This is a genomic window from uncultured Massilia sp., assembly GCF_913773735.1.
Taxonomy (GTDB): domain Bacteria; phylum Pseudomonadota; class Gammaproteobacteria; order Burkholderiales; family Burkholderiaceae_D; genus Telluria.
In genome coordinates, this window is the sequence record NZ_CAJYEB010000023.1 from 1 (window position 1) to 55,040 (window position 55,040).

Consider the following 55,040-nt stretch of genomic DNA (forward strand, 5'->3'; position numbering starts at 1 on the left):
TGAACGGCTGGCACAGTCGCTTCAAGACCTGGCTGCTGCGCTTTCGCGGCGTGGCCAGCCGCTACCTGATCGACTACTCGGGCTGGCAGCGGATACTGGACGACAAGCGGCTGACGACGCCGGCGCTGCTCTTGCGGGCAGCGGTCCAGTTCGGCAAGCGGCTGGACAGGAGACGCAATTAACGCGAACAGCGCCTTTTTCATGGAGGCGATCTACTTGCCGCCGGTGGCGTCGAGGAAGGTGCCGGTGACGAACGACGCCTCCGGACCCGCCAGCCACAGGATCGCCCTCGCCACTTCCTCCGGCTGGCCGCCACGGCCCATCGGGATGCTGTCCCGGATGCGGTCCACCCGCCCCGGCTCGCCGCCGCTGGCGTGCATGTCGGTATAGATGTGTCCCGGGCGCACGCCGTTGACCCGGATCCCTTCGCGCGCCACTTCCTTGGCGAAGCCGATCGTGAAGGTTTCGAGGGCGCCTTTCGACGCTGCATAGTCCACGTACTCGTTCGGACTGCCGAGCCGGGCCGCCACCGACGACACGTTGACGATGGCGCCGCCCCGTCCGCCGTGCCGCTGCGACATGCGCCTGGCCGCCTGCTGCGCGCACAGCATGGGACCGATCGCATTGACCGCGAAGATCCGCTGCATCCGCTCGACCCCCAGATCTTCCAGGCGCGATTGCGTCGCGATGATCGCGGCATTGTTGACCAGGACGTCGATGCGGCCGAATGCCCGGTCGATGTCGTCGAACAGCCTGGCGACCTGCGCGGCATCGGCGCTGTCGGCCCGGACGGCCAGGGCGCGGCCGCCGGCCGCTTCGACGTCGGCCGCCACGGCCTGCGCCGCGGCGTCGTTCGAGACGAAGCTGATGGCCACGTCATAGCCCTGGCGGGCCGCCAGCCGGGCGGTGGCGGCGCCGATGCCGCGGCCGCCGCCCGTGATCAATATCACGGGCCTGTCCAAACCTGTTTGCATCATGGATCCTCCTTGTCGTTTACATGGGGGCCGAGCGCGCGCACCAGCGGCAGGATGGCGGCCGCCGTCGCCGCCGTGGCCAGCAGCGCCACGGCCTGGCTGCTGCGGTCGGCGAGCGCGCCGTAGAGGATCGGGGCGACACCGCCGGCGCCGATGACGCTCGTGTAGAAGATGGCAAAGCTGCGGCCGGTATCTCCGCGGGACAGTTCCGGAACCGTACCGTACAGGATCGAAGAGGTACCGTTGAGAAACGTGCCCAGCAGCGGCAGCAGCAGCAGGGTCGCCGTCAGTGGCGTGAACAGCGTGGCGACGATCAGCAGGGCCGTGACGGCCTCGCTCAGCATCACGCAGCGTACCACACCCAGCCGTTCGCCGAGCCAGCCGAAGGTGAACTTGCCGAAGGCGCCGCCGAGGAACAGCAGGGCCAGCGCCAGCCCCACCGTCGGCGAGCCGCCGCCGCGGGCATGGACCAGGAAGGGCAGGAACAGCAGGTAGCCCATGCGTGTCGCGGTATCGAGCGCGCCGATCGTCGTCAGGATGCCGAAGCCGCCCCGGCCCCGGCCCGCGGGGCGCTGTCCTGGCGCGACGCGCGCGGCGGGCGCGCCGGGCGCCATCGTCGCCAGCACGGCCAGGACGGCGAGGCCGAGCAGGACCATCAGCCCCAGCACGGGGCGCCATGCGACCAGCGGCAGCAGCAGCGCGACCAGCGCCGGCAGCGCGGCTTTCCCGAGGTCGCCGGAAAAATTGTAGATGCCCAGCGGCCGGCGCGCCGCCGCGCCGTAGGTATCGGTGACCAGCATGGAGCCGCGCGGATGCTGGATGCTGGAACCGATGCCCGCGACGACGAGCCCGGCGCACAGGCCGGCGAAACCGAGCGGCAGCGCCATCAATAGCAGGCCCGCCGCCGCCAGCAGGGTGGACAGCATCAGCGCCGCGCGCGGCGACCAGTCGCGCAGCACGCGGTCGGCCGGGATCTGCAAGCCGCCCATCGTTCCATAGTAGAGGGCGCGCACCAGCGCCAGCCCCGCATACGACAGGCCAAACTGCGCCTGCCATACCGGCAGGAAGGCATACAGGCCATCCGTGTAGCCGTCATGGAGCGCATGGGCCAGGCATGCCGCCAGCAGGCTGCGCGCTGCCGGCGCCGGTGCCGGCGCCGGGGCAGGGGCAGGGGCGGGGGCGGACGCCGCCGCCGGCGACGCGTGGGGCGTGGTCGATGTTGTCATGCTCCCATCGTAGATAGGATAGAAAATTTATACAATCGAGAAATTCTTTCCCATATTGGATAGATTTTCTATGGAGATGCCATGCGCCGCCTTCCCCCGCTGAATGCCCTGCGGGCATTCGAAGCCGCCGTCCGCACCGGCAGCCATGCCGACGCCGCACTGCAGCTCGGCGTGACCCCGGGCGCCGTCGGCCAGCAGATCGCCACGCTCGAGCACTGGCTGGGCCACGCGCTGTTCACGAAAGAGGGGCGGCGCATGGTCGCCACGCCGATGGCGCGCGTGTTTGCCGCGGAAGTGGGCCTGTCCCTCGACCGGCTGGCGCTTGCCGCCGATGCCTACGGCCGGCCCGGCGTGCGCCGCATCCTGCGGGTGAGCGCGCCGACCACGCTGGCGATGCGCTGGCTGATTCCCCGGCTGCCCCGCTACCACGCCGCCCATCCGGACGTCGAGGTCGTCGTCACGACGGTGTCATCGCTGGTGGAAGACCTGCGCGGCGGCGTCGACGTGGCGATCCGGCGCGGCGTCGCGCGCCAGGATCTCTGGCCGCAGCACCACGTCGTGCCGCTGCTGGACGACGTCGACACCGTGATCATGAGTCCGGACCTGTTTTCCCGGCGGCCGATCCGCGTGCCGGCCGACGTCGACGGGCATGCCTGGCTCGCCAGCGAGACCCGGATCGGCGACTGGGACAACTGGCTGGCGGCGGCCGGACTGCAGCACCTCGCGGGCCGGCCGCGCCAGACCTTCGACCATTTCTTCGTGACCCGGCAGGCGGTGGCGGACGGGCTTGGCATCGGCATCGGTCCCTTGCCCTTGCTGGAGATCGACATCGCGCGCGGGAACCTGATGATGCCGCTGCCGGAGCTGCGCGTGCCCAGGACCGGCTATATCGCGCTCCACCCGCGCCAGGCCGATCCCGCGCGCCTGCTGTCGGGCTTCGTCGACTGGCTGGCCGGCGAGGCGTCGCGCGCCGGCGGCGCCGTGCCCGCCAGTGCGATGCAGCACAAGCCATAGCGGCCTGCTAGAATTGCGAGCTCGTACGGGAACGACTCTTTTTTACCGAGAAGGAATAGACATGATCAAAGTTGGCATCGTTGGCGGCACCGGTTACACGGGCGTGGAACTGCTGCGTTTGTTGGCCGCCCATCCGGAGACGGAGCTGACCGCCATTACGTCGCGCAAGGAAGACGGCCTGCCCGTCGCCGACATGTTCCCGTCGCTGCGCGGCCATGTCGACATCGCGTTCTCGAGCCCGGACAAGGCCGACCTGAAGCAGTGCGACGTGGTGTTCTTCGCCACCCCGCACGGCGTCGCGATGGCCCAGGCGCCCGAGCTGCTCGCCGCCGGCGTCAAGGTGATCGACCTGGCCGCCGACTTCCGCCTGAAGGACCAGGCCACGTTCGAGAAGTGGTACAAGATCCCGCATACCGCGCCGCAGCTGCTCGAAGAAGCCGTCTACGGCCTGCCCGAGCTGAACCGCGAGGAGATCAAGGCCGCGCGCCTGATCGCCAACCCGGGATGCTACCCGACCACGATGCAGCTGGGCTTCTACCCGCTGCTCAAGGCCGGCATCGTCGACGCGGGCAACCTGATCGCCGACAGCAAGTCGGGCGTCTCGGGCGCCGGCCGCAAGGCCGAGATCGGTACGCTGTTCTCGGAAGCCAGCGACAACTTCAAGGCCTACGGCGTGCACGGCCACCGCCACACCCCGGAAACGGCGGCCCAGCTGCAGCGTTTCACGCAAGACAAGGTCGGCCTGATCTTCACGCCGCACCTGGTGCCGATGATCCGCGGCATGCATTCGACGCTGTACGCGCGCCTGAACAAGGACATCGGCAACGAGGAACTGCAGCAACTGTTCGAAGACCAGTACCGCGATGCGGAATTCGTCGACGTGATGCCGTTCGCCTCGCATCCGGAAACCCGCTCGACGCGCGGCTCGAACATGCTGCGCATCGCGCTGCACCGCCCGGACAACGGCAATACCGTCGTGATCCTGGTCGTGCAGGACAACCTGGTCAAGGGCGCGTCGGGCCAGGCCGTGCAGTGCATGAACCTGATGTTCGGCTTGCCGGAAAGCACCGGCCTGAAGCAGATCGCCCTGCTGCCGTAACCCGTCCGCAACACTACCCGCGCGCGGCGGCCTTCCTCCCGGGAGGCCGCCGCGCGTGTTTTTTGGCAAGGTTTAACGACAAGATGCAGATCAAGGCCGTAAGTGTTGAGCAAGGTAAATTGACCGATGTCTAATTCTTGCCTGACCATTTTTCGTCCGGGAGCCTGCCATGTTCGGTCGTAACGCAAAAAGCGAAATCGATAGCCTGATCGGTATCTCGGCGCGCATCGAAGGAGACCTGGTATTTACCGGGGGCCTGCGCATCGATGGGGAGGTGCACGGCAACGTGCTGGCCGGGGATGCCGGCGACAGTGTGCTGATCGTATCGGAGCATGCGCGCATCGAGGGCGAGGTGCGCTGCGCCAACCTGGTGGTGAACGGGTCCATCGCCGGGACCGTGTATTGCACGGAACTGCTTGAATTGCAGCCGAAAGGCCGCATACATGGTGATGTCCATTACCGCCTGCTGGAAATGCACGGCGGCGCGCTGGTCACGGGCAAGCTGACCCACCAGCCCGACCTGGTGGCCGAGGGACCCGTTTTCCACCTCGGCGTGGCGCCCGCAGGGGCGCCAGCATGACTTGCGCCAACGGTCTATAATGGACGAAATCCGTAATTCAATCAGGAGTTTATCCATGAACGCAGTCGCCGACGCACAAGTTGCGCAAGACACCATCCCGACCCCGATCGTCTTCACCGACAGCGCCGCGCAGAAAGTCGCCCAGCTGATCGAGGAGGAGGGCAATCCCGACCTGAAACTGCGCGTCTTCGTGCAGGGCGGCGGCTGCTCGGGCTTCCAGTACGGCTTCACCTTCGACGAAATCGTGAACGACGACGACACCACGATGGAAAAAAACGGCGTCCAGCTGCTGATCGACTCGATGAGCTACCAGTACCTGGTCGGCGCCGAGATCGACTACAAGGACGACCTCGAAGGCGCCCAGTTCGTGATCAAGAACCCGAACGCCACCTCGACCTGCGGCTGCGGTTCCTCGTTCTCGGCGTAATACCGCGCCTGTCCGCGGCGCGCAACAAGACAAGGCCGCCACGACATCGTCGTGGCGGCCTTGTGTTTTGCGGCCCGTCACCTGGCGGCCGCCCGCGTGACGGGCGGCATGGCCGGATCAGTTCACTTCGGTGACGAACTGCTCGCGCGGGCGGCGCACCTTCGGCAGGTTCACCAGCCAGTCCTGGTCCGCCTTGCGGTAGCCCAGCGGCAGCATCACGACGCTGCGCAGGTGGCGCGCGCGCAGGCCCAGGATCGCGTCGACGGCGTCCGGGTCGAAGCCTTCCATCGGCGTGGCGTCCACTTCCTCGAACGCCGCCGCGATGACCGCCGCGCCGAAGCCGATGTAGGCCTGGCGCGCCGCATGCTCGAAATTGACCTGCGGATCGCGGCCCGGATACATGCCCAGCAGTTTCTGGCGGTACGCTTCCCAGCCTTCGTTGCGGAAGCCGCGCACGTCGTTGGTCAGGTCGAACATGTGGTTGATGCGCTCGGCCGTGTAGTCGTCCCACGCGGCGAACACCAGCAGGTGCGACGCGTCCGTCACCTGCGCCTGGTTCCAGGCGACTTCGCGGATCTGCGCGCGCAGCGCCGGATTGTTGACGACCAGGATTTCATACGGCTGCAGGCCGGACGAGGTCGGCGCCAGGCGGGCGGCTTCGATGATGCGGTCGATCTTGTCCTGCGCGACCTGTTGCGACGGGTCCATGGCTTTCGTCGCGTAGCGCCATTGCAGCTTGTTCAGTAATTCCATTGCGGTGTCCTCGGTGGGTAGAGGAGGACATTATATTTTTCTGGCGAGAATCCTGCTGGCGAGGGGCCGGAATCGCCGGCCCGGGGCGGTCGGCCTCAGGCCGGATACAGCGCCCCCAGCACGCGCAGCCCGGCCGCGCCCGTCACGGCGGGCAGGTTGCCCGGCTGGCGCCGCAGGAAGCGGTAGCCGAGCCAGGCGAACGCCAGCGCCTCGACGCGGTTCGGCGCCACGCCCAGCGCTTCCGTCGACGCCACCTTGACGCCCCCGAGCGCCTGCGCGATCGCGCGCAGCAGCACGCCGTTGTAGGCGCCGCCGCCGCACACGTAGACGGCATGCGGGGCCTGGCCGCCGGTCGCCTGGCGGATCGCATCGGCGATGGAGGTGGCCGTCAATTGCGTCAGCGTGGCCTGCACGTCGGCCGGGGCCAGGCCCGGATGGCGCGCCAGCTTGGCGTCGAGCCAGTGTGCGTGGAACAGGTCGCGCCCCGTGCTCTTGGGCGGCGGCTGGCGGAAGAAGGGTTCGTCGAGCAGGTCCGCCAGCAGGGCGGGAACGACGCGGCCGCTGCCCGCCCAGGCGCCGTCGGCATCGTAGGCCTTGCCCTGGTGGCGTCCGATCCACAGGTCCATCAAGACATTGCCCGGACCGGTATCGTAGCCGCCCACGCGGCCGTCGCCGTGCAGCACGCTGATGTTGCCGATGCCGCCGATGTTCACCACCACGCGCACCTGGCCGCGCTTGCCGAAGCGCGCCTCGTGGAAGGCCGGCACCAGCGGCGCGCCCTGGCCGCCGGCGGCGATGTCGCGGCTGCGGAAGTCGGCGATGACGTCCACGCCGGTCAATTCCGCCAGCAGGGCCGGGTTGTTGGTCTGGCGCGTGAAGCCGAGCTCGGGGCGGTGGCGGATCGTCTGGCCGTGCACCGCGACGGCGCGCACCGGGCCGGGTGCCTTGTCCAGCAGCTGGCGCACGCAGTCGGCATAGCAGCGCGCCAGCGCGTTGGCGGCCAGCGCTTCGCGCTCGAGTTCGTTATCGGTGGCGGCCTGCAGCGCCATCAGCTCGGCGCGCAGGTCGGCGGGGAAGGGCGTGAAGGCGGCGTCCAGCGTGCGCATGCCGCGGCCGGAAAAATCGGCCAGCACGCCGTCGACGCCGTCCAGGCTGGTGCCGGACATCAAGCCGATGTAGAGGGTGGAAGCGGCCATGGGGGAACTCGATCAGCGATAAGAAGCAAAAAGGGAGGGCGCAAAGCACGACGCCCCGCACGGCATGGCTGGCATGCGGTGCGGGGCGCCGTCGTACTGCTTGCGTTCGATCAGCGCGCGGCCATCGCGTTGCCGGCCGGGGTCAGCAGCGAGAAGCGGTGCGACATGTCGGCGGCGGCGGTGCGGAAGCGCGACAGTTCGCCGCTCGACAGCGGTTGCTGCACCAGGTTCTTCAGTTTCATCGGGTCGGTGGCCTGGCCGCCGATGCGGAATTCATAGTGCAGGTGCGGGCCGGTCGACCAGCCGGTGGTGCCGACGTAGCCGATCAGGTCGCCCTGGCTGACCTTCTGGCCGCGGCGCAGGCCGGACGCGAAGCGGCTCATGTGGCCGTAGGCGGTGCTGTAGTTCGACCAGTGCTTGAGGACGACCAGGTTGCCGTAGCCGTTCGAGGAGCCGGCGAAATCGACGGTGCCGTCGGCGGCGGCGCGGATCGGGGTGCCGGTCGGGGCGGCGAAGTCGACGCCCTTGTGCGCTTTCCAGACGCCCGAGATCGGGTGCACGCGCATCGAGAAGCCCGAGGAGATGCGGTTGAAGGCCACCGGCGACTTCAGGAACGCCTTCTTCAGCGCCTTGCCGTCCAGGCTGTAGTAGCCGCCCTGCTTGGTGATCGGATCCTCGTACCACACCGACTGGTAGGCCACGCCACGGTTGATGAATTCGCCTGCCAGGATGCGGCCGGTCTTGACCTGCTCGCCGTCGAGCCAGAAGGTTTCGTAGACGACGTTGAAACGGTCGCCGCGCTTCAGGTCGCCGCGGAAGTCGATATTGGTCGAGAACATCTCGACGATCTGGCCCACGATCGAATCCGGGATCTGGGCGCCGTCGGTATTGCTGTCGGTGGCGGCGTACAGCGAGGTGGAGATTTCGCGCGAACGCATCTCGACGCGGCGCTCCAGCTTGGCCGGGGCTTCGTCGGCGACGAATTTCTCGCCCTTGCGGCTGACGGTGATGGTCTTGAACTCGTCCGGCTTGACGGCGACGGTGGCGCGCAGCGTCAGCAGCAGGCCGTTCTCGTCGGTCTCGGCCTGCAGGCGCTTGCCGGTCTTGAGCGACAGGATGCTGCGGGCCAGCTTGTTCGAGCGGACGAAGGCCTGCGCCTGCTGGTCCTCGATGCCGAGGCGGTTGAACACGGAACCCAGGGAGTCGCCCGGGCGGATGCGTTCTTCGTGGATGAATTGCTGGTCGGCTTGCTGGAGGGCGGCGATCTGGTCGGCCAGGTTCGGCAGTTGCAGGTCCTGGGAGATCGACTTGACCGGGAGGTCGGAGGCGTCGGGTGCGATCGGGGCGACTGCGGTCGCGCCGAAAGCACACAGGGTCAGGGCCGCAGCGCCGCCGGCGATGATGCGGGTTTTGCGGCTCGTGTCAGCCAGGCCAAACCAGCGCTTGCCGGTGATTTTCTGTATAGGGTTCATGCAATCAGTTAAAATTTACCGCTTGAACAGCCTAGACCAACACCTCTTTATTATTATTTTGCTTCTTGTTGTCGGTAAAACTTTTCATGCAGCAAGATTGACGGGATCGCGAATTATATCCTAATACCGGGTCCTACAACCGTTTTAGTCCTTCTCCTACAAGATTTTTATGACTTCCGCAGACTCTTCTGGTAATGCACAAACGACAACTGTTACCGGGACGACCCTTCCGCTGAGCGACGCCGTCCAGGAAGCGCTCGCCATCACCAAGCGCGGCGTCGACGAGCTGCTCATCGAAGCCGAATTCGCCCAGAAACTGGCCCGTTCCGAACGGACCGGCACGCCGCTGCGCATCAAGCTGGGCCTGGACCCGACCGCGCCCGACCTGCACCTCGGCCACACCGTGGTGCTGAACAAGCTGCGCCAGTTGCAGGACCTGGGGCACCAGGTGATCTTCTTGATCGGCGACTTCACGTCGATGATCGGCGACCCGTCGGGCCGCAACGTCACCCGTCCGCCGCTGACCCGCGAGCAGATCGAGACGAATGCGATGACGTACTTCAAGCAGGCATCGCTGGTGCTGGACGCGCAGCGCACCGAGATCCGCTACAACTCGGAGTGGTGCGACCCGCTGGGCGCGCGCGGCATGATCCAGCTGGCGTCGCGCTACACCGTGGCGCGAATGATGGAACGCGACGATTTCACCAAGCGCTACAAGAGTGGGACGCCGATCTCGGTGCATGAGTTCCTTTATCCTTTGATGCAGGGCTACGATTCGGTGGCTTTGAAAGCCGATCTTGAGCTAGGTGGAACGGATCAAAAATTCAACCTGCTGGTGGGCCGCGAGTTGCAAAAAGACTACGGCCAGGAACCGCAGTGCATCCTGACCATGCCGCTGCTCGAGGGCCTGGACGGCGTCGAGAAGATGTCGAAGTCGAAGAACAACTACATCGGCATCACGGAGCCGGCCAACACCATGTTCGGCAAGCTGATGAGCATCTCCGACACGATGATGTGGAAGTACTACGACCTGCTGTCGTTCCGCTCGCTGCAGGAACTGGCGCAGCTCAGGGCCGAGGTCGAGGGCGGCCGCAACCCGCGCGACGCCAAGGTCGCGCTGGCCCAGGAGATCGTGGCGCGCTTCCACTCGCAGCAGGCGGCCGAGGATGCGCTGGCCGACTTCGTCAACCGCTCCAGGGGCGGCATCCCGGACGACGTGCCGGAAGTGGCGGTCGCCGGCGCCCCGCTGGGCCTGGCGCAGCTGCTGCGCCAGGCCGGCCTGTGCGCCTCCAGCTCGGAGGCCATGCGCATGGTCGACCAGGGCGGCGTGCGCATCGACGGCACGGTCGTGTCCGACAAGGCGCTGCAGGTCCAGGCCGGCACCTTCGTGCTGCAGGTCGGCAAGCGCAAGTTCGCGCGCGTGACGCTGACGGCATGATCGGCCTGCTGCAGCGCGCGGCGCAGGCCAGCGTCACCGTCGACGGCGAGGTCGTCGGCGCCATCGGGCGCGGCCTGATGGTGCTGGTGTGCGCCGAGAAGGGCGATACCGAACGCGAGGCCGAGGCGCTGGTGGCCCGGCTGCTCGGCTACCGCGTGTTCGCGGACGCGGCGGGCAAGATGAACCGCAGCGTGCGCGACGTCGAGGGCGGCCTGCTGCTGGTGCCGCAGTTCACGCTGGCGGCCGATACCCGGTCCGGCACGCGGCCGTCGTTCTCGCCGGCCGCCGCCCCGGAAGACGGGCGGCGCCTGTTCGACCACGCGGTGCGCCATGCGCGCGCGCTGCACGGCAGCGTCGCGACCGGCCGCTTCGGCGCCGACATGCAGGTGGCGCTGGTCAACGACGGTCCCGTGACGTTCTGGCTGCGGATTGATCCACCCAGGGTGTCGGGCTGAATCCATGAAACCGCGCAGGCCGGCGCGGGTCATACGGCTTGAACCCGGGATGGGGGAGGCACGATCATGAAAATCTGGAGCGATTCCTTTACCGAAGGCGGGATGATCCCGCCACGCTGCGCGCTGGCCGAGGCCGATCCCGCCGCGCACGTGCGGCTGGCCAGCAACCGCAGCCCGCACATCGCCTGGGACGACGTGCCGGCCGGCACCCAGTCGCTGGCCTTGCTGGTGCACGACCTCGACGCGCCCACCGACGGCAGCGACGTCAACCGCGCCGGCCGCACCGTGCCGGACGCCTTGCCGCGCACCGACTTCTACCACTGGTCGCTGGTGGACATCCCGGTCTGCCTGAAATCCTTCGCCGAAGGCCTGTTCTCGGACATGGTCACGCCCGGCGGCAAGAGCGGGCCGCTGGTGCCGTTCACCATCCGCAATGGCACCGAGCACCAGCTGCGCCACGGCATCAACGACTACACGGGCTGGTTCGCGGGCGACCCCGACATGGTGGGGGAGTACTACGGCTACGACGGCCCCTGTCCGCCATGGAACGACGAGCGCGTGCACACCTACGTCTTCACGCTGTACGCCCTCGACATCCCGCGCCTGCCGCTGGACGGCCGCTTCACCGGCAGGGAGGTGCGCCTGGCCATCACCGGCCACATCCTGGACGAAGCCAGCATCTACGGCGTGTATTCGCTCAATCCCGGCGCCACGCCCGACCTGGTCGGCCAGCCATCCTGAACCCCACTCCAACGGGCGCCCGGCCCAGCAGGGCGCCGATACGCATGACGACACCGAACCCGAACGCAGTCCCGGCCGACCCGGCCGCCGCCACCGACCTCCTCCTGATCCGCCACGGCGAAACGGCCTGGAACGCCGAACGCCGGCTGCAGGGCCACCTCGACATCCCCCTCAATCCCGAAGGCGAACGCCAGGCCGCGCTGCTGGCGGGGGCGCTCGCGGCGCAAACCGTCGACGCGGTCGTGTCCAGCGACCTGATGCGCGCGCGCCAGACCGCGCAGGCGCTGGCCGCCGCCAGGGGCCTGGTCGTGCAGCAGGACGAGGCGCTGCGCGAGCGCGGCTACGGCGGCTTCGAGGGCCTGCTGTACAGCGAGATCGAGCAGCGCTTCCCGGCCGAATTCGCGGCCTGGCAGGCGCGCGACGTCGACGCCCGCCTGTCCGAGGGCCGCAACCGCGCCGAAACCTTCCGCGCCTTCTTCGCGCGCGCCACCGGCGCCATCCTGCGGCTGGCCGCGGCGCATCCGGGCCGGACGCTGGCCCTGGTCGCCCACGGCGGCGTGCTCGAGTGCGCCTACCGGCTGGCGCGCGGCCTGCCGCTGGAAACGCCGCGCGACTTCAAGGTCTATAACGCCAGCATCAACCGCTTCCGTTATCACCCCTCAAGCGGACTGCTCGAACTGTGCAGCTGGGGCGAGGTCGAACACTTGCGTCCGGTGGTGCTGGACGAACTGCCCTGAGCGGCCTGGATTGTCCGTCACTGCCCTGAACCCGCAGGCTTGGCAAGCCGTTTATGTCACGTGCGCAACAGCATGTAAAAAATTCTGCTGATAAATTAAGCAGCAAATCGGGTAAAATAGCGAGTTCCCGATCTTTCCGAGTGATTTTCCGCCGTGCAAATTGGTCCCTATACGCTGCGCAATAATGTCTTCGTCGCCCCGATGGCCGGCGTGACCGACCGCCCGTTCCGCCAGCTCTGCAAGCGGCTCGGCGCCGGCTATGCCGTGTCCGAGATGGCGGCGTCGAACCCGCGCCTGTGGGCCAGCGAAAAGACGGCGCGCCGTACCGACCATGCCGGCGAAATGGAGCCGAAGGCCGTGCAGATCGCCGGCGCCGACCCGCACGACCTGGCCGAGTGCGCCAGGTTCAACGTCGAGCGCGGCGCCCAGATCATCGACATCAATATGGGGTGCCCGGTCAAGAAGGTGTGCAACAACTGGTGCGGTTCGGCCCTGCTGCAGCACGAAGACCTGGTGCAGCGCATCCTCGAGGCCGTGGTCAAGGCCGTCGACGTGCCGGTCACGCTGAAGTTCCGCACCGGCTGGGATCGCGACAATAAAAACGCGCTCGTCATCGCGCGCATGGCCGAGCAGGCCGGCATCGCCATGCTCACGCTGCACGGCCGCACCCGGGCCGATGGCTACAAGGGTCACGCCGAGTACGACACCATCGCCGCGGTCAAGAAGGCCGTCGCGATCCCCGTCGTGGCCAACGGCGACATCACCTCGCCCGAAAAGGCGAAGTTCGTGCTCGACTACACCGGCGCGGACGCCGTCATGATCGGCCGCGCGGCCCAGGGTCGTCCCTGGATCTGCCGCGAGGTCGACCATTACCTGCGCACCGGCGAACTGCTGCCGCCGCCGCTGGTGGAAGAGGTGCGCGGGCTCATGAACGAGCACCTGCCGTCGCACTACGCGTTCTATGGCGACTACCTCGGCGTGCGCACGGCGCGCAAGCACATCGGCTGGTATGTCGAGGACCTGCCCGGCGGCGAGGAATTCCGCCAGCGCATGAACCGGCTGGAGTCGACGACCGAGCAACTGGCGGCGGTCGACGAATTTTTCAAATCGCAACACCAGTTCGGCGAACGGTTACAATACCGGCCCGCGCATTCGGCCGATACCGCGATCGCCGCGTAATGTCATAGAAAAACAAGAAAAGTCGGAGACGAGTGCCGCCACGAGCGGCTGTTAACCAGGACAAGCAGCAGATATGAGCAAAGAAAGTATCCAGGAAGTCGTTCAGAAAAGCCTCGAAGACTATTTCAACGACCTGGGCGAGCAGAAACCGTCGAACATCTACGACATGATGCTCCTGACCGTCGAAAAACCGATCCTGCAAGTGGTGATGACGCGCGCGGAGGGCAACCAGTCCCATGCCGCGCAAATGCTGGGCATCAACCGCAACACCTTGCGCAAGAAACTGCAGGAGCACGGGCTGCTCTAGGTCGACGGCCGGGAGGGGCCGCGGCGTGCTGGCTGGCGTCGGACGGGTCCCGCTTCCGCTTGCAGACGCGTCGCACGAATTTTCATCAACAGGCCACTCCCATGATCAAACAAGCTCTCCTTTCCGTTTCCGACAAGACCGGCGTCCTCGACTTCGCGCGTTCGCTGTCGGCGCTCGGCGTGAACATCCTGTCCACCGGCGGCACCGCCAAGCTGCTGCAGGACAACGGCGTGCCGGTGACCGAGGTCGCCGACTACACTGGCTTCCCGGAAATGCTGGACGGCCGCGTCAAGACGCTGCACCCGAAGGTGCACGGCGGCATCCTGGCGCGCCGCGACTTCCCCGAGCACGTCGCCAAGCTCGAGGAACACGGCATCCCGCAGATCGACATGGTGGTGGTCAACCTGTACCCGTTCCAGCAGACCGTGGCCAAGGACCAGTGCTCGCTGGAAGATGCGATCGAAAACATCGACATCGGCGGCCCGACCATGCTGCGCTCGGCGGCCAAGAATCACCGCGACGTCGTCGTCATCGTCGACCCGGCCGACTACGGTCCGGTGCTGGCGGAAATGAAGGGCACGGGCGAGGCCGCGGGCAATGTTGGCTACGAAACCAAGTTCCGCCTGGCCAAGAAAGTGTTCGCCCACACCGCGCAGTACGACAGCGCGATCACCAACTACCTCACCAGCCTGGGCGAGGACCGTGAGCACACCACCCGCGCGGCCTACCCGCAGACGCTGAACCTGCACTTCGAGAAGGTCCAGGACATGCGCTACGGCGAGAATCCGCACCAGAGCGCCGCGTTCTACCGCGACCTGGTCCCGGCCGCCGGCAGCCTGGCCAACTACCGCCAGCTGCAGGGCAAGGAACTGTCGTACAACAACATCGCCGACGCCGATGCGGCCTGGGAATGCGTCAAGTCGCTGGGCGGCTTCGACCAGCCGGCCGGCTGCGTGATCATCAAGCACGCCAACCCGTGCGGCGTGGCGATCGGCCTGGACGCGCTGGACGCCTACCAGCGCGCGCTGAAGACCGACCCGACCTCGGCGTTCGGCGGCATCATCGCCTTCAACGCGCCGGTCGACGGCCGCGCCGCCGAGGCGATCGCCAAGCTGTTCGTCGAAGTCGTGATCGCCCCGGCGTTCACGGCCGAAGCGCTGGCCATCATGGCGGCCAAGCAGAACGTGCGGTTGCTGGAAATCGCCTTGGGCGAGGGCCAGAACCCGTTCGACGTCAAGCGCGTCGGCGGCGGCCTGCTGGTGCAGTCGCCGGACGCCAAGGACGTCGCGCTGGCCGACCTGCGCGTGGTCAGCAAGAAGCAGCCGACCCCGCAGCAACTGCAGGACCTGATGTTCGCCTGGCGCGTGGCCAAGTACGTCAAGTCGAACGCCATCGTGTTCTGCGGTGGCGGCATGACGCTGGGCGTCGGCGCCGGCCAGATGAGCCGCATCGACTCGGCGCGCATCGCCTCGATCAAGGCGCAGAACGCCGGCCTGTCGCTGGTCGGCTCGGCCGTGGCGTCGGACGCGTTCTTCCCGTTCCGCGACGGCCTCGACGTGGTGGTCGATGCGGGCGCGACCTGCGTGATCCATCCGGGCGGCTCGATGCGCGACCAGGAAGTGATCGATGCGGCGGATGAACGTGGCGTCGTGATGCTCTATACTGGGACGCGGCACTTCCGTCATTGATGCGGCGCGCGGCGTGTTGCCGCGCATGTCTTCAACACCGGCGTCGTGTTCGTGAACGATGGATTGGACGGCGCGTATCACCGCGTGGGCGGCGCAGCCGCCCACCCTACGGCCGTGGCGACTTTGTCGCCACGGCCTGTGTTTTTAGACAGTATTTTCCCCACGAAACGCCCACGCCGGTATAACATTCGATAATGATTATTCTCGGCATCGACCCGGGCCTGCGCACGACGGGCTTCGGCGTCATCGAAAAACAGGGCAACCGCCTGCGCTACATCGCGTCCGGCACCATCAAGACCGGCACCGAAGGCGCATTGCCGCCGCGCCTGAAGGTGATCCTGGCGGGCGTCAGCGAAATCGTCGCGACCTACCAGCCCGCCTGCGCGGCCATCGAAAAAGTCTTCGTCAACGTCAACCCGCAGTCGACGCTGCTGCTGGGGCAGGCGCGCGGCGCCGCCATCACGGCCCTCGTCGGCGCCGACCTCGACGTGGCCGAGTACACGCCGACCCAGGTCAAGCAGGCCGTCGTCGGCACCGGCAAGGCCGTCAAGGCCCAGGTGCAGGACATGGTCGCGCGCCTGCTCAAGCTGCCGGGCCTGCCGGGCAGCGACGCCGCCGACGCGCTCGGCATCGCGATCTGCCACGCCAATACCCACGACACGCTGGCCCTGGTGGGCGCACTGGCGCCGGCCAATCCCAAGAAGCCGACGCTGCACATGAAGCGCAGCCGCCTGGTTTAAGCGGATTTAGCCAATTCGAAAACAGATTAGCCAGCCTTATTATTGAAAGGTCACCGATGATCGGTCGTCTCTCCGGAATCCTGCTGGAAAAGAATCCGCCGCAAGTCCTCGTCGATTGCAACGGCGTCGGCTATGAAGTCGACGTGCCGATGAGTACGTTCTACAACCTGCCGCACACGGGCGAGAAGGTGACGCTGTTCATCCACTACGTCGTGCGCGAGGATGCGCACCTGCTGTTCGGCTTCGGCACGCACAACGACCGCGCCGTGTTCCGCCAGCTGATCAAGATCACCGGCATCGGCGCGCGCATGGCGCTGTCGATCCTGTCCGGCATGACGGTGGCGGAACTGGCGCAGGCCGTGACGCTGCAGGAAGCGGGCCGGCTGGTCAAGGTGCCGGGCATCGGCAAGAAGACGGCCGAGCGCCTGCTGCTGGAACTGAAGGGCAAGCTGGGCGCCGACATCGGCGTCGTCGGCGCCGTTGCCAGGGACGACGCCCAGGCCGACGTGCTCAATGCGCTGCTGGCTTTGGGGTATTCTGACAAGGAGGCGCTGGTCGCCATCAAGAACATGCCGGCGGGAACCAGCGTGTCGGACGGCATCAAGCTGGCGCTGAAGGCATTGTCCAAGGCGTGAGCCGCGTGCGTGTCCGGTGCGCACGGGGTGCGTACCCTGCTGCGCGCCGACAATGCCCACTCCGCGCAGCCGCACATTTGAAGATGAAACAATGAGCATCCAGACCGACAATTTCACCGAACAGCGGATCATCGACGCCGCTCCCGCTTCGCCGAACGAGGAGGCGATCGAACGCGCGCTGCGGCCCAAGCACCTGGACGAATACGTCGGCCAGGAAAAGATCCGCGACCAGCTCGAAATCTTCATCCACGCCGCGCGCAAGCGCCAGGAAGCGCTCGACCACACGCTGCTGTTCGGTCCGCCGGGCCTGGGCAAGACCACGCTCGCCCACATCATCGCGCGCGAGATGGGCGTCAACCTGCGCCAGACCTCGGGCCCGGTGCTCGAGCGCCCGGGCGACCTGGCCGCGCTGCTGACGAACCTGGAAGCCAACGACGTCCTGTTCATCGACGAGATCCACCGCCTGTCGCCCGTGGTCGAGGAAATCCTGTACCCGGCGCTGGAGGACTACCAGATCGACATCATGATCGGCGAGGGTCCGGCCGCCCGCTCCGTCAAGCTCGACCTGCAGCCCTTCACGCTGGTCGGCGCCACCACGCGCGCCGGAATGCTGACGAATCCGCTGCGCGACCGCTTCGGCATCGTCGCGCGCCTGGAGTTCTACAACGTCGAGGAGCTGACCAAGATCGTCGCGCGCAGCGCCGCGCTCCTGGCTGCGCCGATCGACGAGGACGGCGCGCGCGAAGTCGCCCGCCGCGCGCGCGGCACGCCGCGCATCGCCAACCGCCTGCTGCGCCGTGTGCGCGACTATGCGGAAGTGAAGGGCAATGGCGAGATCACCCGGGACATGGCCGACCGCGCGCTGCGCATGCTCGACGTCGACACCGTCGGCTTCGACGTGATGGACCGCAAGTTGCTGGAAGCCGTGCTGTTCAAGTTCGCCGGCGGCCCGGTCGGCATCGGCAACCTGGCGGCGGCCATCGGCGAGGCGGCCGACACCATCGAGGACGTGCTCGAACCCTTCCTGATCCAGCAGGGCTACCTGCAGCGCACCCCGCGCGGGCGCATCGCCACGCCGCTGGCCTACCGCCACTTCGGCGTCGCCGCGCCGCGCATCAGCCCCACCGGCGACCTGTGGGACAACCTCCCGCCAGGCTGACCATGCAGATCTGGGTCGATGCCGACGCCTGTCCCGGCGCCATCAAGGAGATCTTGTTCCGCGTGGCCGAGCGGCTGCAGTTGCAGGTCACGCTCGTGGCGAACCAGCTGATCCGCGTGCCGGGTTCGCGCTTCGTCCGCGCGCTGCAGGTGCCCAGCGGGCCGGACGTGGCCGATGCCGAGATCGTCGAACGCCTGGCGCCGGGCGACCTGGTCGTCACCGGCGACATCCCGCTGGCGGCGCGCGTGCTGGAAAAGGGCGGCGACGCCCTGCATCCCCGCGGCGAGTTCTATACGAAGGACAACATCGCCCAGCAATTGACGATGCGCGCCTTCATGGAGGAATTACGCAGCGGCGGCGTCGATACCGGCGGTCCGCCTCCCTTCGGCCAGGCCGACCGCCAGCGCTTCGGCAACGCCCTCGACCGCCACCTGGCGCGCCGCCGCGCCTGAACCGGTCAGCCGCGCTGCAGCGTGCCCGGTTCGCGCCGGCGCATCGGCCGGCGGCGCCGTTCCAGCGCGCCCGGATTGAGCACGCAGGCCAGTTGCAGCGTGGTGCAGGCCAGCAGCATGCCGCTGCCCCACAGCAGCGTGGGCGCGTGGCGCGTGGCCAGGATCGCCAGGCAAGCCAGCGCCGGCAGGGTCAGCAGGGCGGTGCCGAGCCAGCGTTCGCGGCCCGGGCGGCGCATGCGCTCGGCCATCATGCCGACGTAGACGAAGCCGGCCGCCATCAGCGCGGCGCCGAGCACCGCCGGCACGGCCATGGACAGCGGCAGGTTGCCGCTGCCGGTATCCGACAGCAACACCGGCAGGACGATCACGAGCAGGCCGCACGCGAGCAGGGACAATAAACGCAGGACGATCATGCCGGCACCCCCTGGGTGCGCGGCGTCGGATGGAAGCGGGTCATGACGGCAGTATATGGATGAGTTGCGATCGAGGTTATCATAAAGGCAACCCGACCCGCGCACGCCTGCCGTCCGCGTGCGCGCCCGCGGGGGCTTACTCCTGGCGCAGCCAGACCTGCGAACGGCCCAGCATCGGCACGCCGATATAGCCGCGCACTTCGAGCTTCCTGCCGCCTTCGCGCACGCTCAGCTTGCTCTTGTAGACCTTGCCGTTCTTCGGATCGAGGATCTCGCCGCCGTCGTAGACGTCGCCATCCTTCTTCAGGCCGGTCAGGATCGTCATGCCGACGATCGGCTGGTCCTTGCGCGCGTCCGTGCACTGGCCGCACTTCGGGTTCTGGTCTTCGTCGGGCTTGCGGAACAGTTTTTCGATGGTGCCCTGCAGCGTGCCGCCGTTGTCGGTGATGCGGATCAGGGCGGTCGGCTTGCCGGTGGCGTCGTCGATGCTCTTCCACAGGCCGACGGCGGAATCCTGCGCGAAGGCGAGGGGGGCGGCGAAGGCGGCGGCGAGCAGGGAAGTGGTCATCAGGGTGCGCATGGCGGTCTCCAATATTGTCCTATGTCCGGAGTGTAGCAAACTGAACGACCGTTCGGTCATCGGAAAGCGTACGGCATCACGGTACGCGCGTATAGAACTTCGTGTCGACCGCCATGACGGGAAACGCCGCGGGCAGGGCGGCCATGCCCACTTCCTCGAAGCCGTTCCTGGCGTAGAACCGGTGCGCCGCCAGGAACCTGTCGGTCGTCCCCAGCCAGATGCGCCGCATGTCGCGTGCGCGCGCCCAGTCCAGCAGGGTGTCCAGCAGCCGTTGTGCCACGCCCTGCGCCGCGCCGCGATGGCTGGCCGCCACGAACATCTTGCGCAGCGCGCCCGCGCCGTCGCCGATGTCACGCAGGGCGATGGTGCCGACCACCACGCCGCCGTCGAGCGCCACCCAGAACTGGCCGTCGCCCTGCTGGTAGAAGCCGGGGATGTCGAGCAGGTCCGGCTGGCCGGCCAGCGTGACCGGAATGCCGAATTCTTCCCGCTGGATCGGCAGGACGACGCCGACGACCCCGTCGGCATGGGAAGGAGAGAAGGGAACGATCTGCGTCATGGGGCGGAGGGATGCAAAGGCTCATCATAGCGCAGCGTTGGGACTTGAATGATGGATCGCATCGTCATATCGATACAAATTTATTTCAATATTTACTTTACGCGTTGATACCCATAGAATCGTGTTACTTAAATATTGAAAGGAATTTGTATATGACCGAGCCCACCCTGAACGTCGCCATTCCGCTGACGCCGGGCAGCGACGTGAACCTGCTGCTGGCGCGCGTGCGCCAGGCCGTCGCCGCGGCATGCGATCCGGCGATCCGCAGCTTCGCATTCAGCGTTCCCGCCGTGGCGGCCGAGGCGCCGGCCGAGGCGCAGTCCGGCGATGCAGCGGCCGCACCGGCCGCTGCCGGGCCGCGTGGCTGGGCCGACATCGACGTGCGCGCCGTCGTGCTGGGCCTGCCGTCGAAGCAGCGCGACGTCATCAAGGCCGCGATCGACAATGGCGGCCAGATCGACCGCGACGCGACCTATGCGATCATCAAGCGCTCCAAGGACAAGCGCCTGACCGGCTTCACCAAGCCGATCGACAATGCAATGGAAGCACTCAAGAAGAACGGCACGCTGCACGACGATGCCAAGCCGCTCCTGATCCCCATTTACAAGGGCAGCGGCCAGGCCAAGGCGTTCCGCGTGCCGGAAGAGGTGGTGCAACGCTGGAAGCAACTGGCCTGACAACCCACCGCGCCAATGAAAAAAGCCGCGCCCGGCATTGCCCGGCGCGGCTTGTTATTGGCGGCAGTCCTGGATCAGGCCGTGGCCAGCTTGCCGTACTGTTCCGTCAGCTTGGCCAGCGTCGCGCTGAAGTTGTCCAGGCGCTCGCGCTCCTGGGCCACGACGGCGGCCGGGGCACGCGCGACGAAGCTTTCGCTGGACAGCTTGCCGTTGGCCTTGGCGATCTCGCCCTCGATGCGCGCGATTTCCTTCGACAGGCGCTCGCGCTCGGCGGCGACGTCGATCTCGACCTTCAGCATCAGCTTGGTGGTGCCGACGATGGCGACGGCGGCCGGCGAGTCCGGCAGGGCGTCGACGATCTGCACCTCGGACAACTTGCCCAGCAGCGCCACGTACGGGGCGAAGCCTTGCGCGGCGGCGCGGTCGGCGTCGTTGGCAGGTTCGACGATCAGCGGCACGCGCACCGACGGCGACAGCTTCATCTCGCCGCGCAGGTTGCGGGTGGCGTCGGTGAGCTTCTTGAACTGGTCCATCCAGGCTTCGGCGGCCTCGTCGATCAGCGCCTCGTCGGCGATCGGGTACGGCTGCAGCATGATGGTGTCGCCGGTTTTCCCCGCCAGCGGCGCCACGGCCTGCCACAGCGCCTCGGTGACGAACGGAATGATCGGGTGCGCCAGGCGCAGCACCACTTCCAGCACGCGCAGCAGCGTGTGGCGGGTGGCGCGCTGTTGCGCTTCCGTGCCCTGCTGGACCTGGACTTTCGCCAGCTCCAGGTACCAGTCGCAATATTCATCCCAGACAAACTTGTAGATGGCGCTGGCAATATTGTCGAAGCGGTAGTCGGCGAAGCCCTTGGCCACTTCCAGCTCGACGCGGTTCATCAGCGAGATGATCCAGCGGTCGGCCTGGGACAGGTCGGCCGGGTCCGGCTGGCCGCAATCCTTGCCTTCCGTGTTCATCATCACGAAGCGGGTCGCGTTCCACATCTTGTTGCAGAAGTTGCGGTAGCCCTCGCAGCGGCCCAGGTCGAAGTTGATGTTGCGGCCCAGCGAGGCATAGCTCGCCATCGTGAAGCGCACGGCGTCGGTGCCGAAGGCCGGGATGCCGTTCGGGAATTCCTTGCGGGTGGCCTTGGCGATCTTTTCGGCGGCGCGCGGGTCCATCAGGCCGGTGGTGCGCTTGGTCACCAGCGAATCGACGTCGATGCCGTCGATCAGGTCGATCGGGTCCAGGGTGTTGCCCTTCGACTTCGACATCTTCTGGCCGGACGAATCGCGCACCAGGCCGTGCACGTAGACGGTCTCGAACGGCACCTTGCCGGTGAAGTGCGCGGTCATCATGACCATGCGCGCGACCCAGAAGAAGATGATGTCGAAGCCCGTCACCAGCACGGACGACGGCAGGAACATCTGCATGTCCCTTGTCTGTTCCGGCCAGCCCATGGTCGAGAACGGCACCAGCGCCGACGAGAACCAGGTGTCCAGCACGTCGTCGTCGCGGCGCAGCGCGCCGGTGACGCCGGCGGCCTGCGCTTGCGCCTGCGCGTCTTCCTCGCTGCGGGCGACGAAGATCTGGCCTTCCGGGCCGTACCAGGCCGGGATGCGGTGGCCCCACCACAGCTGGCGCGAGATGCACCAGTCCTGGATATTGCCCAGCCACTGGTTGTAGGTCGTCGACCAGTTTTCCGGCACGAACTTGATCTCGCCATTGGCGACCTTTTCCAGCGCCACGTCGGTGATCGACTTGCCGGGATTGAACGTGCCTTCCGGCGCCGGCTTGCTCATGGCGACGAACCACTGGTCGGTCAGCATCGGCTCGATGACGACGCCGGTGCGGTCGCCGCGCGGCACCATCAGCTTGTGCGGTTTCACTTGTTCCAGCAGGCCCAGCGCGTCGAGGTCGGCGACGATCTGCTTGCGCGCGGCGAAGCGGTCCAGGCCACGGTAGGCTTCCGGCGCGTCGTCGACGATCTTCGCTTCCAGCGTCATGATCGACCGCATCGGCAGGTTGTGGCGCTGGCCGACGGCGTAGTCGTTGAAGTCGTGCGCCGGCGTGATCTTCACGCAGCCGGTGCCGAAGGCCTTGTCCACGTAGCTGTCGGCGATGACCGGGATCTCGCGGCCGCTAAGGGGCAGCGTCAGCATCTTGCCGTGCAGGTGCGTGTAGCGCTCGTCGGTCGGGTCGACGGCGACGGCGACGTCGCCCAGCATCGTTTCCGGACGGGTGGTGGCGACCGTCAGGTGGCCCGAGCCGTCGGCCAGCGGGTAGCGGATGTACCACATCGAGCCGTCTTCTTCCTGCGAATCGACTTCCAGGTCCGACACGGCCGTGCCCAGCACCGGGTCCCAGTTGACCAGGCGCTTGCCGCGGTAGATCAGGCCCTGTTCGAACAGGCGCACGAACACCTCGGCGACGATCTTCGTGCGCGGCTCGTCCATCGTGAAGTATTCGCGCTGCCAGTCGGCGGACGCGCCCAGGCGGCGCATTTGGCCGGTGATGGTGCTGCCCGACTTTTCCTTCCACTCCCAGACTTTCTCGATGAACTTCTCGCGGCCCAGGTCGTGGCGCGAGATCTTCTGGGCGTCGAGCTGGCGCTCGACGACGATCTGGGTCGCGATGCCGGCGTGGTCGGTGCCCGGTACCCAGGCCGTGTTAAAGCCACGCATCCGGTAGTAGCGGGTCAGGCCATCCATCACGGTCTGGTTGAAGGCGTGGCCCATGTGCAGGGTGCCCGTCACGTTCGGCGGCGGCAGCTGGATGCTGAACGAAGGCTTGCCCTCGTCCATGGTGGCGGCGAAGTAGCCGCGCTGTTCCCACTCCGTGCGCCAGAAACGTTCGATGTCGGCTGGCTCGAAAGACTTTGCTAATTCCATGATGTGGCGTGTCGTGTATTCGGTTGTTTGGATGCTGCGAAAACGGCCATTATAGATGACGGCGCAAGGCCTGCGACCGGACGATGCCGGTTTTTATGGCATGACCGTTCGCCAGATATTTGTTGTAAAGAAACATTTTTGATGGCGGAGGGTTGGTGCGCGTGATATATTTTTGGTTAACGCGAGCCGCCCCCATAATCGCCGGCCCCGCTTTTTCTTCCACGCGCCCAAGCAAGATGCCAATGAGTTCCTCCGCTTCCTCCCGCCGCCTGATCCTGCTGGTCGACGACGACCCCGTCATGCTGGAATACCTGTCGACCGTGTTGCGCCACACCGGCTACGACACCATCGAAGCCTCGTCGGCGCCGGAGGCGCTGCAGCGCATCGCCGAACGCGAAGGCGACATCGCGATGGCGCTGCTCGACATCAGCATGCCCGGCATGTCCGGCCTCGACCTCGCGCGCCGCCTGCGCGACCATACGGGCGTCGCCTTCATGTTCCTGTCCGCCGTCGACGACGCCGAGAGCGCGCGCCAGGCCGCCAGCCACGGCGCGGTCGGCTTCCTGGTCAAGCCGATCGATGCCGCGCGCCTGCTGCCGGCGCTGGAATCGGCGCTGGCCCGCGCCGACGAGATCCGCCAGCTGCGCCGCACCGAGGTCAACCTGAACGCCGCGCTGGCCGCCGGCCGCGAGACCAGCCTGGCCGTGGGCCTGCTGATGGCGCGCTTCCAGACCGACCGCAACACCGCCTTCGAGGTGCTGCGCGACCACGCGCGCTCGAACCGGCGCAAGATCAACGAGGTTGCCGAGCAGATGGTGGCGGCAGAGGAATTGCTCAATAGCCTGCACGGGGCGTTCGCGGGACGGCTGCGCGGTAAATAAGCGGAGCACTTCTACCGTCGCCCCGGCGCAGGCCGGGGTCCAATGCTGCTGGCGCTGTCGAAACGCATGCAAGCTTGGGCCCCGGCCTGCGCCGGGGCGACGTGCGGTATGGCGCGCTGTACGGCGCGGTACATGCTGCTACCCGTTTCGCCCCGCCGCCACGCCCGTCGTGGCGAACCGCTCCCGGTACTGCCCCGGCGCGATCCCCATCCGCTTCTGGAACACCCGCCGCATCTGCGCCTCGCCGTTGAAGCCGGCGCGCGCCGCCACGGTCTTGAGCGGCAGCGCCACGTCGGCCAGCAGCTGGCGCGCCCGTTCGAAGCGGCAGGTGGCGATGAATTCCTGCGTGCTCAGGCCCACTTCCTGCAGGAACACGCGGGCGAAATGGCGCTCGCTCATCATCGCCTTCTGCGCCAGCTGGGCCACCGACAGGCGTTCGTGCAGGTTATCCAGGATCCATTTCTGGATGTCGCGGATGCCGGGACGCGCCGTGCGTTCGCTCAGCAGGTGCGAGCTGAACTGCGATTGGCCGCCCGGGCGCTTCAGGTACACCACCATGTCGGTCGCGACCTGCAGCGCCAGTTCCTTGCCAAAATCCTCCTCGACCAGGGCCAGCGCCAGGTCGATGCCGGCGGTGACGCCGGCCGAGGTCCAGACGTGGCCGGCGCGCACGAAGATGGCGTCGGCGTCCACCGCGATGCCGGGATGCTCGGCCTGCAGGCGCTCGGCCACGCTCCAGTGCGTGGTCGCGGGCTTGCCGTCCAGTACCCCCGCGGCGCCGAGGAAGAAGGCGCCCGAGCACAGCGCCGCCAGCCGCGGCAGCCGCGGCGCCGCCCTGGCGACCCAGTCGACGATGGCGCCGCCCTGTGCAAGCGCGCGGTGGATGTCGCGCGCGCCGACCACGATGGCCGTGTGCGGCAGGGCCTGCGGGTCGAGGGTCCGGGTCGCGTGCAGCGACATCAGCGTGTCCGACGGCACCTGGCCCGCGCGCATGGACGCGATGCGCACGTCGTAGCCGTCCGGCCTGCCGTCGCGCCGCAGGTGCACGTTGGCGTATTCGAACACGGACATCGGGCCGATGGCTTCCATGGCCTTGAAACCGGGATAGACGACGATGTCGACGGTCGTGGCGGGACGGGAGAGAGGGTCTGCTGCTGACATATCCGGTCATTATCACACCATTTACGGACATGGGACGCGGTGCCTATTGGCCGCGGCCGCGCTTGTGCGGATAATGGCGGGATCGTACAACCACCCAGGAACACATCAATGAAAACCAAGGCAGCGATTGCATGGGCAGCGGGGAAGCCGCTGACGATCGAAGAGGTCGAACTCGAAGGTCCGAAGGCGGGCGAGGTGCTGGTCGAGGTCAAGGCGACCGGCATCTGCCATACCGACTACTACACGCTGTCGGGCGCCGATCCGGAAGGCCTGTTCCCGGCCATCCTGGGCCACGAGGGCGCCGGTGTCGTCGTCGACGTGGGCCCGGGCGTCACCAGCCTGCGCAAGGACGACCACGTCATCCCGCTGTACACGCCGGAATGCCGCCAGTGCAAATTCTGCCTGTCGCAGAAGACCAACCTGTGCCAGGCCATCCGCAGCACCCAGGGCCGCGGCCTGATGCCGGACGCCACCAGCCGCTTTTCGCTGGACGGCAAGCCCATCTACCACTACATGGGCACCTCGACCTTCTCGAACTACATCGTCGTGCCGGAAATCGCGCTGGCGAAGGTGCGCAACGACGCGCCGTTCGACAAGATCTGCTACATCGGTTGCGGCGTGACCACCGGCATCGGCGCCGTGATCTTCACGGCCAAGGTCGAGGCGGGCGCCAACGTCGTCGTGTTCGGCCTGGGCGGCATCGGCCTGAACGTGATCCAGGCGGCCAGGATGGTCGGCGCCGACAAGATCATCGGCGTGGACATCAACCCGGCCCGCGAAGACATGGCGCGCAAGTTCGGCATGACCCACTTCGTCAATCCGAAGGAAGTCGAGAACGTCGTCGACGCCATCGTCCAGCTGACCGACGGCGGCGCCGATTACTCGTTCGAGTGCATCGGCAACGTCACCACGATGCGCCAGGCGCTGGAATGCTGCCACAAGGGCTGGGGCCAGTCGATCATCATCGGCGTGGCCGAGGCCGGCAAGGAGATCGCCACCCGTCCGTTCCAGCTGGTCACCGGCCGCGTCTGGAAGGGCTCGGCCTTCGGCGGCGCCCGCGGCCGCACCGACGTGCCGAAGATCGTCGACTGGTACATGGAAAACAAGATCAACATCGACGACCTGATCACCCACCACCTGCCGCTGGAACGCATCAACGACGGCTTCGACCTGATGAAGTCGGGCGAATCGATCCGCTCCGTCGTCGTGTTCTGATCCACGCCGCCGCCCGCGGCCCCGGACCTTCCCGGGCCGGGCGCGGCGGCGCGGCGCATCGCGCCCATGTTCCGTCCGTACCGCCGATTCGGCAGCCTGTCGCAGTCCGCTGGCGGGCGCGCGGGCGCGCGTCCATCATGTTCCCATCGCCCTTGACCACCGATGGAGAAACCATGTCCCCGATCCGCATCCCGACGTTCCGCACGCCCGCCCTGCTGGCCCTGGCGCTGGCCGCCGCCTGCTTCCACCCGCCTGCCCGCGCCCAGGACACGCCGGTCGGCGACGGCGCCTCGTATGCGGTGGTGCGCCACGATGGGCAGGACATCAGCGCCACCGGCAAGGTGAAGGACTGGGATGCGCTGCGCAAGACCGGCAGGCAGGTCGACGGCGAATTCCTGTGGGTCAACGAGGGCGGCAAGTCCTGGGTGATCCGCGACGCGGCCACCGTCGCGCAGGCGCGCGCCGCCTGGGCGCCGGTCGAGCGCCTGGGCAAGCGGATGGACGCCTACGGCAAGGACATGGACCGCCATGGCAAGGCGATGGACGCGCTGGGCAAGGACATGGACCGCAGCGCCAGGGGCATGGAACCGGACCAGGGCCGGATCAGGGCGCTCGAACGGCGCATGGGCGCGCTCGGCACCGAGATGGGCGAGGTGGGCGCGCGCATGGCCACGGCCGATGCCGCCGAGCGCGGGCGCCTGCAGGCACGCATGGCCGTCCTGCAGCGCGAGATGAACCGCCTGGGCGGCGAGATGCACGCCGCCACGCGCTCCGAGGCGCAGCAGCAGGCCGAGCGCGACATGCGCCAGGCCAGCCTGCGCATGGAGGCGGCGCACAAGCCGATGGATGCGCTGGGCAAGCAGATGGAAGCCCTGGGCAAGGAGATGGCGCAGGAAAGCCAGCGCGCCGACAAGACGGTGCGCACGCTGGTGCGCGAGGCGATGGCCAGGGGCCTGGCGCGTCCGGCACCACAGGGCTGACCGGGACCGGGGGCACGCACGATTGCTTTCGCGAAAACATGGAAATGCCCGTTCTTGTATGATGCGGCCCCCGCGCCCGGAACGCCGTTCCCGGCGCGGCAAGACCAATAACCATCGATCGGAAATACCATGTTCAAGAAAATCGCCCTGGCCGCCGCGCTGGCCCTGGCAAGCGCCTCCTCCTTCGCCGCCGCACCGACCGCCTTCTACGGCGGCCTGGACGTCGGCGCCAGCAAGCTCGACGACTTCGACAGCACCAAGACCAGCGTCGGCGGCTTCGTCGGCTACGGCTTCAACCCGTTCTTCGCCGTCGAGCTGGGCTACCGCCAGCTGGGCAAGTTCGATTACCTGGGCGCCGACGTCAAGGCCAAGCAGACCCACCTGTCGCTGGTCGGTTCCTATCCGCTGAACCAGCAGCTCGACGTCTACGGCCGCATCGGCTACAACCACCTGCGCGCCGAAGCCTCGTACCGCGGCGTGACCGCCGGCGAGAAGACCGATACCGGCCTGTACGGCATCGGCCTGAACTACAGCTTCACCCCGACCATCGACGGCCGCATCGAAGTGCAGAAGCCGTCGAGCGATTCGACCAACTACAGCGTCGGCGTCGTGTTCCAGTTCTGATCGACCGTCGATCCGGCACATGGACGGCATCCGTTCCCGAGGGAACGGATGCCGTTTTGCGTTGGCGCGGCCTGCGCCCGCCGGAGATTGCCGCGCCATGGCAGATGTGGCAGCATGGCGTCCTTGCCGTATCCGCCTGACAACCTTTCCGGAAGCCCGCCAATGCGCCCAGTCCGCCTCGCACTCGCTTTATCCCTTGCCGGCGCCGCAGCGCTGGCGTCGGCCCAGAACGCACCGTCCGTATCGCCCGCACCATCCGCGCCGGTCGCCGAACGTCCCGCCACCGAATTCCCCTACACGCCCGGCCTGGACGTGAGCGCGATGGACCGCAGCGCCGACCCCTGCGTCGATTTCTACCAGTACGCCTGCGGCGGCTGGATGAAGAACAACCCGATCCCGGCCGACCAGGCGCGCTGGTCGGTGTACGGCAAGCTGGCGCTGGAAAACCGCCGCTACCTGTGGGGCATCCTGGAAGACCTGTCGCAGCGCCGGGACGGCCGCAACGCCAGCCAGCAGAAGATCGGCGACTACTTCGGCGCCTGCATGGACGAGCGCGCCATCGAGCAGCGCGGCGCCGCGCCGCTCCAGCCCTGGCTCGACCGGATCGCCACGCTGCGCTCGGCGCGCGACCTGCCGCGCGTGCTGTCGGCGCTGCACATGGGCCTGGCCGACCCGGGGCTGTTCTTCGGTTTTTCGTCGAGCCAGGACTACGGCGATTCCTCGCGGGTCATCGCCTTCGCCTTCGCGGGCGGCCTGGGCCTGCCGGACCGCGATGCCTACCTGAAGACGGATGCGAAATCGCGGGAGGTGCGCGCCAAGTACGTCGCGCACATCGCCAACACCTTCCGATTGCTGGGCGACGCTCCGGCCCGGGCGCAGCGCAACGCGGCGCGCGTGATGGCGATGGAGACGACGCTGGCGAAGGCGTCGCTGTCCTCGGTCGACAAGCGCGACCCCTATAAACTGTTCCACAAGATGGATGCCCGGGGCCTGCAGGCGCTGACCCCGGGCTTCGACTGGACGGCCTACCTGGACGCCATCGGCCAGAAGGGGCTGGACAGCTTCAACGTCACCGAACCGGCGTTCTACAAGGCGCTGGCGAAGATGTGGAAGAGCAACGACATCGAGGCCACGCGCACCTACCTGCGCTGGCACGTGGCGCGCAACCTGTCGCCGGTGCTGGCGTCGCGCTTCGACGAAGAACACTTCGACTTCTTCAGCAAGACGCTGCGCGGCGTGCAGCAGCAGCAACCGCGCTGGAAGCGCTGCGTGGCGCTGGTCGACCACCAACTGGGCGAGGCGCTGGGCCAGGAATTCGTCGGCCGCGCGTTCTCGCCGGAACTGAAGGCCAAGGCGCTGCACATGACGCGCCAGATCGAGGAAGCGATGAAGAAGGACATCGACGAACTCGACTGGATGAGCCCGGACACCAAGGCGAAGGCCCAGGAAAAGCTGGCCGCCATCGTCAACAAGATCGGCTACCCGGACAAGTGGCGCGATTATTCCAGCTACGTCGTCGAGGCGGGCGACTTCGCCGGCAACGTCGAGCGCGGCAACGCCTTCGAGATGCGGCGCCAGCTGGCCAAGATCGGCAAGCCGCTCGACCGCAGCGAGTGGGGCATGACGCCGCCGACGGTGAACGCCTATTTCGATCCGCAGATGAACGACATCAACTTCCCGGCCGGCGTGCTGCAACCGCCGCTGTTCGATCCGAAGATGGACGACGCGCCGAACTACGGCAACACCGGCGGCACCATCGGCCACGAACTGACCCATGCCTTCGACGACGAGGGCCGCCAGTTCGACGCCCAGGGCAACCTGAAGGACTGGTGGACGAAGAAGGATGCCAGCGCCTTCGAGGAACGCGCCCAGTGCATCGTCGACCAGTACGCGCAGTACACGGTCGTGGACGACATCAAGATCAACAGCAAGCTGACGCTGGGCGAGGACGTCGCCGACCTGGGCGGCCTGATCCTGGGCTGGATGGCCTGGCAGAACGAGATGGCGAGCATGCCGGAGAAGGCGCGCCCGCAGGGGCTGCGCGACGGCCTCACGCCGGAACAGCGCTTCTTCGTCGGCAACGCGCAATGGGCTTGCGAAAACGACCGTCCGGAAAACCTGCGCGTGAGCGCGATGACCGACCCGCACTCGCCGGGCCGCTACCGCGTGAACGGCCTGGTGGTGAACATGCCGCAGTTCCAGCAGGCGTTCCAGTGCAAGCCGGGGCAGCCGATGGTGAAGGAGAAGCGCTGCCGGGTGTGGTAAGTGCCGTCGCCCCGGCGCAGGCCGGGCCGGATTTCCTGGCGCAGTCGATATGCATGCGGAAACTGGACCCCGGCCTGCGCCGGGGTGACATGGTTGGTGCGCCGGGGGGGAGGTGGTCGATGCGCCGGGGTGAGGTGTTTGGTGCGCCCGGGGGACGTGAAGGCTGTGCCGGCCGCGCGCTAGCGCCGCGTCATGCGGTCGCTGCGCCTGGCCTGCATGTGCACCAGGTTCGCCTCGAACGCCTGCATTTCCAGCCCGACCGGGCTCAGGTCGATCGCCGCATGCTGCAGCATCGGGAACAGCGCCGTTTCCTCGTCCTGCATGTGGTGCAGCACGGCGGCGATCAGCTCGCGCACCAGCGCGTCGGCGCGCGCGTCGTCCGGCGCCATCGCCTGGAGCGCGGCCAACACGTCGTCGACGTCCAGGCTGGCCTCTTCCAGGTGGGCGACCAGGTTCGGCTCGACGCGGCGCACGGCCGGGTAGAACACGGTCTCCTTCAGCCGCTCGAGGTTGTGCACGGCTTGCACGAGCTGGACGGCGGCCTGTTTCCTCACTTCGGTGCTGGGGCTGTTCAGGTAGCGGTCGGCGAGCTTGCGGACCAGGTGGTGGTCGCGCAGCAGTGCCGTGATCGGATTGCCTTCCGGCGACGCGTCGAGCGTGAACCGGCGGTTCGGATCGTGGGTGGTCAACATGGAGTTCTCCTGGGAACGGTAGGCCGGCACATCCGCGATATGCCGTCGGGATCATGCTACCTGCCCCGGGAGCGCGCTTCTGTTAGATCGGTGACGAAAGGACGGTATCCGTGCCCGCAGGACGCTGCGCCGCAAAAAAAACGCCGCCCTCGTGGCGGCGCCGCTACGCAGGATGCGCGGATCAGTGCTGCGAGATGCTGCCGCGCCAGGCGCCGCTTTCCTTGCCGCGCGATTCCAGCATGTCCTTGAACTTCTGCAGGTTGCCCCGTGCTTCCAGGCGCACCGCGCCCAGGGCGTCGCCGATCTTTTCCAGCGGGCCTTCGGGCGCGTAGTCCATCTGCAGCACGACGCGGGTGACGTTGTCGGAAATCTTGTGGAAGGTCACGACGCCGCCATTCGGCACGCCGCTGGTGCTGCGCCAGGCGATGCGGTCGTCGGGGATCTGCTCGGTGATCTCGGCATCCCATTCCTTGTCTTCGCCGGCGACGTTTGCTTTCCAGTGCAGGTGCCTGTCGTCGATCTGGCGGATTTCCTTGACGCTGGCCATGAACTGCGGGAAATCCTCGAACTGGGTCCACTGGTTGTAGGCCGTGCGCACCGGGACATTGACCTCGATGGCTTCGATGATGCCCGAGTCCAGGCCCGAGCCCTTGCGTTTCATTTTTTTCGACAGCATCATGCCGCCGACGGCCAGCGCGGCCACGGTCACTACGCGATTCAGCATTCTCGACTCCTGTACGCGATGAAGCGTTGTTGGGTTTGCAAAACCGGCCCGCCGCGCACCGTTGCGCGGCAGGCCGCCTGATCGACCATCTGCATCCAACTTACGCCAATTCGCCGTTTCACGGCGCGCAACAGCGGCGATTTCCGCGCGGGAAAGTTTTGACGGCCGATGCGGGTACTGTATGGATGATCAGTAAAATTGGCGCCGGACAGCAGCCGTGGCGCGTCCCGAACGCTATAATGGCCGGATGAATCTCCTCGACAACCTGAATCCCGAACAGATGGCCGCCGTCACGCTGCCGTCCCAGAGTGCACTGATCCTGGCCGGCGCCGGCTCGGGCAAGACCCGCGTGCTGACGACCCGCATCGCCTGGCTGATCCAGACGCAGCAGGTGTCCCCGGCCGGCATCATGGCGGTGACGTTCACCAACAAGGCGGCGAAGGAGATGCTGGCGCGCTTGTCGACCATGCTGCCGATCAATACGCGCTCGATGTGGATCGGCACTTTCCACGGCCTGTGCAACCGCCTGCTGCGCACGCACCACCGCGATGCCGCGCTGCCGGCCTCGTTCCAGATCCTGGATTCGCAAGACCAGCTGTCGATGATCAAGCGCATGCTGAAGGCGCTGAACGTCGATACCGAAAAGTATCCGGCGAAGGACTTGATGTACTTCATCAACAACGCCAAGGACAATGGCCAGCGCGCGCACGACGTCGAAGCCTACGACCACGTGCAGAAGCGCATGGTCGAGCTGTACGAACAGTACGACCAGCAATGCCAGCGCGAAGGCGTGGTCGACTTCGCCGAGCTGCTGCTGCGCTCGTACGAACTGCTGCAGCGCAACCATCCGCTGCGCCACCATTACCAGATGCGCTTCCGCCACATCCTGGTCGACGAGTTCCAGGACACCAACGACCTGCAGTACAACCTGCTGAAACTGCTGGCCGGCCACAACGAACCGGCAGGCGGCGCCATCTTCGCCGTGGGCGACGACGACCAGAGCATCTACGCCTTCCGCGGCGCCAACGTCGGCAATATGCAGGCGTTCGAGCGCGACTTCGAGGTCAAGAACCTGATCAAGCTGGAGCAGAACTATCGCTCCTACGGCCACATCCTGGACTCGGCCAACGTGCTGATCTCGAACAATACCAAGCGCCTGGGCAAGAACCTGCGTACCGACGCCGGCCAGGGCGAGCTCGTGCGCGTGTACGAAGCCTCGTCCGACCTCGAGGAAGCGCAATGGATCGTCGACGAGGCCAAGAGCCTGATGGGCGAGGGCGTCAAGCGCAGCGAGATCGCCGTGCTGTACCGCTCGAACGCCCAGAGCCGCGTGATCGAGCACGCGCTGTTCGCGGCCGGCCTGCCGTACACCGTGTACGGCGGCCTGCGCTACTTCCAGCGCGCCGAGGTCAAGCATGCCATCGCCTACCTGCAGCTGATGGACAATCCGCACAACGATTCGGCCTTCCTGCGCGTGGTGAATTTCCCCACGCGCGGCATCGGCGCGCGCTCGCTCGAGCAGCTGCAGATGGCGGCGGAAGCGCATCGCGTCTCGCTGTACGCGGCCGTGCCGCACATGACGGGCAAGGCCGGCAGCGTGCTGGGCGGCTTCGTCAAGCTGATCGAGGGCGCGCGCTTCGAGACCCAGCAACTGCCGCTGCCGGAAATGGTGGGCGTCGTGCTCGAGCGCAGCGGCCTGCTGGCGCACTACGAGAACGAGAAAGAGGGCCAGGAACGCATCGAGAACTTGCAGCAGATGGTCGGCGCCGCCACCCAGTTCGTGCAGGAAGAGGGCTTCGGCACCCATGCCCCGGCCCACCTCGGCCCGCAGGCCCAGGCCAGCAGCGGCGAGGCGATCGTGCTGCAGGACGGCGTCGAGATCCTGGACGCCGATGCGCCGCTGGCCACCGTGATGTCGCCGCTGTCCGCCTTCCTGGCGCACGCCTCGCTGGAGGCGGGCGACGCCCAGGCCCAGGCCGGCCAGGAAGCGATGCAGCTGATGACGGTGCACTCGGCCAAGGGCCTGGAGTTCGATGCCGTGTTCATCACCGGCCTGGAAGAAGGCCTGTTCCCGCACGAGAGCAGCTCGCGCGAAATGGACGGCGTGGACGAGGAACGGCGCCTGATGTACGTGGCGATCACGCGCGCGCGCAAGCGCCTGTACATGAGCTTTACCCAGCAGCGCATGCTGCACGGCCAGACCCGTTTCAACATGAAGTCGCGCTTCTTCGACGAACTGCCCGAAGATTCGCTGAAATGGCTGACGCCGCGCGTGCAGACCAACTGGTTCGCCGGCCGCAAGTCCACCACCGCCTGGGACGACGCCAGTTTCCGCGAAGGCGGCATCGATAACCAGATCGCCAAGCAGATCGCGCAGAAGTCGGCCAGCGGCAACGGCACCGGCTGGCGCATCGGCGAATCGGTGAGTCACGCGCGCTTCGGCGAGGGCGTGATCGTCAACATCGAGGGCGGGGCCGGCAGCGCACGCGCGCAGATCAATTTCGGCGCGGCGGGGATGAAGGTGCTGGACCTGTCGGTGGCGAAGCTGGAGCGGATCGCCAGGTAACATCGGGGGCGCATTGGTGCGCACAGGGTGCGGTGGCTGAACACCGGGGTCAGAGCCCCTTGAAAAGCAACACCGGGCTCTGACCCCTAGGGCTTGCCGAAAATGGTCCGGTACCCCGCATACATCGCGCACTGCAACAGCAGCATGAACAGGAAGATCAGCCACATGATCAGCACGCGCCCCAGGTTGGCGTTGCCGAACACCATGGCCACGACCATGCACAGGCCGAAGAACAGCGCGAACCACGACGCCAGCATCACCAGGAACGGCCCGGCCGCGCGCAGCACGGCGAAGAAGCTGTAGAAGGTCGCCTTGCCCGGCCCCATGTTCTTCCAGTAGGTCAGCGGCGCCACGAAGCACAGCGTCACCAGTACCGCCACGTACAGCAGGAACATGCCGAAGAACGCCAGCAATTGCGCGGGCGCCACGTCGGGCGGGTTGCGGCCGTCGCTGCCGGCTTCGGCCATCTGCTGCATGAATTCCGCCGGCACGGCCACCCGCATGACGATCATCAGCACCAGCGATACGACCAGGTAGACCAGTCCCGCCTTGCACAGCGGACCCAGCGCGGGCTGGCGGAAGCCCGTCAGCAGCACGGCCGGGGTGACCCGCTCGCCGTTCTCGATCATCAGGCAGGCCTGCATGAAGGCCATCGAGAACGAGGGGATCAGGATGACGGCCAACAACGGTCCGATGAACGGCACGGCGGACATGCCGATGCTGAACAGGATGTTGGCGAACAGCAGTGTCGTGAGAGCGAGAGGTTGCTTGCGAAACAGGGCGCCGCCCTGTTTCAGCCAAGCCCAGCCGGTGCTTGCGGGCAAATTGTTCATGCGGTCAGGTCAGGCGCGGGCACGGCGATGCGCTCGCGCAGGACGCGTTCGAAGTGGGTCGGATCGTGCGGCGTCAGCAGTTCGGCCGCGCGCGGTCGATACAGATCGTACAGGCGCGACAGCCAGAACCGCAATGCCGCCGCGCGCAGCATCGGCTGCCAGGCCGCGCGCTCGTCGCGCGTGAACGGGCGCACGGCGTGATAGGCGCGGGTCAGCGCCAGCACGCGGTCGGTATCCAGGCGGCCGCTGTCCAGGTCGATGCACCAGTCGTTGACGGTGACGGCCAGGTCGAACAGCCAGCTGTCCCAGCCGGCGAAATAGAAATCGAAGCAGCCGCTCAGTTTTTCGCCGACGAACATCACGTTGTTGCGGAACAGGTCGGCATGCACGGGGCCACGGGCCAGGCCGGCATAGGTGGTGCCGGCCGCGAACGCGCGCTGGAACGCCAGCTCGGATTGCAGCAGGGTGGCGGTGGGCGCGTCCAGGAAGGGCAGGACCTTGGGCACCGTCTCGGTCCACCAGTCCAGGCCGCGCAGGTTCGGCTGCTTCAGCGGGAAATCCTGGCCGGCCAGGTGCATGCGCGCCAGCATGGCGCCGACTTCCGCGCAGTGCACGGCTTGCGGATCCATCTGCGAGCTGCCGTCGAGCTTGCTGACGATGGCGGCCGGCTTGCCGTGCAGCGCCACCACCAGTTCGCCGGCCGCGTTCGGCACCGGGGCCGGCACGGGAATGCCGCGCTCGGCCAGGTGGCGCATCAGCTGTACATAGAAGGGCAGTTGCTCGAAATCGAGGTTTTCGAAGATAGTGAGGACGAACTCGCCGCGTTCCGTCGTCAGGAAGAAGTTACTGTTTTCGATACCGCTCGAGATACCCTGGATCGCGAGGGCTTTGCCTAGGGGAAACTGCGTGATCCACTGGGAGAGGTCGTCCAGTGTGACCGAAGTGAAAACTGCCATCGTGGTGGAGAAAGTGTGGTCGCTGTAGCGGCCGCGTGCGCGGCCGTCCCGGTTGACGGTTACTTCTCCCCGGCGCCGGCGGTGGCCGGCATGGGGGGAGGAGGCGGTACGTCGGCCGCGGCCGGTGCATTGGTGCCGGATTCGCTCGTGGCTTTCCGTTTGCCCGACAGGTCGAACTCGCCCACTTTCCATTGCGGCGCGCGGATCGAATTCGTCTGCGCATTGCCGGGTTGGGCGTTCGGTTTCATGTAGTAATGGCTGCCACCCGAGGTGACTTCGACTTCGGTGACCTGGCCGCCGTCGCGGGTTTCCTTGATCTCGGTGCCGCGCCTGGACGGGATGGTCGTTGCCGGCACGTCGCTGCCCGGTTCGATGCGCTCCAGCTTGGGCGGCGCCTCGCTCGGCGGCGCCTGGCGCGTCTGCTGGGCCGTGGCCACGCCGGCTTGCGCGGCGAGGAACAAGGCGAGGAGGGAGAGGCGGGAGAGCGGTCGCAGCATGATGGTCACCTTTGTCGTTTAGTCCATTGTAACAAACGGCGGCCCGCCCTGTGAAAAGTGTCCAGGCGTCCCCATCTTTCCTGCATCGGCCGCCGCGCTTCCCGGTTGTTCCGGATCCGGCGGCGCCGCGCTTTCCGCCTCCCCGATTCTGCGATAATGGCGCACGATTTTGCCGCGCCGGACCGGCCTGTTGCGCCGCCGGACGCCCCAACCAGGATTTCCCGCCCATTCATGGACAATACCCTTCTTCTCGTCGACGGTTCCAGCTACCTCTATCGCGCCTTCCACGCGCTGCCCGACCTGCGCAGCCCGGACGGCTACCCGACCGGGGCGATGCACGGCATGGTCAACATGCTGCGCCGCCTGCGCGCCGACTTCCCTGCCGCCTACATCGCCTGCGTGTTCGATGCGAAGGGCAAGACCTTCCGCGACGATATGTATCCGGAATACAAGGCGACGCGCGCCTCGATGCCGGACGACCTGAGCAAGCAGATCGCGCCGATCCACGAGGTGGTGCGTTACCTCGGCTGGCCGATCCTGATGGTCGAGGGCGTCGAGGCCGACGACGTGATCGGCACGCTGGCCGCGCAAGCCACCGCGCGCGGCATGAACACGGTCGTCTCGACCGGCGACAAGGACCTGGCCCAGCTCGTCAACGACAAGGTCATGCTGATCAATACGATGAGCAACGAAAAGCTCGACGAGGCCGGCGTGCTGGCCAAGTTCGGCGTGCCGCCGAACCGCATCATCGACTACCTGACCCTGATCGGCGATACCGTCGACAACATCCCGGGCGTGTCCAAGTGCGGCCCGAAGACGGCGCTCAAGTGGCTGGCGCTGCACGGCTCGCTCGACGGCGTGATGCAGAACGCCGCATCGATCGGCGGCGCGGTCGGCGCCAACCTGCAGGCCGCGCTGGAATGGCTGCCCAAGGGCCGCGAGCTGATCACCGTCAAGACCGACTGCGACCTGGCCGCCCACGTCGTGTCGTTCGAGGAAACCCTGATCGGCCGCCCGGAAGACAAGGACGCGCTGCGCGACTTCTTCCAGCGCTACGGCTTCAAGACCATGCTCAAGGACCTGGGACCGGGCAATGCCGGCAAGTACGGCACGCCGGGCGCGCCTGCGCCCGCGGCGGCCGTCCTGAACTCGCCCGAAGGCGCGGGCGGCACGCAGGAAGGCATGCCGATCATCAAGGGCGAGTACGAGACCGTCACGACGCTGGAACAGCTGGACAAGTGGCTGGCGCTGATCGACGCGGCGGCCCTGACCTCGGTCGACACCGAGACCACGTCGCTCGACCCGATGACGGCCGAGATGGTCGGCATCTCGCTGTCGGTGGAGGCGGGCAAGGGCGCCTACATCCCGCTGGCGCACCGCTACGCCGGCGTGCCCGAGCAGCTCGACCGCGCGCTGGTCATCGAGCGCATGCGCGCCTGGCTGGAAGACCCGGCCAAGCCCAAGCTGGGCCAGAACCTGAAGTACGACACGCACATCTTCGAGAACCACGGCGTCAAGCTGCGCGGCATCGTGCACGACACGCTGCTGCAGTCCTACGTGTTCGAATCGCACAAGCCGCACGACATGGACACGATGGCGCTGCGCCACCTCGGCTACACGACCATCCCGTTCGTCGACGTGTGCGGCAAGGGCGTGAACCAGATCTGCTTCGACCAGGTCGAACTGGGGCGCGCCACCGAATACGCCGCCGAGGACGCCGACATCACGCTGCGCCTGCACGACAAGATGATCGGCTACGTCGAGGGCGACGAGGGCCTGAACACCATCTACCGCAAGATCGAGCTGCCGACCTCGGTCGTGCTGCAGAAGATCGAGCGCAACGGCGTGCTGGTCGACGCCGACCTGCTGGGCGTGCAGTCGAACGAACTGGCCGCGCGCATCATGCAGCTCGAGCAGCAGGCCTACGAGATGGCCGGCGGCCCGTTCAACCTGGGTTCGCCCAAGCAGATCGGCGAGATCTTCTTCGGCAAGCTGCAGCTGCCCGTCATCAAGAAGACCGCCACCGGCGCGCCGTCGACCGACGAGGAGGTGCTGCAGAAGCTGGCCGAGGACTATCCGCTGCCGAAGGTGCTGCTGGAACACCGCGGCCTGTCCAAGCTGAAGTCGACCTATACCGACAAGCTGCCGAAGATGGTCAACGCCAGGACCGGCCGGGTGCACACCAACTACGCGCAGGCCGTCGCCATCACGGGCCGCCTGGCCTCGAGCGATCCGAACCTGCAGAACATCCCGGTGCGCACCGCCGAGGGACGGCGCATCCGCGAAGCCTTCGTGGCGGCGCCGGGCAACGTCATCGTGTCGGCCGACTATTCGCAGATCGAGCTGCGCATCATGGCCCACATCTCGGGCGACGAGGCGATGCTGCGCGCGTTCGCCGCGGGCGAGGACATCCACCGCGCCACCGCCGCCGAGATCTTCGGCGTGGCGCCGGACGAGGTGCAGGGCGAGCAGCGCCGCTATGCGAAGGTCATCAACTTCGGCCTGATCTATGGCATGAGCGCCTTTGGCCTGGCGCAGAACCTGGGCATCGAGCGCGCCGCGGCCGGCAACTACATCGAGCGCTATTTCCAGCGCTTCGCCGGCGTCAAGCAGTACATGGACGAGACGCGCCTGCTGGCCAAGGAGCGCGGCTACGTCGAGACGGTGTTCGGCCGCCGCCTGTGGCTGCCCGAGATCAACTCGCCGAACGGCCCGCGCCGCGCCGGCGCCGAACGCGCGGCGATCAATGCGCCGATGCAGGGCACGGCGGCGGACCTGATCAAGCTGGCCATGATCGCCGTGCAGGACTGGATCGAGACCGCGCAGCTGGCCACGCGCATGGTGATGCAGGTGCACGACGAACTGGTGCTGGAAGTGCCGGAGGGCGAGCTGGAACTGGTCAAGCAGAAGCTGCCGGAACTGATGGCCGGCGTGGCCACGCTGAAGGTGCCGCTGGTGGCCGAGACGGGTGTCGGGCGCAACTGGGAAGAGGCGCACTGACCGAAGCGTATGGTTGCCTGATGCAGGCGCTGGTTGAACGCGTGGACGGGTTCCCCGTCCACGCGTCCAACCTGCGTAAAAACTACCCCTTCCTGCGCCGCGCCAGCGCGCCGAGCACCCCCAGCCCGCCCATCAGCATCGCCGCCATCGCCGGCTCCGGCACCGGCGCCGCGTGCGATTCCGCCACCGCATAGGCATCGAGCGCCAGGTAGCCACTGACCCATTCTCCCTGCGACGCCGCGGTCACCGCCAGCGTGCCCTCGTGCGCGCCGTCCTCGAGCCGGAAGGTCTGCATGAAGCGCTCGCCGTCGTTGTAGCCGGGCAGCGAGCCGTACAGCTCGGCCAGCGCCGTCGGCCACGACACGCCCGGCGCTTCCGGGCTGGCCCACATGGCGGCGTCGGCCAGGAAACGTACCTGCGTGTTCGGCGCCAGCGTGAAGCGGAAGCTCCGGTTGGCGCTGACGTAGCCGTAGCCGCTGTACAGCGCCAGCTGCGCGCTGGCCGTGTCCGCGCGCGTGTCGGCGTGCAGGCTGGCGTAGGCGTTGTCGAAGCCGGTGGCGCCGTAGGCGTCGATGCGCACGCCGTCGATCTCGTTGCCTTCCTGGTCGTAGACGCTGGCATAGGATTGCGTGGCGTAGGCGTTCACGCCGATCCAGGGCGCGATGCCGTCGTCCGGCGCCAGGTCGACCAGTTCCCAGCGCAGCTGGCCGACGGTGACCCCGGCCGCCTGCTGGGCCAGCGCCGGTGCGGCGAAGGGGGCCGATAACGCGGCGGGCAGGAGGGCCGCCGCCAGGATTCGCTTGATGCTCATCGTTGCTCCAAGTCGTGGTGGAGTCAGGCACTCTAGGAGATCGGCGACAGCGGGCCTTATGCGTCGTCAATACTCGCCCGGCATCGAGCGGCCGTGCAAGCGGACATCAAGGTTTCGCTGCTAAGATGGCAAGTCTTATCAAGACAGGAGGATGCTGGATGAAAGATCTCGTACAGGACGGCGACAGCCTGGTGGCCGATTCCCCGTTCGCGGACGGCGTCGCGCGCCGCGATTTCCTGAAGGTGGCGCTGGGGAGCGGCTTCGCCGCCGCCACGCTGCCGGTCGCGGCGCAGTCCGTGATCAAGACCGATACCGACGGCCTGGAGGCCGGCACCGTCACGCTCACCGTCGGCGGCCAGGCCGTGCCCGTGTACCGCGCCCGGCCGGCGGGCAAGTCGAACCTGCCGGTGGTGCTGGTGGTGTCCGAGATCTTCGGCGTGCACGAGCACATCGCCGACGTCGCGCGCCGCTTCGCCAAGCTGGGCTACCTGGCGCTGGCGCCAGACCTGTTCGTGCGCCAGGGCGATCCGTCCAGGGTCCCGAACATCGCCGACCTGATGAAGACGATCATCGCGCGGACGCCGGACGCCCAGGTGATGGGCGACCTCGACGCCTGCGTCGCCTGGGCCGCGCGCAACGGCGGCAACGTCGACAAGCTGGGCATCACGGGCTTTTGCTGGGGCGGCCGCGTCACCTGGCTGTACGCCGCGCACAATCCGAAGGTCAAGGCCGGCGTGGCCTGGTACGGCCGCCTGGTGGGCGACGCCACGCCGAACACGCCGCAGCACCCGGTCGACATCGCCCCGGCGCTGGCGGTGCCGGTGCTGGGCCTGTACGGCGCCAAGGACACCGGCATCCCGCTCGACACCGTCGAGACGATGAAGGCCGCCCTGGCCAAGGGGAAGAGCGGCTCGACGTTCGTGGTCTACCCGGACGCCGGCCACGCCTTCCATGCCGACTACCGTCCCAGCTACAACGAGAAGGATGCCAGGGACGGCTGGACGCGCGCGCTGGCCTGGCTCAAGGCGCACGGCGTCGCCTGAACGCCGGCTGCGCGCAGCCAGCGGCCGCGGGTTGATGCAGCCGAGTTGCACGGGGGCGGGCCGGTAGGAGTACAATGCCGGCTGCGCCGCCGTGTCCGCTGCCCGCGCACCGCCAATAACAAGAGGCTTCAAAATCGACCCCGTTCTCATTTCCATCCTGCTGGCCACCGGGCTGGCGGGCATGGTCAGCATCACCGCCGCCGCCATCTTCTCGTTCACGCTGCTGTCGAAAGTCGTCGAGCGCATGGTCAGCCTGTCGGTCGGCATCATGCTGTCGACGTCGCTGCTGCACGCGCTGCCGGAGGCGTTCGAGTCGAAGGCCGATCCGCGCACGCTGTTCGCCACCCTGCTGGGCGGCCTGCTGGCCTTCTTCCTGCTCGAGAAGGTGGCGCTGCTGCGCCATTCGCACCACCACGAGCACGACGGCCACCACCACGCCCACGGCCACGACGCGCTGCAGGCGGGCAAGGCCGGCTGGATGATCCTGATCGGCGACGGCATGCACAACTTCACCGACGGCATCCTGATCGCCGCGGCCTTCCTGGCCAACCCGGAGCTGGGCATCGTCACCGGCATCGCCATCATCGCCCACGAGATCCCGCAGGAGATCGGCGACTTCATCGTGCTGCTCAACGCCGGCTTCTCGCGCCTGCGCGCCTACCTGTTCAACCTGCTGTGCAGCATGCTGGCGGTGGCCGGCGGCCTGCTCGGCTACTACACGCTGGACCGCGCCAGCGGCCTGATTCCCTACGTGCTGGTGTTCGCGTCCTCGGGGTTCATCTATATCGCCGTGAGCGACCTGATGCCGCAGATGCAGCGCCGCGCCACCGTGCGCGAATCGATCCCGCAGGTGCTCCTGATCGCCCTGGGCGTGGGAATCGTGCTGTTCCTGACACACGGGAAGTAGGCCCCGGCACCGATTTTGCCGTGGAGTGTTGACAGCGGGAATCTTTGCATCCTATGCTGAAACCGTCACCTGTTCGGTACGGAGGGAAGCATGGCAAGCCTGGTCAATCAGATGGTGGGAGCGCTGCGCGAGCAACCGGTGCGTTGCGCCGTGCGTTGCGCCTATGTCGTCGGCGCGCTGCTGGCGCTGGTCGTGCTGGTGGCGCTGGCCGATTTCCTGCCCGCTCCCTACCATTGACGACGACGGGCGGCACCGGCCGCCCGCACGGTGCGCGGCGCGTCAGGGCGCGCCGGTCTGCACCGCCCGCGCCGGATCGGCGCTCCATTCGCTCCACGAGCCCGGATAGAGGCTCGCGCCCGGCATGCCGGCCACTTCCAGCGCCAGCAGGTTGTGGCAGGCGGTCACGCCGGAGCCGCACTGCATGATGGCGTCGCGCGGGTCGCCCACCGCCACCCCCAGTTCCGCCCGCAGCTGCGCGGGTGCCTTGAAGCGGCCGTCGGGCTGCAGGTTGTCCTTGAAGAAGCGGTTCCTGGCGCCCGGGATGTGGCCGCCGACCGGGTCGATGGTCTCGTTCTCGCCGCGGAAGCGGTCCGGCGCGCGCGCGTCGACCACCGTGCGGCCGCCGTGCTCCACGTTGTGCAGGACCGCGTTCACGTCCACCGTGGTCACCAGCGCGGGGCGCGCCGCGATGTCGCCGCGCGCGCGCGCCGGCGGCGCGTCCGTCACCAGCGGCTGGCCGGCCGCCTGCCAGGCGGGCAGGCCGCCGTCCAGCACCGCCACGGCCTCGTGGCCGACCCAGCGCAGCATCCACCACAGGCGCGCGGCGTACATGCCGCCGTGGGCGTCGTAGGCCACGACCTGGCTGCCGGCGTCGACGCCGAGGGTGCGCAGCAGTGCGATGAAATCGTCCTTGTCCGGCAGCGGATGGCGGCCGCGGAAGGCGCCGTCCGGGCCCCGCCGCGCGCCCGAGAGCTGGGTCTCGACGTCGACGAAGGCGGCGCGCGGCAGGTGGCCGGCGGCGTAGGCGGCGCGGCCGGCGCCCAGGTCCAGCAGGTCGTGGCGGCAGTCGACGATCACCCACGTCGGGTCGTCGACGTGGGCGGCCAGGGCGGCGGGTTCGATCAGGGTCGTGTACATGGTGGCGTGGCTCTCCTCACAGTTCGCTGGCGATGGGATCGGTATCCTTGACGACGGCGCCGCGCGCCGTGCGCCTGGTATTGTAGAACGTCGCCGCGATTCCCGAGGCGAGGATCACGCCCATGCCCAGCCAGACGTGCCAGTCGAACACGTCGCCCCACAGCGCCATGCCCCACAGGCTCGAGAACACGATGCCGGTGTACTGCAGGTTCGCCACCACGAGCACCTTGCCGACGCGGTAGGCGCGCGTCATCGCCATCTGGGCCAGCAGCGCCGCCGTGCCGATCGCCAGGATCAGGCCGACCCCGTGCAGGTCGTGCGCGTGGAAGGGCGTGGCCAGGCCGTTCTCGAACAGCGTGCCGGCGAAGCCGGCGACCGCGGTGGTCAAGGAGAAATAGAACACGACGCGGTATTCCGGCTCGCCCATCTGCCCGAGGCCGCGCACCTGCAGGTAGGCCATGGCCGAGACCACGGACGAGGCCAGCCCGACCAGGCCGCCCAGCCACTGGTTCATCTCGACGGCGGGCCGCAGCACCAGCGTGACGCCGGCGAAGCTCGCGCCGATCGCCAGCACCAGCGGCCACTCGGGCGTGCCCTTGGCATGCCACCAGCCGATGAAGAACATGTAGGTGGCGATCCAGATCGGCGCCATGTAGTTGAGGGTGACCGCGGTGGCCAGCGGCAGCTTGCCGATGGCGTAGAACCACATCCACAGCGAGGTCACGCCGACCAGGCTGCGCACCAGGTGCTTGGCGGGGAAGCGGGTGCGGAAGGTGCCGCCCTGGGCGCGCACCAGCAGGAACAGCAGCACGGTGCCGACCAGCCCCCGGTACATCACGATTTCCGACGTGGAGTACGTCGCGGAGGCCAGCTTCACGCCCGCGCCCATGGCGGCGAACGCGAAGCTGGCGAACAGCATCCACAGAGAAGCCATCAGGCTCCCGGCGGAATGTCGGCGAACTTGCCGCGGTACCACTCGTGGAAGTGCTGCATGCCGTCTTCCATCGGCGACTGGTACGGACCCGCCTCCGTCACGCCGCGCTCCATCAGGATCTTGCGGCCGGCGTCCATGCGCAGGCCGATCTCGTCGTCCTCCACGCAGGTTTCCATGTAGGCCGCGCGCTCGGCGTCGACGAACTCGCGCTCGAACAGGACGAATTCCTCCGGATAGTAGAACTCGACCACGTTGCGGGTCTTCTGCGGACCGAGCGGCCACAGCGTCGACACCACCAGCACGTTCGGATACCACTCGACCATGATGTTCGGGTACAGCGTCAGCCAGATCGCGCCGTACTTCGGCGGCTGGCCGTTGTGGAACTTGAGCACCTGTTCCTGCCACTTCTTGTAGGCCGGCGAACCGGACTTCTGCAGGCCGCGGTGCACGCCCACGGTCTGGACGCTGTAGTCCGGACCGAATTCCCAGCGCAGGTCGTCGCAGCTGACGAAGTTGCCCAGGCCCGGGTGGAACGGCTCGACGTGGTAGTCCTCCAGGTAGACCTCGATGAAGGTCTTCCAGTTGTAGTCGCAGTCGTGCACCTCGACGTGGTCGAACATGTAGCCCGAGAAGTCGAGGTCCTTGGTCACGGACATGTGGCGCAGCTTGTCCATCACGTCGTAGCCGTTCTGCTCGAACAGCAGGCCGTTCCAGCCCTGCAGCGGGGTCCTGGACAGGTTCAGGCAGGGCGTGTCCGCGAAGTGCGGCGCGCCGATCAGTTCGCCCTTGAGGTCGTAGGTCCAGCGGTGCAGCGGGCAGACGATGTTGTTGGTGTTGCCGCGGCCATTGAACATCAGGGCCTGGCGGTGGCGGCAGACGTTGGAGAGCAATTCGATGCCCTGTGCATTGCGCACCAGCATGCGGCCCTCGTTCTCCGATGTCAGGGTCGCGAAATCGCCCTTCTCCGGCACCATCAGTTCATGGCCCACGTAACGCGGGCCCTTGAGAAACAATTCCTGCATTTCGCGCCGCAGCAGCGCTTCGTCGAAGTAGACAGTTACCGGAAGCTGCGCGTGCGAACGCGCCAGCTTGGCGTGGGTAGCCAGATCGGACATCCCAACCCCCCTTTACACAGATTTCAGCCAAAGAAGAGAAAGAATCCGAGAACCAGTATTTTCAAGTGCATCCGCAAGCCGGCAACGCGCGACCTGGCCGCACCTGACAGTGTGGATGCTCTTTTAAAGAACGGAATACGGTATTTCGGAGACAGAACCGGAGATTATAGCCTGTAACGGGCTCTCCGGTCGCGGGCCGGCGCGAGATTGTGGTGCTTGCGTGCGCAAAAATTGCCTGAAAGGCATCGTTTTCATGAATCCCGATCTGCTTTGCGATAAAATCCGGCTTTGCTTGCAAGTCGACGGGACAGTTGCGCCGTCACGCGGGGTGGGTTGTTTTACAATAAGCGATTACACTGGCCCGCCGTACGCAGCATGCGCGCTGCTGGCCAGGCCCCCGAATCGATCAAGATCATTATGCCAAATAAAACGAACGTGGAGAGCGCCGCAGCGGCCGCAAGCCCGCCGGCCTCCTTCGAACAGGCGATGGCCGAACTGGCCCAGCTGGTCACGCAGATGGAAGGCGGCCAGCTGCCGCTGGACGCCTCCGTGGCCGCGTATGCGCGCGGGTCCGAGCTGGTGCGCTTTTGCGCGGCCCAGCTGGAGAAAGTGGAGGCGCAGGTGAAGGTCCTGGAAGGCGAGATGCTCAAGCCCTTCAACACCGACGATGGAGGCGACCAATGAACGCAGCCTTCGCCGACTGGATGAAGGCCGTGCAGGCCGGCACCGAGGAGGCGCTGGCGCGCTTCCTGCCGCCCGCCGCGCAGGCGCCGACCAAGCTGCACGAGGCGATGCGCTACACGACGCTGGGCGGCGGCAAGCGCGTGCGCCCGCTGCTGGCGCACGCCAGCGGCGAGCTGTCCGGCGCGGGCAGCGATGCGCTGGCGCGCGCCGCCTGCGCCGTCGAGATGATCCACGCCTACTCGCTGGTGCACGACGACATGCCGTGCATGGACGACGACGACCTGCGCCGCGGCAAGCCGACGGTGCACGTGGCCTACGACGAAGCGACCGCGCTGCTGGTCGGCGACGCACTGCAGGCCCAGGCCTTCGGCGTGCTGGCCGGCAGCACGGACGTGCCGCCGGCGCGGCTGGTGTCGATGCTGCGCCTGCTGGCCGAGGCGGCCGGCTCCGCCGGCATGTGCGGCGGCCAGGCGATCGACCTGGACAGCGTGGGCATCGCCCTGAGCCTGGAACAGCTCGAGCGCATGCACCAGCTCAAGACCGGCGCCATGCTGCGCGTGTCGGTGCTGCTCGGCGCGCTCGCCGGCAGCGACCTCGCGCCGCCCCAGGTCGAGGCGCTGGACGCCTATTCCCGGGCGATCGGCCTGGCGTTCCAGGTCGTCGACGACGTGCTCGACGCCACCGAGGATTCGGCCACGCTGGGCAAGACGGCGGGCAAGGATGCGGCGGCCAACAAGCCGACCTACGTGTCGATCCTGGGGCTGGAACCGTCGAAGGCATTGGCGGAAAGATTGCGGCTGCAGGCGCACGAGGCGCTGGCGCCGTTCGGAGAACAAGCACTGCGGCTGCGCGAACTCGCGGACCTGATCGTGCAGCGGAAGGCATAAATGAAACTGCTAGAGACCATCAACCAACCGGCCGACCTGCGCAAGCTGCCGCGCACCCAACTGACCCCGCTGGCGCAGGAACTGCGCCAGTACCTGCTCGATTCCGTGTCCAAGACCGGCGGCCACCTGTCGTCCAACCTCGGCACCGTCGAGCTGACGATCGCGCTGCACTACGTGTTCGACACGCCGCACGACCGCATCGTCTGGGACGTCGGCCACCAGACCTACTCGCACAAGATCCTCACCGGCCGGCGCGAGCGCATGCCGACGCTGCGCCAGCTGAACGGCCTGTCCGGCTTCCCCAAGCGCGACGAGAGCGAGTACGACACCTTCGGCACCGCGCACTCGTCGACCTCGATCTCGGCGGCGCTGGGCATGGCCCAGGCCGCGAAGATCAAGGGCGAGAAGCGCAAGGCGATCGCCGTGATCGGCGACGGTTCGATGACCGCCGGCATGGCCTTCGAGGCGCTGAACAACGCCGGCGTCGAGGAAGATTGCGACCTGCTGGTGGTCCTGAACGACAACGACATGTCGATCTCGCCGCCGGTGGGCGCGCTGAACCGCTACCTGGCGCGCCTGATGTCGGGCCAGTTCTACGCGGCCGCCAAGAACGTCGGCAAGTCGGTGCTGCCGGCGCCGATGCTGGAACTGGCCAAGAAGCTGGAAGAACACGCCAAGGGCATGGTGGTCCCGGCCACGATGTTCGAGGAGTTCGGCTTCAACTACATCGGCCCGATCGACGGCCACGACCTGGATTCCCTGATCCCGACGCTGGAAAACATCCGCAAGCTCAAGGGGCCGCAATTCCTGCACGTGGTCACCAGGAAGGGCCAGGGCTACAAGCTGGCCGAGGCCGAGCCGATCCTGTACCACGGCACCGGCAAGTTCAACCCGAGCGAGGGCATCAAGCCGGCCAAGGCCGGCAAGATCACCTACACCGAGGTGTTCGGCAACTGGCTGTGCGACATGGCAGCAAGCGACAAGCGCCTGGTCGGCATCACGCCGGCGATGCGCGAGGGCTCGGGCATGGTGCGCTTCCACCAGGAGTACCCGGAGCGCTACTTCGACGTCGGCATCGCCGAGCAGCATTCGGTGACCTTCGGCGCGGGCCTGGCCACCGAGGGCATGAAGCCGGTCGTGGCGATCTATTCGACGTTCCTGCAGCGCGGCTACGACCAGCTGATCCACGACGTGGCGCTGCAGAACCTGGACGTGACGTTCGCGCTGGACCGCGCCGGCATCGTCGGCGCCGACGGCGCCACGCACGCCGGCAACTACGACATGGCCTACCTGCGCTGCATCCCGAACATGGTCGTGATGGCGCCGTCCGACGAGAACGAATGCCGCAGCATGCTGACCACGGCCTACCACTACCCCGGACCGGCCGCCGTGCGCTATCCGCGCGGCGCGGGCGTGGGCGCCACGATCGAGACGGCGCTGACGTCCATCGAGATCGGCAAGGGCGTCGTCAGGCGCCAGGGCAAGGGCGTCGCCATCCTGGCCTTCGGCGCGATGGTGGCCCCGAGCCTGGCCGCCGCCGAGGAACTGGGCGCCAGCGTGGCCGACATGCGCTTCGTGAAGCCGCTGGACGTCGACCTGGTCAAGCGCCTGGCGCAGGACCACGACTACCTGGTGACGGTGGAAGAGGGCTGCACGATGGGCGGCGCCGGTTCGGCCGTGGCCGAGGCGCTGGCCGCCGAAGGCATCGTCAAGCCGCTGCTGATCCTGGGCCTGCCGGACCGCTTCATCGACCACGGCGACCCGGGGCTGCTGCTGGCCTCCGTCGGCCTGGACGCGAACGGCATCGGCAAGTCGATCCGCGAGCGCTTCGGCATCAAGGAAACCAGGCTGGTGGCCAACAGCTGACCGCGGCGCGATCCGGCGCTGGAAAACAACGCCGTCCCGGCCCCGCCGCGGACGGCGTTGTTCATGGCGTGGTCCGGCCGGGCGCAGGGCGCGGCGCGCCTTGCGTGCCGGCCTACGACGGCGTTCGCGCGCTCATCGGCTGGCGTGCGCGGGCACGTGCAGCGAGCGCGCCAGCAGGTGGCCGGCCAGCCAGCCGCCGGCCAGGCCGCCGAGGTGCGCCGCATTGTCGGTATGCGGATACAGGAAGCCCGCGGACAGGTTGAACAGCAGGAACGGCAGGATCGAGCCGCGCAGGTCCGCCACCACCGTCGGCGGCACGCCGCTGTCCTTGCGGCGCAGGAAGGCCAGCAGGCCGCCGATGATGCCGAACACGGCGCCCGAGGCGCCCACGCTGTTGACCTGCGGGTTCCACAGCACGCTGGCGACGCTGCCGCAGACGCCGGCCGCCAGGTACAGGGCGGCGAAACGCGCGCTGCCGAAGATGCGCTCGACCAGGCGGCCGACCTGCCACAGCGCGAACATGTTGAAGGCCAGGTGCAGCAGGCTGCCGTGCAGGAACATCGCGGTGACGAGGCGCCACCATTCGCCGGCCAGGGTCAGGCGTCCCACGTTCGAGCCCCATTTCACCAGCTGCACGGCGTGGGCGATGGCGTCGGCGCGGCTGCCCCGGCCGATGGCCGTGCGCAGGTCGGCGGCGGCCGAGGAGTGCAGCTGCAGCCACATCAGCGCGAAGATGCCGACGTTCGCCGCCAGCAGCAGCCAGATGACGGGCGTGGACGGACTCCAGTAGTCGATGCGGTCGTGGAAGGCTTCGCGCTCGCCGTACGCGACTTCGAATGCGGGCGTCCAGCGCGCGGGCAGGGCGGCCACGATGGCTTGCGCGGTGGCGGCGTCCGGCGCGCTGAAGCCGACCTCGCGGCTGCCGTCGACCTCGATCGCGTGGAACAGCACGTCCTCGCCCTCCGCGCGCGCATTGACGATGTCGACCTTGCGCAGGCGGTGCTCGGCGCGCCGCGGGAAGCGGAACGAGCGGTGGCTGCTGCCGCGCAGGACGACGAAGTCGGCCTCCAGCACGACCTGGCCCGGCCCCTGGAACAGGTAGGGATTCGATGGCCAGCCACGCCCGCCGCGATGGAAGCGGACGTCGACGACGGCCTTGCCCGCTCCCGCCATCAGCCGCGCTGGCGCTCGTGCTGCCAGAGCACGTCGCTGCCGCCGGCGTGGCGGTTCAGCACGCGCGCCAGCACGAACATCAGGTCGGACAGGCGGTTGACGTACTGGCGCGGCTGCGGATGGATGGTTTCCGCGGCCGACAGCGCCACGATGCTGCGCTCGGCGCGCCGGCACACGGTCCGGCACACGTGGGCGAGCGCGGCGGCGCGCGAGCCGGCCGGCAGGATGAATTCCTTGAGCATCGGCAGGTCGGCGTTGTAGCGCTCGACCAGGGCATCGAGGCGCGCCACGTGATCTATCTTGATCATCTGGTAGCCGGGGATGCACAGCTCGCCGCCCAGGTCGAACAGGTCGTGCTGGATCGAGACCAGCTGTTCGCGCGTGGCGGGCGGCATGTCCTCGCACAGCAACAGGCCGACGAAGGAGTTCAGCTCGTCCACCTCGCCCAGCGCGTGGATGCGCAGGCTGTCCTTGCCGGTGCGGCTGCCGTCGCCCAGGCCGGTGGTGCCGTCGTCGCCCGTGCGGGTCGAAATCTTCGAAAGTCGATTGCCCATGGTGATACCCTGCCGATAAAAAAAGATAGCCGGAGCATACGCCAAATCGCCCCGATCGTGCTTACAATCGATCCATGATTCCCTCGCTCCAAGTCGATCCCGAACGCCGGCGCCAGGTCGCCCGGGCGCTGCTGGCCGTGCTGCCCGAACGCTGCGTGCTGCTGGATCCCGAAGACACGCGCCCCTACGAATGCGACGGCCTGGCGGCCTACCGCCAGTTGCCGATGATCGTCGCGCTGCCGGACAGCGAAGCGCAGGTGCTGGCGATCCTGCAGGTCTGCCGCGAACTGCAGGTGCCGATCGTGCCGCGCGGCGCCGGCACCGGCCTGTCGGGCGGCGCCCAGCCGCTGGCCGACGGCGTGGTGGTCTCGACGGCGCGCCTGAACCGCATCGTGCGCGTCGAGCCGTTCGCACGCACGGCCGTCGTGCAGCCGGGCGTGCGCAACCTGGCCATTTCCGAGGCCGCCGCGCCGTTCGGGCTGTACTACGCGCCCGACCCGTCCTCGCAGATCGCCTGCACGATCGGCGGCAACGTCGCCGAGAATTCGGGCGGCGTGCACTGCCTGAAGTACGGCCTGACCGTGCACAACGTGCTGCGCGCGCGGGTCTGCACGATCGAGGGCGACGTGGTCGAACTGGGCGGCGAGGCGCCCGACGCACCGGGCCTGGACCTGCTGGCCGTGTTCATCGGTTCCGAAGGCATGCTGGGCATCGTCACCGAAGTCACCGTCAGGCTGGTGCCCAGGCCGGCGCTGGCCCAGGTGATCATGGCCTCGTTCGACGACGTCGCCACCGGCGGCAACGCGGTGGCCAGCGTGATCGCCGCCGGCATCATCCCGGCGGGCCTGGAGATGATGGACCGGACCTCGTCGCGCATGGTCGAGCCTTTTGTGAAGGCCGGCTACGACACCGACGCCGCGGCGATCCTGCTGTGCGAGGCCGACGGCACGGCGCTCGAGGTGGCCGAGGAGATCGAACGCATGACGGCCGTGCTGCGCGCGGCCGGCGCCGGCGCGATCGCGGTGTCGCAGGACGAGGCCGAGCGCCTGCGCTTCTGGTCCGGCCGCAAGAACGCCTTTCCGGCGGCGGGGCGCATCTCGCCCGACTATTACTGCATGGACGGCACGATCCCGCGCAAGCACCTGGCGCACGTGCTGGCGCGCATCGAGGAGATGGAGGCGACGTTCGGACTGCGCTGCGCCAACGTGTTCCACGCGGGCGACGGCAACATGCACCCGCTGATCCTGTTCGATGCCAGCAAGGCGGGCGAACTGGAACGCGCGGAAGCCTTCGGCGCCGCCATCCTGGCGCTGTGCGTGGAAGTGGGCGGCACCATCACCGGCGAGCACGGCGTGGGCATCGAGAAGATCGATTCGATGTGCGTGCAGTTCGGCGCGAAGGAGCTGGACGCCTTCTTCGCCGTCAAGCGCGCCTTCGACCCCGCCATGCTGCTGAACCCGAACAAGGCGATCCCGACGCCGCACCGCTGCGCGGAATTCGGACGCATGCGCGTGAGCGGCGGCGCGCTGCCGTTCGCGCACCTGCCGCGCTTCTGAACGCCATCGGCAGGGTGCGCACCCCGTGCGCACCAAACGCCGGCATGACGCGAACGCCCGGTGCGCACGGGGTGCGCACCCTACACGATAGAACGACAAGCAGGACGGAGACATGCAGGAGAACGTTGAAGGATTCCGGGAACGAATACTGGCCGCCGCGCAGGAGCGGCGCCCCCTGCGCATCCGCGGCGGCGGCACCAAGGACTGGTATGGACAGCAGGTCGACGGCGAGGTGCTCGACACGCGCGCCCACGCCGGCATCGTCGACTACGAGCCGACCGAGCTGGTGGTCACGGCGCGCTGCGGCACGCCGCTCGCGCAGGTCGAGGCAGAGCTGGCCCGCTGCGGCCAGATGCTGGCGTTCGAGCCGCCGCACTTCGGCGCCGGCGCCACCTTCGGCGGCGCGATCGCGGCCGGGCTGTCCGGGCCGCGTCGTACCGGAGCCGGCGCGCTGCGCGACTTCGTCCTCGGCGCGCAGCTGCTGGACGGGAAGGGCGACGTCCTGAATTTCGGTGGCCGCGTGATGAAGAACGTGGCCGGCTACGACGTGGCGCGCCTGCTGGCCGGCTCGCTCGGCACGCTGGGGCTGCTGCTGGAAATCTCCGTGAAGGTGCTGCCGCGCGCCGTCGCCGAGGCGACGCTGCGCTTCGAGCTGGACGAGGCCGACGCCCTGCGCAAGCTCAACGAATGGGCCGGCCGGCCGCTGCCGCTGTCGGCCAGCTGCTGGCACGACGGCGTGCTGGCGCTGCGCCTGTCCGGCGCGCGCGCCGCCGTCGAGGATGCGCGGCGCCTGCTCGGCGGCGAGACGATGCCCGACTGCGCCGCCTTCTGGGACGACCTGCGCGAGCAGCGCCACGCCTTCTTCCTTGGCGACGCCCCGCTGTGGCGGCTGGCGCTGCCGTCCACCGCCGGCCCGCTGGCTGCGCACCTCGGCCCCCGGCTCGTCGAATGGGGCGGGGCGCAGCGCTGGCTGCGCGCGCCCGGCGACGCGGAGCATGCCGCGCGCATCCGCGCCGCCGCCACGGCCTGCGGCGGCCACGCGACGCTGTTCCGCGGCGGCGACAAGGCCGTCGGCGTGTTCCAGCCGCTGGCGCCGGCCATCGCGCGCATCCACGCGCGCCTGCGCGCCGGCTTCGACCCCGCGGGCATCTTCAATCCGGGAAGGATGGGCTGACATGCAAACCAATCTCGCCGATTTCATCAAGGGCACGCGCGAGGGCGACGAAGCCGAGGCCATCCTGCGCGCCTGCGTGCACTGCGGCTTCTGCACCGCCACCTGTCCCACCTACCAGCTGCTGGGCGACGAACTGGACGGCCCGCGCGGGCGCATCTACCTGATCAAGCAGGTGCTCGAGGGCGAGACGCCCACGCGCAAGACCCAGCTGCACCTGGACCGCTGCCTCACCTGCCGCAACTGCGAGAGTACCTGTCCCTCGGGCGTGAAGTACGGCCGCCTGGTCGACATCGGCCGCAGGATCGTCGAGGCGCGCGTGCCGCGTCCGGCGGCCGAACGCCTCAAGCGCACGACGCTCAAGGAAGTGCTGCCGCGCCCGGGCGTGTTCGGACCGGCGTTCGCGGCCGGCCGCCTGGCGCGTCCGCTGCTGCCGGCGGTGCTGCGCGACAAGCTGCAACCGGCGCGCCCGGCGGGGCAGTGGCCCACGCGCAGCCACGCGCGCAAGATGCTGGTGCTGGACGGCTGCGTCCAGCCGGCCATGGCGCCCAACGTCAACGCCGCCGCGGCGCGCGTGCTCGATTCCCTGGGCGTGCAGCTGGTGGCGGCGCCGCGCGCCGGCTGCTGCGGCGCGGTGCGCTTCCACATGAACGACCAGGACGGCGGCCTGGACGACATGCGCCGCAATGTCGACGCCTGGTGGCCGTACGTCGAGAACGGCGCGGTCGAGGCGATCGCGATGACGGCGTCCGGCTGCGGCGTGACGGTCAAGGAATACGGGCACCTGCTGGCCCACGATCCGGCCTATGCGGCGAAGGCGGCGCGCATTGCCGCGCTGACGAAGGACCTGGCGGAGATCGTCTGCGACTTCGAGGGCGAGATCGCCGCGCGCATGGCCGGCCGGGTGACGGAGCGGATCGCCTTCCACCCGCCGTGCACGCTGCAGCACGGCCAGCAGGTCCGCGGCAAGGTCGAAGGCGTGCTGCGCGCGGCCGGCGTCGACGTGGTGCTGTGCGCCGACAGCCACCTGTGCTGCGGCTCGGCCGGTACCTATGCCGTGCTGCAGCCGGAACTGGCGCACGCGCTGCGCGACCGCAAGCTGGCCAACCTGGCCGCGACCGGGGCGCGCGAAATCGTCTCCGCCAACGTCGGCTGCATCACGCACCTGCAGTCGGGAACCGCCACGCCCGTGTCGCACTGGATCGAACTGGTCGACCGCGCGCTGGCGGGCTCCTAGCGCCGGCTCCTGGCCCGATCCGGTTCGCCCCGGCCGCGGCCCGGTTCGCCCCAAACCGGTTGCCATCGCCCGCGCGCGGGCGGCATGCTGGACGCATCGAACGGCATGGGAGGGATGGGGATGAAGCGACGGGACGTATTGAAGGCATCGATGGCGGCGGCGCTGCTGCACGGGGCGCCGGCCGCCGCGCTGGCGGC

Annotated in this window: 54 protein-coding genes and 1 pseudogene (1 of these 55 running past the window's edge); 34 read left to right on the top strand and 21 right to left on the bottom strand. The window is 67.7% G+C overall.

The annotated features are described in order from the left end of the window. Positions 1-182, top strand: a pseudogene (locus QZ749_RS25605) (hypothetical protein); the annotation flags it as partial. Positions 183-212: 30 nt separating this feature from the next. On the opposite strand, the gene QZ749_RS09695 reads toward QZ749_RS25605, so the two are convergent. Together QZ749_RS09695 and QZ749_RS09700 are read right to left on the bottom strand one after the other, a co-directional pair. Continuing rightward, positions 213-974, bottom strand: a complete 762-nt coding sequence (locus QZ749_RS09695) for an SDR family oxidoreductase (protein WP_296947134.1) — start codon at positions 972-974, stop codon at positions 213-215. Then, positions 974-2,200 (bottom strand): MFS transporter, encoded by a 1,227-nt coding sequence (locus QZ749_RS09700; RefSeq protein ID WP_296945930.1) that lies wholly within the window; start codon positions 2,198-2,200, stop codon positions 974-976. The genes QZ749_RS09695 and QZ749_RS09700 overlap by 1 nt, the downstream gene beginning before the upstream one ends. Before the next feature lie 81 nt (positions 2,201-2,281). Here QZ749_RS09700 and QZ749_RS09705 point away from each other — a divergent pair, with 81 nt between their 5' ends. The 4 genes from QZ749_RS09705 (at position 2,282) to erpA (ending at position 5,320) form a co-directional block, all read left to right on the top strand. Then, on the top strand, positions 2,282-3,214 hold the full coding sequence (locus tag QZ749_RS09705) for a LysR substrate-binding domain-containing protein (RefSeq protein WP_296945933.1): 933 nt from the start codon (positions 2,282-2,284) through the stop codon (positions 3,212-3,214). 61 nt (positions 3,215-3,275) lie between these two features. Beyond that, a complete protein-coding gene (argC, locus tag QZ749_RS09710) occupies positions 3,276-4,313 on the top strand; it encodes an N-acetyl-gamma-glutamyl-phosphate reductase (protein WP_296945935.1) in 1,038 nt (345 codons plus the stop codon). A 169-nt stretch (positions 4,314-4,482) separates the two neighbouring features. Continuing rightward, positions 4,483-4,893 (top strand): polymer-forming cytoskeletal protein, encoded by a 411-nt coding sequence (locus QZ749_RS09715; RefSeq protein ID WP_296945937.1) that lies wholly within the window; start codon positions 4,483-4,485, stop codon positions 4,891-4,893. A gap of 55 nt (positions 4,894-4,948) precedes the next feature. Then, complete coding sequence (erpA, locus tag QZ749_RS09720; protein ID WP_296945940.1) at positions 4,949-5,320, top strand: iron-sulfur cluster insertion protein ErpA; 372 nt, start codon at positions 4,949-4,951, stop codon at positions 5,318-5,320. A gap of 117 nt (positions 5,321-5,437) precedes the next feature. Here erpA and QZ749_RS09725 read toward each other — a convergent pair whose 3' ends face one another. From QZ749_RS09725 to QZ749_RS09735, 3 genes are all read right to left on the bottom strand, one after another. After that, entirely contained in the window at positions 5,438-6,073 is a 636-nt protein-coding gene (locus QZ749_RS09725; RefSeq protein ID WP_296945943.1) for an NAD(P)H-dependent oxidoreductase, read from the bottom strand. Positions 6,074-6,168: 95 nt separating this feature from the next. Next, positions 6,169-7,269, bottom strand: coding sequence for an anhydro-N-acetylmuramic acid kinase (locus tag QZ749_RS09730; protein ID WP_296945946.1), 1,101 nt, complete (start codon positions 7,267-7,269; stop codon positions 6,169-6,171). A gap of 110 nt (positions 7,270-7,379) precedes the next feature. Continuing rightward, complete coding sequence (locus QZ749_RS09735; RefSeq protein ID WP_296945948.1) at positions 7,380-8,741, bottom strand: peptidoglycan DD-metalloendopeptidase family protein; 1,362 nt, start codon at positions 8,739-8,741, stop codon at positions 7,380-7,382. A 169-nt stretch (positions 8,742-8,910) separates the two neighbouring features. Between QZ749_RS09735 and tyrS the strand changes: the two genes are divergently transcribed. The 11 genes from tyrS to QZ749_RS09790 all read left to right on the top strand — a co-directional run bounded on the left by tyrS (position 8,911) and on the right by QZ749_RS09790 (position 18,272). Then, complete coding sequence (tyrS, locus tag QZ749_RS09740; protein ID WP_296945951.1) at positions 8,911-10,179, top strand: tyrosine--tRNA ligase; 1,269 nt, start codon at positions 8,911-8,913, stop codon at positions 10,177-10,179. Continuing rightward, on the top strand, positions 10,176-10,634 hold the full coding sequence (gene dtd, locus QZ749_RS09745; protein ID WP_296945953.1) for a D-aminoacyl-tRNA deacylase: 459 nt from the start codon (positions 10,176-10,178) through the stop codon (positions 10,632-10,634). Before tyrS ends, dtd begins: the two co-directional genes overlap by 4 nt. A gap of 66 nt (positions 10,635-10,700) precedes the next feature. Continuing rightward, entirely contained in the window at positions 10,701-11,375 is a 675-nt protein-coding gene (locus QZ749_RS09750) for a YbhB/YbcL family Raf kinase inhibitor-like protein (RefSeq protein ID WP_296945955.1), read from the top strand. 44 nt (positions 11,376-11,419) lie between these two features. Then, positions 11,420-12,112, top strand: coding sequence for a histidine phosphatase family protein (locus QZ749_RS09755; protein WP_296945957.1), 693 nt, complete (start codon positions 11,420-11,422; stop codon positions 12,110-12,112). 153 nt (positions 12,113-12,265) lie between these two features. Then, positions 12,266-13,291, top strand: coding sequence for a tRNA dihydrouridine synthase DusB (gene dusB / locus QZ749_RS09760; protein ID WP_296945958.1), 1,026 nt, complete (start codon positions 12,266-12,268; stop codon positions 13,289-13,291). A gap of 73 nt (positions 13,292-13,364) precedes the next feature. Further along, entirely contained in the window at positions 13,365-13,598 is a 234-nt protein-coding gene (locus QZ749_RS09765) for a helix-turn-helix domain-containing protein (protein ID WP_056447956.1), read from the top strand. 101 nt (positions 13,599-13,699) lie between these two features. Continuing rightward, on the top strand, positions 13,700-15,286 hold the full coding sequence (purH, locus tag QZ749_RS09770; RefSeq protein WP_296945964.1) for a bifunctional phosphoribosylaminoimidazolecarboxamide formyltransferase/IMP cyclohydrolase: 1,587 nt from the start codon (positions 13,700-13,702) through the stop codon (positions 15,284-15,286). 194 nt (positions 15,287-15,480) lie between these two features. Next, positions 15,481-16,026, top strand: a complete 546-nt coding sequence (ruvC, locus tag QZ749_RS09775; RefSeq protein WP_296945967.1) for a crossover junction endodeoxyribonuclease RuvC — start codon at positions 15,481-15,483, stop codon at positions 16,024-16,026. Positions 16,027-16,082: 56 nt separating this feature from the next. Next, positions 16,083-16,661 (top strand): Holliday junction branch migration protein RuvA, encoded by a 579-nt coding sequence (gene ruvA / locus QZ749_RS09780; RefSeq protein WP_296945969.1) that lies wholly within the window; start codon positions 16,083-16,085, stop codon positions 16,659-16,661. A 91-nt stretch (positions 16,662-16,752) separates the two neighbouring features. Next, positions 16,753-17,820 (top strand): Holliday junction branch migration DNA helicase RuvB, encoded by a 1,068-nt coding sequence (ruvB, locus tag QZ749_RS09785; protein ID WP_296945971.1) that lies wholly within the window; start codon positions 16,753-16,755, stop codon positions 17,818-17,820. Positions 17,821-17,822: 2 nt separating this feature from the next. Then, positions 17,823-18,272, top strand: coding sequence for a YaiI/YqxD family protein (locus tag QZ749_RS09790; protein ID WP_296945973.1), 450 nt, complete (start codon positions 17,823-17,825; stop codon positions 18,270-18,272). 5 nt (positions 18,273-18,277) lie between these two features. Here QZ749_RS09790 and QZ749_RS09795 read toward each other — a convergent pair whose 3' ends face one another. The 3 genes from QZ749_RS09795 to QZ749_RS09805 form a co-directional block, all read right to left on the bottom strand. Next, complete coding sequence (locus QZ749_RS09795; protein ID WP_296945976.1) at positions 18,278-18,685, bottom strand: hypothetical protein; 408 nt, start codon at positions 18,683-18,685, stop codon at positions 18,278-18,280. A gap of 136 nt (positions 18,686-18,821) precedes the next feature. Continuing rightward, entirely contained in the window at positions 18,822-19,265 is a 444-nt protein-coding gene (locus tag QZ749_RS09800) for a DUF2147 domain-containing protein (protein ID WP_296945978.1), read from the bottom strand. 76 nt (positions 19,266-19,341) lie between these two features. After that, positions 19,342-19,824 (bottom strand): GNAT family N-acetyltransferase, encoded by a 483-nt coding sequence (locus tag QZ749_RS09805; protein WP_296945980.1) that lies wholly within the window; start codon positions 19,822-19,824, stop codon positions 19,342-19,344. A gap of 152 nt (positions 19,825-19,976) precedes the next feature. On the opposite strand from QZ749_RS09805, the gene QZ749_RS09810 reads away from it, so the two are divergent. Beyond that, entirely contained in the window at positions 19,977-20,501 is a 525-nt protein-coding gene (locus QZ749_RS09810; protein ID WP_296945982.1) for a hypothetical protein, read from the top strand. A gap of 74 nt (positions 20,502-20,575) precedes the next feature. Here the strand turns inward: QZ749_RS09810 and QZ749_RS09815 are convergent, their stop codons facing one another. Then, positions 20,576-23,374, bottom strand: coding sequence for a valine--tRNA ligase (locus QZ749_RS09815; RefSeq protein ID WP_296945985.1), 2,799 nt, complete (start codon positions 23,372-23,374; stop codon positions 20,576-20,578). A 242-nt stretch (positions 23,375-23,616) separates the two neighbouring features. Between QZ749_RS09815 and QZ749_RS09820 the strand changes: the two genes are divergently transcribed. After that, the gene (locus QZ749_RS09820) at positions 23,617-24,255 is read left to right on the top strand and encodes an ANTAR domain-containing response regulator (protein WP_296945986.1); all 639 of its coding nucleotides are present in this window, start codon (positions 23,617-23,619) and stop codon (positions 24,253-24,255) included. 138 nt (positions 24,256-24,393) lie between these two features. Here the strand turns inward: QZ749_RS09820 and QZ749_RS09825 are convergent, their stop codons facing one another. After that, the gene (locus tag QZ749_RS09825) at positions 24,394-25,416 is read right to left on the bottom strand and encodes a GlxA family transcriptional regulator (protein ID WP_296945988.1); all 1,023 of its coding nucleotides are present in this window, start codon (positions 25,414-25,416) and stop codon (positions 24,394-24,396) included. 108 nt (positions 25,417-25,524) lie between these two features. Here QZ749_RS09825 and QZ749_RS09830 point away from each other — a divergent pair, with 108 nt between their 5' ends. The 4 genes from QZ749_RS09830 to QZ749_RS09845 all read left to right on the top strand — a co-directional run bounded on the left by QZ749_RS09830 (position 25,525) and on the right by QZ749_RS09845 (position 30,500). Beyond that, positions 25,525-26,631 carry an S-(hydroxymethyl)glutathione dehydrogenase/class III alcohol dehydrogenase gene (locus QZ749_RS09830; protein WP_296945991.1) on the top strand — a complete coding sequence of 369 codons (1,107 nt, stop codon included), beginning with the start codon at positions 25,525-25,527 and terminating at the stop codon, positions 26,629-26,631. 173 nt (positions 26,632-26,804) lie between these two features. Next, positions 26,805-27,611 carry a hypothetical protein gene (locus QZ749_RS09835; RefSeq protein ID WP_296945992.1) on the top strand — a complete coding sequence of 269 codons (807 nt, stop codon included), beginning with the start codon at positions 26,805-26,807 and terminating at the stop codon, positions 27,609-27,611. Positions 27,612-27,740: 129 nt separating this feature from the next. Beyond that, the gene (locus tag QZ749_RS09840) at positions 27,741-28,235 is read left to right on the top strand and encodes an outer membrane beta-barrel protein (protein ID WP_296945993.1); all 495 of its coding nucleotides are present in this window, start codon (positions 27,741-27,743) and stop codon (positions 28,233-28,235) included. A 162-nt stretch (positions 28,236-28,397) separates the two neighbouring features. Beyond that, on the top strand, positions 28,398-30,500 hold the full coding sequence (locus tag QZ749_RS09845; protein ID WP_296945997.1) for a M13 family metallopeptidase: 2,103 nt from the start codon (positions 28,398-28,400) through the stop codon (positions 30,498-30,500). 179 nt (positions 30,501-30,679) lie between these two features. Here QZ749_RS09845 and QZ749_RS09850 read toward each other — a convergent pair whose 3' ends face one another. Both QZ749_RS09850 and QZ749_RS09855 read right to left on the bottom strand, forming a co-directional pair. Beyond that, complete coding sequence (locus QZ749_RS09850) at positions 30,680-31,192, bottom strand: hemerythrin domain-containing protein (protein WP_296945999.1); 513 nt, start codon at positions 31,190-31,192, stop codon at positions 30,680-30,682. A 181-nt stretch (positions 31,193-31,373) separates the two neighbouring features. Continuing rightward, positions 31,374-31,916, bottom strand: a complete 543-nt coding sequence (locus QZ749_RS09855) for an SRPBCC family protein (protein WP_296946002.1) — start codon at positions 31,914-31,916, stop codon at positions 31,374-31,376. 247 nt (positions 31,917-32,163) lie between these two features. Here QZ749_RS09855 and QZ749_RS09860 point away from each other — a divergent pair, with 247 nt between their 5' ends. Then, a complete protein-coding gene (locus QZ749_RS09860) occupies positions 32,164-34,482 on the top strand; it encodes a UvrD-helicase domain-containing protein (protein ID WP_296946005.1) in 2,319 nt (772 codons plus the stop codon). Between the two features lie 86 nt (positions 34,483-34,568). On the opposite strand, the gene QZ749_RS09865 is transcribed toward QZ749_RS09860, so the two are convergent. From QZ749_RS09865 to QZ749_RS09875, 3 genes are read right to left on the bottom strand one after another with little or no spacing between them, the layout of a single operon-like run. After that, positions 34,569-35,315: a BPSS1780 family membrane protein gene (locus QZ749_RS09865; RefSeq protein ID WP_296946007.1), complete on the bottom strand. Its 747-nt coding sequence runs from the start codon at positions 35,313-35,315 to the stop codon at positions 34,569-34,571. Then, on the bottom strand, positions 35,312-36,271 hold the full coding sequence (locus QZ749_RS09870; protein ID WP_296946009.1) for a homoserine kinase: 960 nt from the start codon (positions 36,269-36,271) through the stop codon (positions 35,312-35,314). The genes QZ749_RS09865 and QZ749_RS09870 overlap by 4 nt, the downstream gene beginning before the upstream one ends. Positions 36,272-36,330: 59 nt before the next feature. Beyond that, positions 36,331-36,768, bottom strand: coding sequence for a hypothetical protein (locus tag QZ749_RS09875; RefSeq protein WP_296946010.1), 438 nt, complete (start codon positions 36,766-36,768; stop codon positions 36,331-36,333). Between the two features lie 231 nt (positions 36,769-36,999). Between QZ749_RS09875 and polA the strand changes: the two genes are divergently transcribed. Then, positions 37,000-39,768, top strand: coding sequence for a DNA polymerase I (gene polA / locus QZ749_RS09880; protein ID WP_296946012.1), 2,769 nt, complete (start codon positions 37,000-37,002; stop codon positions 39,766-39,768). Positions 39,769-39,850: 82 nt separating this feature from the next. Here polA and QZ749_RS09885 read toward each other — a convergent pair whose 3' ends face one another. Next, positions 39,851-40,579, bottom strand: coding sequence for a PEP-CTERM sorting domain-containing protein (locus QZ749_RS09885; protein ID WP_296946014.1), 729 nt, complete (start codon positions 40,577-40,579; stop codon positions 39,851-39,853). Positions 40,580-40,737: 158 nt separating this feature from the next. On the opposite strand from QZ749_RS09885, the gene QZ749_RS09890 reads away from it, so the two are divergent. From QZ749_RS09890 to QZ749_RS09900, 3 genes are all read left to right on the top strand, one after another. Beyond that, positions 40,738-41,622 (top strand): dienelactone hydrolase family protein, encoded by an 885-nt coding sequence (locus QZ749_RS09890; RefSeq protein ID WP_296946016.1) that lies wholly within the window; start codon positions 40,738-40,740, stop codon positions 41,620-41,622. A gap of 181 nt (positions 41,623-41,803) precedes the next feature. Next, positions 41,804-42,529, top strand: coding sequence for a ZIP family metal transporter (locus tag QZ749_RS09895; RefSeq protein ID WP_296946018.1), 726 nt, complete (start codon positions 41,804-41,806; stop codon positions 42,527-42,529). 90 nt (positions 42,530-42,619) lie between these two features. Further along, positions 42,620-42,766, top strand: a complete 147-nt coding sequence (locus QZ749_RS09900) for a hypothetical protein (RefSeq protein WP_296946019.1) — start codon at positions 42,620-42,622, stop codon at positions 42,764-42,766. Positions 42,767-42,808: 42 nt separating this feature from the next. Here QZ749_RS09900 and QZ749_RS09905 read toward each other — a convergent pair whose 3' ends face one another. From QZ749_RS09905 to QZ749_RS09915, 3 genes are read right to left on the bottom strand one after another with little or no spacing between them, the layout of a single operon-like run. Beyond that, positions 42,809-43,666 (bottom strand): sulfurtransferase, encoded by an 858-nt coding sequence (locus tag QZ749_RS09905; RefSeq protein ID WP_296946021.1) that lies wholly within the window; start codon positions 43,664-43,666, stop codon positions 42,809-42,811. Between the two features lie 16 nt (positions 43,667-43,682). Then, on the bottom strand, positions 43,683-44,600 hold the full coding sequence (locus tag QZ749_RS09910; RefSeq protein WP_296946023.1) for a DMT family transporter: 918 nt from the start codon (positions 44,598-44,600) through the stop codon (positions 43,683-43,685). Next, complete coding sequence (locus QZ749_RS09915) at positions 44,600-45,715, bottom strand: aromatic ring-hydroxylating dioxygenase subunit alpha (RefSeq protein WP_296946025.1); 1,116 nt, start codon at positions 45,713-45,715, stop codon at positions 44,600-44,602. The genes QZ749_RS09910 and QZ749_RS09915 overlap by 1 nt, the downstream gene beginning before the upstream one ends. Positions 45,716-46,132: 417 nt before the next feature. On the opposite strand from QZ749_RS09915, the gene QZ749_RS09920 reads away from it, so the two are divergent. From QZ749_RS09920 to dxs, 3 genes are read left to right on the top strand one after another with little or no spacing between them, the layout of a single operon-like run. Next, a complete protein-coding gene (locus QZ749_RS09920) occupies positions 46,133-46,399 on the top strand; it encodes an exodeoxyribonuclease VII small subunit (RefSeq protein ID WP_296946027.1) in 267 nt (88 codons plus the stop codon). Further along, positions 46,396-47,286 carry a polyprenyl synthetase family protein gene (locus QZ749_RS09925; RefSeq protein ID WP_296946029.1) on the top strand — a complete coding sequence of 297 codons (891 nt, stop codon included), beginning with the start codon at positions 46,396-46,398 and terminating at the stop codon, positions 47,284-47,286. The genes QZ749_RS09920 and QZ749_RS09925 overlap by 4 nt, the downstream gene beginning before the upstream one ends. Beyond that, the gene (dxs, locus tag QZ749_RS09930) at positions 47,287-49,152 is read left to right on the top strand and encodes a 1-deoxy-D-xylulose-5-phosphate synthase (protein WP_296946031.1); all 1,866 of its coding nucleotides are present in this window, start codon (positions 47,287-47,289) and stop codon (positions 49,150-49,152) included. 132 nt (positions 49,153-49,284) lie between these two features. Here the strand turns inward: dxs and QZ749_RS09935 are convergent, their stop codons facing one another. Both QZ749_RS09935 and QZ749_RS09940 read right to left on the bottom strand, forming a co-directional pair. After that, positions 49,285-50,325 carry a rhomboid family intramembrane serine protease gene (locus QZ749_RS09935; RefSeq protein WP_296946034.1) on the bottom strand — a complete coding sequence of 347 codons (1,041 nt, stop codon included), beginning with the start codon at positions 50,323-50,325 and terminating at the stop codon, positions 49,285-49,287. Further along, positions 50,325-50,879: a cob(I)yrinic acid a,c-diamide adenosyltransferase gene (locus QZ749_RS09940; protein ID WP_296946037.1), complete on the bottom strand. Its 555-nt coding sequence runs from the start codon at positions 50,877-50,879 to the stop codon at positions 50,325-50,327. Before QZ749_RS09940 ends, QZ749_RS09935 begins: the two co-directional genes overlap by 1 nt. Before the next feature lie 74 nt (positions 50,880-50,953). Here QZ749_RS09940 and QZ749_RS09945 point away from each other — a divergent pair, with 74 nt between their 5' ends. The 4 genes from QZ749_RS09945 to QZ749_RS09960 all read left to right on the top strand — a co-directional run. Further along, positions 50,954-52,435 carry an FAD-linked oxidase C-terminal domain-containing protein gene (locus QZ749_RS09945; RefSeq protein WP_296946039.1) on the top strand — a complete coding sequence of 494 codons (1,482 nt, stop codon included), beginning with the start codon at positions 50,954-50,956 and terminating at the stop codon, positions 52,433-52,435. Between the two features lie 112 nt (positions 52,436-52,547). Next, on the top strand, positions 52,548-53,609 hold the full coding sequence (glcE, locus tag QZ749_RS09950) for a glycolate oxidase subunit GlcE (RefSeq protein ID WP_296946043.1): 1,062 nt from the start codon (positions 52,548-52,550) through the stop codon (positions 53,607-53,609). 1 nt (position 53,610) lies between these two features. Further along, positions 53,611-54,843, top strand: a complete 1,233-nt coding sequence (glcF, locus tag QZ749_RS09955; RefSeq protein WP_296946046.1) for a glycolate oxidase subunit GlcF — start codon at positions 53,611-53,613, stop codon at positions 54,841-54,843. A 120-nt stretch (positions 54,844-54,963) separates the two neighbouring features. Further along, positions 54,964-55,040: the 5' end (the start) of an FAD-binding oxidoreductase gene (locus QZ749_RS09960; RefSeq protein WP_296946049.1), read on the top strand. 1,708 nt of this gene lie beyond the right edge of the window; only the first 77 of its 1,785 coding nucleotides appear in the window; its start codon is at positions 54,964-54,966; the stop codon falls past the right edge of the window.

What these genes read in the sequence shown, in the direction of transcription:
- QZ749_RS09695 (WP_296947134.1), bottom strand. Translation starts at nt 974, where the DNA reads ATGCAAACAGGTTTGGACAGGCCCGTGATATTGATCACGGGCGGCGGC.
- QZ749_RS09700 (WP_296945930.1), bottom strand. Translation starts at nt 2,200, where the DNA reads ATGACAACATCGACCACGCCCCACGCGTCGCCGGCGGCGGCGTCCGCC.
- QZ749_RS09705 (WP_296945933.1), top strand. Translation starts at nt 2,282, where the DNA reads ATGCGCCGCCTTCCCCCGCTGAATGCCCTGCGGGCATTCGAAGCCGCC.
- argC (WP_296945935.1), top strand. Translation starts at nt 3,276, where the DNA reads ATGATCAAAGTTGGCATCGTTGGCGGCACCGGTTACACGGGCGTGGAA.
- QZ749_RS09715 (WP_296945937.1), top strand. Translation starts at nt 4,483, where the DNA reads ATGTTCGGTCGTAACGCAAAAAGCGAAATCGATAGCCTGATCGGTATC.
- erpA (WP_296945940.1), top strand. Translation starts at nt 4,949, where the DNA reads ATGAACGCAGTCGCCGACGCACAAGTTGCGCAAGACACCATCCCGACC.
- QZ749_RS09725 (WP_296945943.1), bottom strand. Translation starts at nt 6,073, where the DNA reads ATGGAATTACTGAACAAGCTGCAATGGCGCTACGCGACGAAAGCCATG.
- QZ749_RS09730 (WP_296945946.1), bottom strand. Translation starts at nt 7,269, where the DNA reads ATGGCCGCTTCCACCCTCTACATCGGCTTGATGTCCGGCACCAGCCTG.
- QZ749_RS09735 (WP_296945948.1), bottom strand. Translation starts at nt 8,741, where the DNA reads ATGAACCCTATACAGAAAATCACCGGCAAGCGCTGGTTTGGCCTGGCT.
- tyrS (WP_296945951.1), top strand. Translation starts at nt 8,911, where the DNA reads ATGACTTCCGCAGACTCTTCTGGTAATGCACAAACGACAACTGTTACC.
- dtd (WP_296945953.1), top strand. Translation starts at nt 10,176, where the DNA reads ATGATCGGCCTGCTGCAGCGCGCGGCGCAGGCCAGCGTCACCGTCGAC.
- QZ749_RS09750 (WP_296945955.1), top strand. Translation starts at nt 10,701, where the DNA reads ATGAAAATCTGGAGCGATTCCTTTACCGAAGGCGGGATGATCCCGCCA.
- QZ749_RS09755 (WP_296945957.1), top strand. Translation starts at nt 11,420, where the DNA reads ATGACGACACCGAACCCGAACGCAGTCCCGGCCGACCCGGCCGCCGCC.
- QZ749_RS09765 (WP_056447956.1), top strand. Translation starts at nt 13,365, where the DNA reads ATGAGCAAAGAAAGTATCCAGGAAGTCGTTCAGAAAAGCCTCGAAGAC.
- purH (WP_296945964.1), top strand. Translation starts at nt 13,700, where the DNA reads ATGATCAAACAAGCTCTCCTTTCCGTTTCCGACAAGACCGGCGTCCTC.
- ruvC (WP_296945967.1), top strand. Translation starts at nt 15,481, where the DNA reads ATGATTATTCTCGGCATCGACCCGGGCCTGCGCACGACGGGCTTCGGC.
- ruvA (WP_296945969.1), top strand. Translation starts at nt 16,083, where the DNA reads ATGATCGGTCGTCTCTCCGGAATCCTGCTGGAAAAGAATCCGCCGCAA.
- ruvB (WP_296945971.1), top strand. Translation starts at nt 16,753, where the DNA reads ATGAGCATCCAGACCGACAATTTCACCGAACAGCGGATCATCGACGCC.
- QZ749_RS09790 (WP_296945973.1), top strand. Translation starts at nt 17,823, where the DNA reads ATGCAGATCTGGGTCGATGCCGACGCCTGTCCCGGCGCCATCAAGGAG.
- QZ749_RS09795 (WP_296945976.1), bottom strand. Translation starts at nt 18,685, where the DNA reads ATGATCGTCCTGCGTTTATTGTCCCTGCTCGCGTGCGGCCTGCTCGTG.
- QZ749_RS09800 (WP_296945978.1), bottom strand. Translation starts at nt 19,265, where the DNA reads ATGCGCACCCTGATGACCACTTCCCTGCTCGCCGCCGCCTTCGCCGCC.
- QZ749_RS09805 (WP_296945980.1), bottom strand. Translation starts at nt 19,824, where the DNA reads ATGACGCAGATCGTTCCCTTCTCTCCTTCCCATGCCGACGGGGTCGTC.
- QZ749_RS09810 (WP_296945982.1), top strand. Translation starts at nt 19,977, where the DNA reads ATGACCGAGCCCACCCTGAACGTCGCCATTCCGCTGACGCCGGGCAGC.
- QZ749_RS09815 (WP_296945985.1), bottom strand. Translation starts at nt 23,374, where the DNA reads ATGGAATTAGCAAAGTCTTTCGAGCCAGCCGACATCGAACGTTTCTGG.
- QZ749_RS09820 (WP_296945986.1), top strand. Translation starts at nt 23,617, where the DNA reads ATGAGTTCCTCCGCTTCCTCCCGCCGCCTGATCCTGCTGGTCGACGAC.
- QZ749_RS09825 (WP_296945988.1), bottom strand. Translation starts at nt 25,416, where the DNA reads ATGTCAGCAGCAGACCCTCTCTCCCGTCCCGCCACGACCGTCGACATC.
- QZ749_RS09830 (WP_296945991.1), top strand. Translation starts at nt 25,525, where the DNA reads ATGAAAACCAAGGCAGCGATTGCATGGGCAGCGGGGAAGCCGCTGACG.
- QZ749_RS09835 (WP_296945992.1), top strand. Translation starts at nt 26,805, where the DNA reads ATGTCCCCGATCCGCATCCCGACGTTCCGCACGCCCGCCCTGCTGGCC.
- QZ749_RS09840 (WP_296945993.1), top strand. Translation starts at nt 27,741, where the DNA reads ATGTTCAAGAAAATCGCCCTGGCCGCCGCGCTGGCCCTGGCAAGCGCC.
- QZ749_RS09845 (WP_296945997.1), top strand. Translation starts at nt 28,398, where the DNA reads ATGCGCCCAGTCCGCCTCGCACTCGCTTTATCCCTTGCCGGCGCCGCA.
- QZ749_RS09850 (WP_296945999.1), bottom strand. Translation starts at nt 31,192, where the DNA reads ATGTTGACCACCCACGATCCGAACCGCCGGTTCACGCTCGACGCGTCG.
- QZ749_RS09855 (WP_296946002.1), bottom strand. Translation starts at nt 31,916, where the DNA reads ATGCTGAATCGCGTAGTGACCGTGGCCGCGCTGGCCGTCGGCGGCATG.
- QZ749_RS09860 (WP_296946005.1), top strand. Translation starts at nt 32,164, where the DNA reads ATGAATCTCCTCGACAACCTGAATCCCGAACAGATGGCCGCCGTCACG.
- QZ749_RS09865 (WP_296946007.1), bottom strand. Translation starts at nt 35,315, where the DNA reads ATGAACAATTTGCCCGCAAGCACCGGCTGGGCTTGGCTGAAACAGGGC.
- QZ749_RS09870 (WP_296946009.1), bottom strand. Translation starts at nt 36,271, where the DNA reads ATGGCAGTTTTCACTTCGGTCACACTGGACGACCTCTCCCAGTGGATC.
- QZ749_RS09875 (WP_296946010.1), bottom strand. Translation starts at nt 36,768, where the DNA reads ATGCTGCGACCGCTCTCCCGCCTCTCCCTCCTCGCCTTGTTCCTCGCC.
- polA (WP_296946012.1), top strand. Translation starts at nt 37,000, where the DNA reads ATGGACAATACCCTTCTTCTCGTCGACGGTTCCAGCTACCTCTATCGC.
- QZ749_RS09885 (WP_296946014.1), bottom strand. Translation starts at nt 40,579, where the DNA reads ATGAGCATCAAGCGAATCCTGGCGGCGGCCCTCCTGCCCGCCGCGTTA.
- QZ749_RS09890 (WP_296946016.1), top strand. Translation starts at nt 40,738, where the DNA reads ATGAAAGATCTCGTACAGGACGGCGACAGCCTGGTGGCCGATTCCCCG.
- QZ749_RS09895 (WP_296946018.1), top strand. Translation starts at nt 41,804, where the DNA reads ATGGTCAGCATCACCGCCGCCGCCATCTTCTCGTTCACGCTGCTGTCG.
- QZ749_RS09900 (WP_296946019.1), top strand. Translation starts at nt 42,620, where the DNA reads ATGGCAAGCCTGGTCAATCAGATGGTGGGAGCGCTGCGCGAGCAACCG.
- QZ749_RS09905 (WP_296946021.1), bottom strand. Translation starts at nt 43,666, where the DNA reads ATGTACACGACCCTGATCGAACCCGCCGCCCTGGCCGCCCACGTCGAC.
- QZ749_RS09910 (WP_296946023.1), bottom strand. Translation starts at nt 44,600, where the DNA reads ATGGCTTCTCTGTGGATGCTGTTCGCCAGCTTCGCGTTCGCCGCCATG.
- QZ749_RS09915 (WP_296946025.1), bottom strand. Translation starts at nt 45,715, where the DNA reads ATGTCCGATCTGGCTACCCACGCCAAGCTGGCGCGTTCGCACGCGCAG.
- QZ749_RS09920 (WP_296946027.1), top strand. Translation starts at nt 46,133, where the DNA reads ATGCCAAATAAAACGAACGTGGAGAGCGCCGCAGCGGCCGCAAGCCCG.
- QZ749_RS09925 (WP_296946029.1), top strand. Translation starts at nt 46,396, where the DNA reads ATGAACGCAGCCTTCGCCGACTGGATGAAGGCCGTGCAGGCCGGCACC.
- dxs (WP_296946031.1), top strand. Translation starts at nt 47,287, where the DNA reads ATGAAACTGCTAGAGACCATCAACCAACCGGCCGACCTGCGCAAGCTG.
- QZ749_RS09935 (WP_296946034.1), bottom strand. Translation starts at nt 50,325, where the DNA reads ATGGCGGGAGCGGGCAAGGCCGTCGTCGACGTCCGCTTCCATCGCGGC.
- QZ749_RS09940 (WP_296946037.1), bottom strand. Translation starts at nt 50,879, where the DNA reads ATGGGCAATCGACTTTCGAAGATTTCGACCCGCACGGGCGACGACGGC.
- QZ749_RS09945 (WP_296946039.1), top strand. Translation starts at nt 50,954, where the DNA reads ATGATTCCCTCGCTCCAAGTCGATCCCGAACGCCGGCGCCAGGTCGCC.
- glcE (WP_296946043.1), top strand. Translation starts at nt 52,548, where the DNA reads ATGCAGGAGAACGTTGAAGGATTCCGGGAACGAATACTGGCCGCCGCG.
- glcF (WP_296946046.1), top strand. Translation starts at nt 53,611, where the DNA reads ATGCAAACCAATCTCGCCGATTTCATCAAGGGCACGCGCGAGGGCGAC.